Genomic DNA, 55,258 nt, shown 5'->3' with positions numbered 1-55,258 from the left:
GAGCCCCGGCACCTGCGGGCCGTGAAGGCGTCCGCGGACCGGGAGGCCGGGCTCATCGAGCAGGTGGTGGCGCCGCTGCGCCGGCACCGCAATCCGCAGACCAGGGCCCATGCCGAGGAGACCGCCGCCGACCTGGCGCAGCTGTCGGTGCGGCTGCACGCCGCGCTGGTGCAGACGGCCCTCGGGATCCGCCTCCAGTGACGCCCTCCGGCGGTTCCGGCGGGGGTGCGCCGGGGTGCTGAGCGGGGGCCCGACTATCCAAACCGGTCGGGCACGTCCTAGGGTTGCTGTGTGAACGAGCTCGACGTTGTGGGTGTCCGGGTGGAAATGCCCTCCAACCAGCCGATCGTGCTCCTGCGCGAGGTGGGAGGCGACCGGTACCTGCCCATCTGGATCGGACCCGGCGAGGCGACCGCGATCGCCTTCGCCCAGCAGGGCATGGCGCCGCCCAGGCCGCTGACGCACGACCTGTTCAAGGACGTGCTGGAGGCGGTGGGCCAGGAGCTCACCCAGGTCCGCATCACCGATCTGCGGGACGGGGTCTTCTACGCCGAGCTGGTCTTCGCCAGCGGTGTGGAGGTGAGCGCGCGTCCGTCCGACGCGATAGCCCTGGCCCTGCGGACGGGTTCGCCGATCTTCGGCAGCGACGGCGTCCTCGACGACGCCGGCATCGCGATCCCCGACGAGCAGGAGGACGAGGTGGAGAAGTTCCGCGAGTTCCTCGACCAGATCTCGCCGGAGGACTTCGGGAGCCAGTGACCGGACCGTCCGGACGGTCCCGGACGCCGGTCCGGCGGGGGGCGTGAGGGGGCGGCCGAGGAGCGCTGTCGGCGCATTCGAGTAGCCTTTCCCCGGAGTGGGACACGTGAAACCACTCTCTGGGTGATTATCACTCGGCGTGCCGAGTGTGGCGATCGTTGACGCACCCCTAGCGACTGCCTACCTTCGAGTGGGCAGGTCAAGGACGGAGGGTCGGCGTGATGAGCAGCGCGGACGGTACGGCAGGGAGCTCGCTCGGACGCGTGTCCGAGGAGAGCGGTCCGTATCCGCTTCACGGCAGTGTGGGCGACTTCGGCACGGAGACGAGCGGCGGGGTGGCGGACGAGGCGATCGGCTACCGCGGCCCCACGGCCTGCGCGGCCGCCGGCATCACCTACCGGCAGCTGGACTACTGGGCGCGCACCGGGCTCGTCGAGCCGAGCGTGCGGCCCGCGTACGGCTCCGGGACGCAGCGGCTCTACAGCTTCCGGGACGTCGTCGTCCTGAAGATCGTCAAGCGTTTCCTCGACACGGGCGTCGCCCTCCAGAACATCCGGGCCGCCGTGCAGCACCTGCGGGCCCGCGGCTTCCGCGATCTGGAGCGGATGACGCTGATGAGCGACGGGGCGACCGTCTACGAGTGCTCCTCGCCCGACGAGGTCGTCTCCCTGCTCCAGGGCGGGCAGGGCGTCTTCGGCATCGCGGTGGGGGTGGTCTGGCGGGACGTCGAGTCGGCGCTCTCGCAGCTGCACGGGGAGCGCGTGGACACCGGCGAGACGCTGATCGGGCACAACCCGCAGGACGAGCTGGCCCGGCGCCGGCGCGACCGGGCCGTCTGAACGTCTTCCCGGGGCCGGTGCGGGCGGGTCGCCCGTACCGGCGATTGTCAGTGGCGTGAGGCAGCATCGGAGACGTGAGAGCCGCCCCCACGATCCTGCATCTGGACATGGACGCCTTCTTCGCCGCCGCCGAGCAGGCGTCGAAGCCGAGCCTGCGCGGCAAGCCGGTCGTCGTGGGCGGGCTCGGGCCGCGCGGCGTGGTCGCGACCGCCTCGTACGAGGCGCGGCGCTTCGGGGTGCACTCGGCGATGCCGATGGGACAGGCGCGGCGGCTCGCGCCCAACGCCGCGTATCTGGTGCCGCGCTTCGCCTTCTACCGGGCGATCAGCGGACAGGTCATGGAGCTGCTCGGGCGGTTGTCGCCGCTGGTGGAGCCGCTCAGCCTCGACGAGGCGTTCGTGGACCTGGAGGCCGGGGGGCTGGCGGACGACAGCGCGGGCGCGCGGGCCGTGGGGGAGCGGCTGCGGGCCGAGATCCTGGCGACGACCGGCCTGACCGGGTCCGTGGGGCTTGCGGGCTCCAAGATGCTCGCGAAGATCGCCTCGGAGGAGGCGAAGCCGGACGGGCTGGTGCTCTACGAGCCGGGCACCGAGCGGGCGCTGCTCGCGCCGCGGTCGGTGCGGATCATCCCCGGTGTGGGGCCGGCCACCGGGGACCATCTGCGGCGGGCCGGGATCACGACGGTCGCCGATCTCGTGGAGGCGGGCGAGGACGAGCTCGTACGGATCCTGGGGCGGTCGCACGGGGCCTCGCTGTACCGGATGGCGCTCGGGCACGACGACCGGCCCGTGGTGGCCGAGCGGGACGCCAAGTCGGTCTCCGTCGAGGACACCTTCGACGTCGACCTGCACGACCGGCTGCGGATCCGGCTGGAGGTGGAGCGGCTGGCGGAGCGGTGCGTGCGGCGGCTGCGGGGCTCGGGGCACTCGGGGCGGACGATCGTCCTGAAGGTGCGGCGGTACGACTTCTCGACGCTGACCCGGTCCGAGACGCTGCGCGGGCCGACGGACGATCCGCTGGTGGTGCGGGAGGCCGCGGAGCGGCTGCTCGAACTCGTGGACACGACGGGCGGGGTGCGGCTGCTCGGTGTTGGGGTCAGCGGGCTCGCCGACTACACCCAGGAGGACCTGTTCGCCCAGGCGGAGGCGGAGGCGGAGGCGGAGGCCGGCGCGGAGGCCGGCGCGGAGGCCGGCGCGGAGGCCGGGACGGAGACGGACGCGGCGGCCGGGGCGGCGGTCCCGGCGGCCCCGGAGGGGGTCGGGCCGTCGGCGGGCCGGGCCGGGGCGGCGGAGGCCGTGGAGGTGCCGGGGACGGCCGCGGAGAGCGCCGTACGCCGATGGGCGCCGGGGCACGACGTGCGGCACGCGGTCCTCGGGGCGGGCTGGGTGCAGGGCAGCGGGCTCGGGCGGGTCACCGTCCGGTTCGAGGAGCCCGGCAGTACGGCTCCGGGGCGGGTGCGGACCTTCGCGGTGGACGATCCGGAGCTGGAGCCGTCGGACCCGCTGCCGCTGGTGCCCGGCGGGGTGACGGGGGCGGAGGGATCCGCCCCCGTCGTCCGCGCGGGTGGGCAGCACGCCGGGTGAGGCGTGTGAGGCGTCCGGTGGCGGGCCGGCCGGGCCGGGTGCCCGATCGGACACGCGGGGCGCGTCCCGGGGCGTGGTCGGGCATCCAGGCCGGACGCTCCGGGGCCGGTCCGAAGGATCTGGGGACGGGGGCGGGTCTACGCGGCGTCGTCCTGGCCCGCGAGGCGGCCGAAGTCGGGGATCGTCTCCGGCGGGGGCGGGAGCGTCAGCTCGTAGTGGCGGTAGAGCTGGAGCTCCTGCTCGGGGGAGAGGTGACGGCCGACGCCGAAGTCCGGGGCGTCCTTGATCAGGGCGCGCTCGAAGGGGATGTGCAGACCGTCGTCGGCCAGCTCGCTCGGCTCCAGCGGGACGAACGCGTCCCTGCTGAACAGGCCGGTGCGGACGGCGGCCCACTCGGGGATGCCGGTCGCGTCGTCCAGGTACACCTCGTCCACGGTTCCGATCTTGTGCCCGTTCCGGTCGAACGCCTTGCGGCCGATCAGGCTGCGCGGATCGATGTCGGTCTGCACGGTCCCTCCAACTGGTCGCAACTGCTCTACACCCCTACGAAAGTGCACATCTGGGATGTCGGCCACTTGAGCGAAGAGAGCGACAACCGCGCTGGTAGGCTGGCTGTGGCTGTCGACACCGTGCGGGAGAGTCCTCCGGAGAAGGTTTCCGGGGGCGCCGAAGGAGCAAATCCTCCCCGGAATCTCTCAGGCACCCGGTACCGCGCGGGCGAGGTCACTCTGGAAAGCAGGGCGGGAGTCCGACGGCATCCGCTCTCACCGACGGTGAAAGCCGGCGTGCCCACGGGCATGCCGGTGAAGCTCTCAGGTTGAGATGACAGAGGGGGAGGCCGTCCGGGCACCCGCGCCGTGGTGCCCCTCGCAGGTCGTGACGACCAGGAGGCCCCCGCATCATGACCGCCAACCGCATTCCGCTCTCCGAGCTCGAGCAGGGCATTCCCTTCGAGCAGCGGCACATCGGACCCGACGCCGAGGCGCGGGCCAAGATGCTCGCCCAGGTCGGATACGGCTCGCTCGACGAGCTGACGGCCGCCGCGGTGCCGGACGTCATCAAGAACGCCGAGGCGCTGGACCTGCCCGGCGCCCGCACCGAGGCCCAGGTCCTCGCCGAGCTGCGCACCCTCGCCGACCGCAACCAGGTCCTCGCCCCGATGATCGGCCTCGGTTACTACGGCACCTTCACCCCGCCGGTGATCCTCCGCAACGTCATGGAGAACCCGGCCTGGTACACGGCGTACACGCCCTACCAGCCGGAGATCTCGCAGGGCCGCCTGGAGGCGCTGCTCAACTTCCAGACCATGGTCGCCGACCTCACCGGCCTGCCGACCTCCGGCGCCTCCCTCCTCGACGAGGGCACCGCCGCCGCCGAGGCCATGTCGCTCTCCCGGCGCGTGGGCAAGGTCAAGAACGGCGTCTTCCTGGTCGACGCCGACGCCCTGCCGCAGACCGTCGCCGTCATCGAGACCCGCGCCGAGCCGACCGGTGTCGAGGTCGTCGTCGCCGACCTGAGCGAGGGCATCCCCGCCGAGATCGCCGAGCGCGGCGTCTTCGGTGTGCTCATCCAGTACCCGGGTGCCTCCGGTGCCGTCCGCGACATCAAGCCGCTGATCGACGCCGCCCACGAGCTCGGCGCCGTCGTGACCGTCGCCGCCGACCTGCTCGCCCTCACCCTGCTCGTCTCGCCCGGCTCGCTCGGCGCCGACATCGCCGTCGGCACGACCCAGCGCTTCGGCGTCCCGATGGGCTTCGGCGGCCCGCACGCCGGCTACATGGCCGTCCAGGACAAGCACGCCCGCTCGCTGCCCGGCCGGCTGGTCGGCGTCTCCGTCGACGCCGACGGCAACAAGGCGTACCGCCTCGCCCTGCAGACCCGCGAGCAGCACATCCGCCGCGAGAAGGCCACCAGCAACATCTGCACCGCCCAGGTGCTCCTCGCCGTCATGGCCGGCATGTACGCCGTCTACCACGGCCCCGACGGCCTGAAGCAGATCGCCCAGCGCACCCACCGGTACGCGGCGATCCTCGCCGCCGGCCTCACCGCCGGGGGCGTCGAGCTCACCCAGGGCGCCTTCTTCGACACCCTCACCGCCCGCGTCCCGGGCCGCGCCGACGCCGTCGCCGCCGCCGCCCGCGAGGCCGGCGTCAACCTGTTCCGCGTGGACGCCGACCACGTCTCGGTCTCCTGCGACGAGACCACCGGCCGCGAGCAGCTCGCCGCCGTCTGGGGCGCCTTCGGCGTCACGGGCGACATCGAGGCGCTCGACGCCGCCGCCGGGGACGTCCTCCCCGCCGGTCTGCTGCGCACCGACGCGTACCTGACCCACCCGGTCTTCCACGCGCACCGCTCCGAGACCTCGATGCTGCGCTACCTGCGCCGCCTCTCGGACCGCGACTACGCGCTCGACCGCGGCATGATCCCGCTCGGCTCCTGCACCATGAAGCTGAACGCGACCACCGAGATGGAGCCGGTGACCTGGCCCGAGTTCGGCCAGATCCACCCCTTCGCGCCGATCGAGCAGGCCCAGGGCTACGTCACGCTCATCACCGAGCTGGAGGAGCGCCTGGCCGAGGTCACCGGCTACGACAAGGTCTCGATCCAGCCCAACGCCGGTTCGCAGGGCGAGCTGGCCGGTCTCCTCGCGGTCCGCGCCTACCACCGCGCCAACGGCGACGAGCAGCGCACCGTCTGTCTCATCCCGTCCTCCGCGCACGGCACCAACGCGGCCTCCGCGGTGATGGCCGGCATGAAGGTCGTCGTCGTGAAGACCGCCGAGGACGGCGAGGTCGACGTCGAGGACCTGCGCGCCAAGATCGCGCAGCACCGCGACGAGCTCTCCGTGCTGATGATCACCTACCCGTCGACGCACGGCGTCTTCGAGGAGCACGTCGCCGACATCTGCGCCGAGGTCCACGAGGCCGGCGGCCAGGTGTACGTCGACGGCGCCAACCTCAACGCCCTGGTCGGCCTCGCCAAGCCGGGCCACTTCGGCGGCGACGTCTCGCACCTCAACCTGCACAAGACCTTCTGCATCCCGCACGGCGGCGGCGGCCCCGGCGTCGGCCCGGTCGGCGTCCGCGCCCACCTCGCGCCGTACCTGCCGAACCACCCGCTCCAGCCCACCGCGGGCCCGGAGACCGGCGTCGGCCCGATCTCGGCCGCCCCGTGGGGTTCCGCCGGCATCCTGCCCATCTCCTGGAGCTACGTCCGGCTGATGGGCGGCGAGGGCCTCAAGCGCGCCACCCAGGTCGCCGTCCTCGCGGCGAACTACATCGCCAAGCGCCTGGAGCCGCACTACCCGGTCCTCTACACCGGCCCGGCCGGGCTCGTCGCCCACGAGTGCATCGTCGACCTGCGGCCGCTGACCAAGGCGACCGGCGTCTCCGTCGACGACATCGCCAAGCGCCTGATCGACTACGGCTTCCACGCGCCGACCATGTCCTTCCCGGTCGCCGGCACGCTGATGATCGAGCCGACCGAGTCCGAGGACCTGGCCGAGCTGGACCGCTTCTGCGACACCATGATCGCGATCCGCGCCGAGATCGAGAAGGTCGCCTCCGGCGAGTGGCCCGCCGAGGACAACCCGCTGGCCAACGCGCCGCACACCGCGGCCGCGCTCGGCGGCGAGTGGACCCACGCCTACGACCGTGACGTGGCGGTCTTCCCCGCCGGCGTCTCGACCGCCGACAAGTACTGGCCGCCGGTCCGCCGCATCGACGGCGCCTTCGGCGACCGGAACCTGGTCTGCTCCTGCCCGCCGCTGGACGAGTACGACCACTGACCGCGGGCATGACAGAGGGCCGGTCCGGAGTCTCCTCCGGGCCGGCCCTCGGCGTTCGCCCGGGCGGTGTCAGGCCGCCGTCGTCACCCGGCCCGCGGTGAGCGGCCGGTGCGGAGCGATGATCTGCCCGTCCGGCAGCAGTTCGCCGGTGTCCTCGAACAGCAGGACACCGTTGCACAGCAGGCTCCACCCCTGCTCCGGGTGGCACGCCACAGGGCGGGCGGCCTCACGGTCGGCGGAGTCGGCGGTGGGACAGGCAGGCTGGTGCTGGCACATGGGTGGGTTCTTTCGCTGCGTCGTGGTGGATGTCCTGCGGCTCTTCGCGCTCATGGCCGCCCCCGTCGGTCGGTTCGGTTCCGGTCCCAGTCTTGCCGCACGGACGGTCTTCCGCAGGTATTTCGCGTCAGCTCGTCCTCTCCGGGGAAGACGCGTCACCCGCAGGGGCGGTTCAGGTCAACACCCCGGCCTTTTCGGGTGGTTCGGAGTGGCCCGAGCGGGCTAGTCCGTACGGGAGGGGTGTTCGGCGACGGCGTTCGGACGCGGGTTCCGGACAGCAGTGCGCCCCGTGACCCGACCGGGTCACGGGGCGCACCGCTGTCCGGAGCGGGCCGGATCAGGCGGGTGCCGCCGAGCCGAGCAGCGGCGGCGGCGCCAGACGCGTACTGAGCACGGGCAGCAGATCGGCCACCCGGTAGGGACGGTTGGCGGCGATGCCGGGCGGCGCCGGGGCGAGCGGCACGAGGACGTCCGAGGTCTCCGCGTCCGGGTCCGTGGCGTCCGGGTCGGGCTCGGCGTGCAGCCACAGCGTCAGCATGTACAGCTCCGGCACCGACAGCAGCCGCGGCTGGTACGTGCCGGGCAGGGCCTCGGCCTGGACCAGGGCCCGCTCCGTGGCGGCGACGTACGGCCCCTCGAAGAAGTGCGAGAAGGACCAGCCGTCCGGGGTGAGCATGGTGTCCGCGGCGGCGATCGCCCGGTCCCCGCTCCGGATCAGGAAACGCCAGCCGACCAGCCGGGTGCCGGGTGTCTGCTCCGGTGCCCCGGAGATCCTCAGCACGTGGACGGGCAGCGGGAGTTCGGGACTCAGCGGTCCCTGGGCGGCACGCAGGGCCGGGGTGCGGGCCTCGCGTACGGCCGTGGGCGAGCCGAGTGCCGCGAGGACACTGCGGAGGGCCGGCGCGGGGGCCGGGGAGGGTCGGAGCATCGTGTGGGTCGCCTCTCGCTCAGGAGACACGGGGATACGGGAATGCGCGGCTACGGGGACAGGTACGACGGCGCTGTCGGCGGCGGGGGCGGAGCGGGGGGCCATGGGTCATGGCCGTCGCCGGCGCTCCGCTTCGTCCGCGGAGTTTATACGACACGTGTTCACAGAGTGTTTCCGCTAGGCGCCGCCGATATTCCTGGCAAGGCGTCATCAGGTCGTATTCGGTGGATCGCGGGACGGAATCGGAGCGAAGACAGGATCTCCGTCCTCGCATTCCCCGGCAAGCCGGACGTCCGAATTCCGAAAGTCGTGCCGCCCGCGCCGGCGGGGCAATATGACATTGGTATATGTCGTCGGCCGGTCCGGAGGTGGGAGGCCGTGCGCGCGGCGGCAGGTTCGTACCAGACTATCCGTGGAGCGGCCGGAAACGCAGGCGTTGTCGATCAGTGGCGTGGGCATCATCGTCCGTACGCGCGGCCCGCCCGGTGGCCGCCACGCGGGAGGGACGCCTCGATGGGGGAGAAGGTCGCGACGGACGGCTTCGGCCCGGCCGACCGGCAGCGCTACCGGCGCAAGCTCCAGCAGTGTCTGGCGGGGCTCGCCCGGCTCCTCGCGGAGCAGCGGTTCGACCGCCCGCGGAACCTCATGGGCGTCGAGATCGAACTCAATCTCACAGGATCCGACGGACTCCCGCGGATGCTGAACGACGCCGTCCTCGAAAAGATCGCGAGCGCCGATTTCCAGACCGAACTCGGAATGTTCAACCTGGAAGTCAACATCGCCCCGCGCCGGCTCGGCGGCCACGTATTCGACCGGCTCGCGGAAGAGCTGAGGACCGGACTGGGATATGCCGACCGCAAGGCGGCCGAAGTCGACGCAGGGGTCGTCATGATCGGCATACTGCCGACGCTCTCCCAGCGCGAGCTCGTCTTCGAGAACCTTTCGTCGGCGGACCGCTACGCCCTGCTCAACGACCAGATCCTCATCGCCCGCGGGGAGCAGATCACCCTCGACATCCAGGGCGTCGAACGGCTCCGGCACACCTCGGAGTCGATCATCGCGGAGGCCGCCTGCACCTCGGTCCAGCTGCACCTCCAGGTCACCCCGGCCCGCTTCGCCTCCGTCTGGAACGCCGCCCAGGCCGTCGCCGGGGTGCAGATAGCGCTGGGGGCCAATTCGCCCTTCGTCTTCGGCCGCGAGGTGTGGCGCGAGTCCCGCCCGCCGCTCTTCACGCAGGCGACCGACACCCGTCCGCCCGAGCTCCAGTCCCAGGGGGTCAGGCCGCGCACCTGGTTCGGCGAGCGGTGGGTGGACTCGGTGTACGACCTCTTCGAGGAGAACGTGCGCTACTTCCCCTCGCTGCTGCCGCTCTGCGACGAGGAGGACCCGCTGCGCGTCCTCGACGAGGGCGGGGTGCCGCAGCTCAAGGAGCTCGTCCTGCACAACGGCACCGTCTACCGCTGGAACCGGCCGGTCTACGGCTGGGTGGACGGCGTCCCGCACCTCCGGGTGGAGAACCGCGTCCTGCCCGCCGGCCCCACCGTCACCGACGTCCTCGCCAACGCGGCCTTCTACTACGGGCTCGTCCGCTCGCTCGCCGACGATCCCCGGCCGATCTGGAAGCGGATGGCGTTCGAGGACGCCGAGGCCAACTTCGACACCGCCTGCCGCCACGGCATCGACGCGGAGCTGCGCTGGCCCCGGCCGGGCCGCGCGGGCGGGATCGCGACCCAGCCCGCCGTACGCCTCGTCCTCGACGAGCTGCTGCCGCTGGCCGCGGCGGGGCTCGACGCCTGGCACATCGATCCGGCGGACCGCGACTTCTACCTGGGCGTCATCGAGCAGCGGTGCCGGCGGAAGACCAACGGCGCGTCCTGGCAGGCCGACACCTTCCACCGGGCCCTGGAGTCCGGCCTCGACCGGGAGGCGGCCCTGGCGGCGACCACCCGGCGGTACCGCGCGCTGATGCTGGAGGGGGAGCCGGTGCACACCTGGGCCGTGGGGGCCGAGGGCGCCTGAGGCGGCTCCCGGCGGGGGCCTGGATGGCGCTCCGGGCGTGCCGTCGCGCATGATCGTCGTACGGGGGACCGAGGCCCGGTCCCCGCGGCGGTCGCGACGGGAACGGGAGACGGGCGTGGTGTCGGAACAACGGGTCGTGGACGCGGCCCCGCCCCCGGGCGGTCTCTCGCGGCGGGTGCTGCGCTCCGAGACGCTCATCGTGCTGGCGCTCTCGCTCGGGGCGAGCGCGGTCTCGTCGCTCATCAGCTTCATCGGTTCGCTGACCCGGCCCGGCTCGCTCAAGGAGCAGGCCGCCAACCTCAACGGGTCGTACGCCCCCGGCCGGCCCTGGCTCGACCTCACCTGGCAGCTCTTCGGCATCGCCACGGCCCTCGTGCCGGTGGTGCTCGTGGCGCACCTGCTGCTGCGGGAGGGGGCCGGGCTCAGGGCCATCGGCTTCGACCGGACCCGGCCGTGGCCGGACCTCGGGCGCGGGACGCTGCTGGCCGCCGGCATCGGCAGCGCCGGTCTCGCCTTCTACCTGGTGGCACAGGCGTCGGGCTTCAACCTCACGGTCGTGCCCGAGTCGCTGCCGGACGTGTGGTGGAAGTACCCCGTCCTGATCCTCTCGGCGATCCAGAACTCCGTCCTGGAGGAGGTCATCGTCGTCGGCTACCTGCTGCGCCGGCTCGGGCAGTTGGGCTGGTCGCCGATGGCCGCGCTGGTGGCGAGCTCGGTGCTGCGGGGCTCGTACCACCTGTACCAGGGCATCGGCGGCTTCATCGGCAACATGGTGATGGGCGTCGTCTTCGTGCTGCTCTACCGGCGCTGGGGACGGGTGGGGCCGCTGGTGGTCGCCCACGCGCTGCTCGACATCGTGGCCTTCGTGGGCTACGGGCTGCTCGCGGGGAAGGTGGACTGGCTGCCCACCGTGTGAGCCGGGGAAGGGGGAAGGGGCGTACGGCACCGGTGCCGTACGCCCCTTCGTCGTCCGTGGGCGCGCTCCGCCGGGGTCAGGCGTGCAGGTCGCCGTCGATGACCGTCACCGCGTGGCCGGTCAGGAGGGTGCGGTCGCCGCGCAGGCGGGTGCGCACCAGGCCGGTGCGGGCGCCGCCCTGGAAGCCGGTGAGCTCGTCGCGGCCGAGGCGGGCCGACCAGTACGGCGCGAGCGCGGTGTGGGCGCTGCCGGTGACGGGGTCCTCGTCGATGCCGACGGCGGGGAAGAAGCCGCGCGAGACGAAGTCGTAGCCGTCGCCGGGGGCGGCGGCGAGAGCGGTCGCGATCACACCGCGCGAGGAGTGGGCCCTGAGGGCGGCGTGGTCGGGGGCGAGGGCGCGGACGGTGGCCTCGTCGCGCAGCTCGACCACGAGGTCGCCGACGTGGGCGGCGGTGTCGTGGACGGCGAGGATCTCGGCGCCGAGCGCCTCGGCCAGGCCGTCCGGGGCCGGGACCGGGGTGAGCGAGGAGGTCGGGAAGTCCAGGGTGATGCCGCCGTCCGGCTCGGTGACGGCGCCGAGGACGCCCGAGCGGGTGGCGAAGCGGACCGGGCCGGTCGCCTCGCCGGTGGTGTGCAGGACGTGGGCGGTGGCGAGCGTGGCGTGGCCGCACATGTCGACCTCGGTGGTCGGGGTGAACCAGCGCAGCGCCCAGTCGGCCTCGCCGCCGGCGGGCAGCCGGTGCGCGAAGGCGGTCTCGGAGAGGTTGACCTCGGCGGCCACCTTCCGGAGCCAGGTGTCGTCCGGGAAGGAGTCGAGGAGCAGGACGCCGGCGGGGTTGCCGGAGAAGGGCCGGTCGGTGAAGGCGTCGACGATTCGGATGCGCATGCTCCGGACCGTACCGGGGGCCGGAAGGGGCGGGCCAAGGCCAATCCGGGACGTCTGGCCCCGGGCTCCGCGCCGGCCGGGGCGGCGCGGTCGCCGCGCGACGGCGGCCGGCGGCAGTCAGTCGCTTGCTCGCCGAACAGTTCCGATATATCGTTGAAGCATCGCGACAGTTCGACGATGGAATCTCACGGAAGGAGCGTTGCGATGCGTTCACACGGACACGACCACGGACACGAATCCGGTCACGGCCACGGTGCCGGGCGCGGTGACTGCGGGCCCGGACCGCGGGGCGACTTCGAGCGACGGCGTGCCGCCTTCGGGCCCTTCGGCCCCGGTTTCGGCGGCGGGCCCGGTTTCGGCGGCGGCCCCTTCGGGCGCGGCCGGGGCGGCGGCGGCCGGGGGCGGGCGCGGCGCGGTGACGTGCGCGCCTCGATCCTGGCGCTGCTCAAGGACCGCCCGATGCACGGCTACGAGATGATCCAGGAGATCGGCGAGCGCACCGGCGGGGCGTGGAAGCCCAGCCCCGGCTCGGTCTACCCGACCCTCCAGATGCTGGAGGACGAGGGGCTGATCGTCAGCGCGAGCGAGGGCGGCAAGAAGCTCTTCTCGCTCACCGACTCCGGGCGCGAGGAGGCCGAGGCCGCGCCGGACGCCCCCTGGGAGGAGGCCGGCCGCGGTGTCGACTGGGAGGCCGTCAACGAGATCCGGCAGGCCGGTTTCGGTCTGATGGAGGCGTTCGGCCAGGTCTGGAAGACCGGCAGCACCGAGCAGCGGCAGAAGGCCGTCGAGGTGATCAACGAGGCCCGGAAGAAGCTGTACCTGATCCTCGCCGACGAGCACTGAGCCGGAGGCGGCGGACGGAGGGCCCCCCGCGGCGCGTGCCGCCGGGGGCCCTCCGTCGTGTCGCGGGTGCCCGGACGGCGGGGCCGTCCGGGTGCTCGGGCGACGAGGCCGTCCGGGGGCTCAGGCGACCAGGCCGTCCGGAGGCTCAGGCGACCAGGCCGGAGAGCTTGCGCAGCGACTCGTTGAGCGCCGCCGTCGCCGAGTCCTTCAGCTTGCCGGCCATCAGCGAGACGGCCGCCCCGGTGAACTCGCCGTCGATGCGGACCGTCGTCGCCCCGCCCTCGTCGGCGAGGGAGTAGCGCGTTCCGACGATCACGCCCATCGGGCCCTTGCCGCGGATGGCGAGGATCCGGCCGTCCTCCAGCTCCTCGACGGTCCACAGCACCTCGGCCGGGAACCCCATGAGCTTCATGTTCTCGGTGAACGTGGACCCGGCCGCCAGGGTCTCGGGGCCCCCGTGCGGAAAACTCGTGTGGGTGGCGTTCCACTCCCCGTACGAGCCGAAGTCGGTGAGGCGTTCCCACACCTTCCCGGCCGGTGCCTCGATCCGTGCCTCCGCGCTGACTTCGGCCATGACGACCACCCCTTCACGCGTGCCCGCTGGGTTCTGGTGTCGCGGAACGTAGCCGTAGGGGCGTGAACATTCAATACTGATGAACCGTCAGTTCTGCCGTGGCCGGCCCCGTACCGCCGATCCACCAGATCTCGGCGGCGTCGAAGGAGTCCGAGACGCGCGGGCCGCCGTCCTCCTCGTGCCGGTGGAAGGCCGCCCAGAACAGATCGCCCGGCAGCGCGTCCCGGGGTGCGTACACCCGGTACACGAACTGCCGGCCGTCACGCGCGGCCAGACCCACCATCCAGAACACACAAGAAGGACGTCCGGCGGCGGCACATGGTTGCCTTCCGGGCGCGAGGCAAGGCGGCGCGCGCCCCGTACGGGAAATCGTCCGGATCTCCTCCCGGAGGAGGAGGCGTCGCGCACGGGTGCACGACTCGGGTGGGACGCGGACATGGTTCTCCCGTGTGATGACCCGGGCGGGCGCGCCTGGTGAGGTGGGAGGGTGCACCCTCCCGTCCCGTCCCGCCCCACCCCGCCCCCGGCCGCCGCCGGGCACGCGCCGCTCCTCGCCACCGTGCTCGGGGCCGCGCGCCGCCGGGCCCTGCGGGACGGCGACCGCCAGGTGGACACCGCCCACCTCCTGCACGCCCTCGTCGAGTCCGACCCCGAGACCCGCGCCGCCTTCGACGGCGAACAGCGGGTCGCGCGGGTCCTCGGCTACCTCGTCCAGCGTTCGATCGGATACGGGCTCCGCTGGCAGCGGTCCGCCGAGGGCGGAGGAGCCCCGCGCCCGCTGCCCGCCGTCCGGGCCGGGGAGGGGACGCGGCGCCGCACCTCCCGCTGGTCCCCGGCCGCCGCGGCCGCCCTGGAAGAGGCGCTGTGCCGGGCCGCCGCCCGCGGCGAGGAGCAGCCGCGCGGCCTCGACGTGCTGGCGGGGCTCGCCGCCGACCCGGGCAGCCGCGCCGGCGAGGTGCTGCGGCACGCCGGGATCGACCCGTCCGTGCTCGGCGCCCGGGCCGTCGCGCTCGCCTCCGTCCTCGCGCCCCACGGCGCCGGGCTCCTCGACGGCGAGGGGGCGGCCCTGGGGGAGGGGATGCCGGCGGGGGACCCGGTGTGGCGGGGGGACGCGTCGCTCCAGGGGGACCCGGTGTGGCGGGCGGGCGTGGCGCTCCCGGGGGACCCGTCGCCGTCGGCGGGCGCGGAGCTCTGACGTCCGCCCCGGGGCCCGGCGCCGCCGGGGGACGCGGAGTGCCGGTCGCGTCGGGGGCGTGCCGTCGTCGGCCGGACGCGGAGTGCCGGGTTCCGCCCTGGGGAGGGGAATCCGGGCGACGCCGTCTCAACAGGTGCGACGGGGGTTACACGCCTGACCGGGTCCTGTCATGATGGCCCGATGCACGCGTCTCAGGGGAGAAGCGCCGGCCTGGGACTCGCCCTGGCCTCGGCCTTCGCATTCGGTGGTTCGGGAGTGGCGGCCAAGCCGCTGATCGAGGCGGGACTCGATCCGCTCCATGTCGTCTGGCTCCGGGTCGCCGGCGCCGCGCTCGTCATGCTGCCCGTGGCCTGGCGCCACCGGGACCTGCTGCGCCGCAAGCCCGGCCTGCTCGTCGGCTTCGGCCTCCTCGCCGTCGCCGGCGTCCAAGCCTTCTACTTCGCGTCCATCTCCCGCATCCCGGTCGGCGTCGCCCTTCTCGTCGAGTACCTCGCCCCGGCCCTGGTCCTCGGCTGGGTCCGCTTCGTCCAGCGGCGGCCGGTCACCCGCGCCGCCGCCCTGGGCGTGGTGCTCGCCGTCGGCGGCCTCGCCTGCGTCGTCCAGATCTGGTCGGGCCTGAGCTTCGACCTCCTCGGACTGCTCCTCGCGCTCGCCGCCGCCTGCTGCCAGGTCGGCTACTTCGTCCTCTCCGACCAGGGCGCCGACGAGGCCGAGCCCGCCGATCCGCTCGGCGTCATCGCGTACGGGCTGCTCATCGGCGCGCTCGTCCTCACCGTCGTCGCCCGCCCGTGGGGCATGGACACCGGCGTCCTGGCCGGGCGGGCCGACCTCGACGGCACCTCCGTGCCGGCCTGGCTGCTGCTCGGCTGGATCGTCCTGATCGCCACCGTCCTCGCGTACGTCACCGGCGTCGTCTCGGTGCGGCGCCTCTCGTCGCAGGTCGCCGGTGTCGTGGCCTGCCTGGAGGCCGTCGTCGCGACCGTGCTCGCCTGGGTGCTGCTCGGCGAACACCTGGAGGCCCCGCAGCTCATCGGCGGCGCGCTCGTCCTCGTCGGTGCCTTCATCGCCCAGTCCACCGCGCCGAAGGCGCCGTCCGGAGGACCCGTCGCCGGCTCCGACGGCGAGGGCGGCGACGGCGGCGCGGGCGCCCCGGGGGCGGGCCGCGAGGAGGAGTTGTCGGGCGGACGGACCACCCCGTAGGGTGCCGCTCATGCATGCGACCGTGCTTCCGCCGCCCGCCGCCTAGCGCGCGCGGCACCCTCTCCCGAGGACGACCGGCCGGCCCGGGCGGGCGACCACGCCCCCGAGCGGTCCGTCGCCGCCCGCGCGCGGAATCGGCGACCACCCTTCACCCCGGTCCGTCCGCACGGACCGTCCTCACGGAGAAACACGTGTCGAACCCGCAGTCCCTCCCTGCCCTGCCCGTCGGGCGGAGCCTCGTCCACCTCGTGATCGCCGGCATCGCCTGGGGCACCGCCGGAGCCGCCGGCTCCCTCGTCTTCCGCAACAGCGACATGGGGCCCCTGGCCCTCTCCTTCTGGCGCTGCGCCGGCGGGCTCCTGCTGCTGCTCGCCGTCCCCGCGCTGCGGCTGCTGCGCCCCGGGCGGGCCCGGACGGCCGCCGCCGCGCCCGTCGCAGAGACCCGCAGGACCCGGCTGATCCGGATCGTCGGCACCGGCCTCGGGCTCGCGGTCTTCCAGACCGCCTACTTCGCCGCCGTCGAGTCCACCGGGCTCGCGGTCGGCACCGTCGTCACCCTCGGCGCGGGGCCCGTCCTCATCGCGGCGGGCGCCCGCGTCACCATGGGCGAGCGCCTCGGCCTCGGCGGCCTCTCGGCCGTCGTCGGCGCGCTCGCCGGGCTCGCCGTCCTCGTGCTGGGCGGCGGGGGGACCGAGGTCCGGCTCGCGGGTGTCGGCTACGCGGTGCTCTCCGCCGCCGGCTTCGCCTCCCTCACGCTGCTCACCCGGTGGCTGGGTCGCACCGGCTCCGGCCCGGCCGGCTCGCTCGCCGGCACCGCGTGGACCTTCGGCGTCTCGGCCGTCGTCGTCCTGCCCCTGGCCGTCGTCGAGGGGCTGCTGCCGCACACCGAGGACGTCGTCCGGCTGCTGCTCCTGCTGCTGTACGTGGCGGCGATCCCGACCGCCCTCGCCTACGCGCTGTACTTCGCCGGCGCCGCGGTCGTCCGGGCCGCCACCGTCTCCGTGATCATGCTCCTGGAGCCGGTCAGCGCCGCGCTCCTCGCCGTCACGCTCCTCGGCGAGGAACTGACGGCGACCACCGTGCTCGGCACCGTCCTGCTGCTCGCCGCCGTCACCGGGCTCGCCCTCGCGGAGGCCAGGAGCGCGGCGGAGCGGCGCAGGAGCGCGGAGCCGGCGGCGGTGTAGCCGCGCGGGGGAGGCCGGTCAGGACCCGGACGCGAGCCGGCGCAGCTGGTGGGTGCGGGCGGCGAGGTCGCCCGGGCCGGCCCGCTCAGCGAGCCGGTCCGCGATCCGGGCCTGCACCGCGGCCGGCTTGTTGCCCGCGTACTTGAACTTCGCCCGCACCTCCGTCACCTCCAGGACCAGCCCGCGGATGCCGGGGAGCATCCGGCCGAACGGCGCCTCCCCGGCGGTGACGGGGGCGGTCCCGCCGTCCGGCTGGAAGTGGGCGACCTGGCGGTTCAGCAGGTCCGCCTTCTCCTCCGGATCGTCCACCACGCGCGCGGTGCAGCGCAGTTGCACCGCCGCGTAGTACGACGTCGGGGTGCCGTGCTCGGGCGGCGCGCCCTCGGGAGCCGTCCAGGGCCCGGGTGCGTACACGTAGTCGTCCACCACGCTGAGCAGCACCCGCGGGTCGGCCTCCAGGGCGCGCCACAGCGGGTTGGGGCGGGCGAGGTGGAGGAGGACGCGGCCGTACGGGCCCGGCTCCGCCTCGTACCGGAAGTGCGCCGGCTGCACCCAGGGCGGGTCGCCGGGCAGGCCGTTGACGGCGAGCTGGCCGAAGTCGTGCAGGGCGAGCCAGTCCCGCCACTCGTCGTCGGTGGCGGAGTCCCAGGGGTGGACGAGCATGCCGGTCCTCCTCAGAGCGCGGTCAGGTAGCCGGGCAGGGCGATCGCCGGGTCCAGGTCCGCCGACGGCACCGGGGAGCCGGTGCGCGGGGCGACCGGGACGACGCCGGCCCAGTGCGGCAGCGCCAGGTCCTCGGGGTCGTCGTTCGGTCCCGCGGCGCGCACCTTGGCCGAGACCTCGTCCAGGTCGAGCCGGACGACGGCGGTGGCGGCCAGCTCCTTCGCGTTCGCGGGCCGCGCGTCGGCGGCGCGGCCGGGGACGACCTGGTCGACGAGCGCGTCGAGGGCGGTGCGCAGCTCCTCGGGGTCGGTGACCTGGCGGGCGATGCCGTGGACGACGACCGAGCGGTAGTTGAGCGAGTGGTGGAAGGCGGAGCGGGCCAGGACCAGGCCGTCGACGTGGGTGACGGTGACGCAGACCGGCAGGCCGGGGGCGTCGGCGTCGCCGGAGCCGGTGGCCCCGGCGGGCCTCGCGCCGGCCATGCGGAGCGGGCGGGAGCCGGTGGAGCCGTGGACGTACAGCCGCTCGCCGACCCGGCCGTAGAGGGTGGGGAGCACGACCGGCGCGCCGTCCCGTATGAAGCCCAGGTGGCAGACGTACCCCTCGTCGAGGATCGCGTGGACGAGGGCCCGGTCGTACGAGGCGCGCTGCCGGGCGCGGGTGGGCACCGTCCGGTCGGTGGGGGCGTATTCCGCGGGGCGTTCGGTGGCGGTGGGCGTGGTGCTCATGGCGGCTCCCCTTGCCTTCCCTATTGCACTAGTGCATAATCTGGTTTGTGCTAGGAGAGTATCGGATCGAAGGCCGTCGCGCATCGGAGATCGCCGCCAGCGTGGAGCGGGGCGTGGGGGCCGGGGACCTGGAACCCGGCCAGGCCCTGCCGCCCATGCGGGAGTTGGCCGCCGTGCTCGGCGTGAATCCGAACACCGTCGCCGCCGCGTACCGGACCCTGCGCGAGCGCGGGGTCATCGAGACCGACGGCCGGCGCGGCAGCCGCGTGCGGCCGCGGCCCGCCACCACCGCGCGCGGCTCGCTGCGCGTCGAGGCGCCGCCCGGCGTCCGTGACCTCAGCCGCGGCAACCCCGACCCCGCCCTGCTGCCGCCGCTCGACGACGCCCTCGCCGAGGCGGCCCGGCGCTACGCCGCGCGGCCCGGGCTCTACGGGGAGGCGCCCGTCGACCCGGACTTCGCCCGGCTCGCCCGCGCCGCCTTCGACGCCGACGGCGTCCCCGCCGGGCCGGTCGGGGTGGCGTCGGGCTCCCTCGACGCGATCGAGCGGGTCCTCGCCGTCCACCTCAGGCCCGGGGACGCCGTCGCCGTCGAGGATCCCGGCTGGGGCAGTCTCCTCGACCTCGTCCCCGCCCTCGGGCTGCGCTCCGTACCGGTCGCCGTCGACGACGACGGGCCGCTCGCGGACGGGGTCGAGCGGGCGATCACGCACGACGGGGTCCGCGCGGTGATCGTCACCGACCGCGCCCAGAACCCCACCGGGGCCTGCCTCGGCGCCGCCCGCGCCGCCGCACTGCGCCGGGTGCTCGCCGCCCACCCCGGCGTGCTGCTCGTCGAGGACGACCACGGCCACGGCATCGTCTCCCGGCGGCTGCGGCCGCTCGCCGGGGTCACCGACCGCTGGGCGCTCGTCCGCTCGGTCGCCAAGGCGTACGGGCCGGACCTGCGCATCGCCGCCTTCACCGGCGACCCCGAGACCGTCGACCGGGTCCTCGGCCGGCAGCGCCTCGGCCCCGGCTGGGTCAGCCGCCTCCTCCAGCAGGCCGTCGTCCACCTGTGGAGCACGGACGCGGTCGATCCGGAGACGGTCGCCGACGCGTACGGGGAACGGCGCGACGGCCTCGTCCGGGCGCTCGTCCGGCGGGGCGTCGAGGCGCACGGGCGCAGCGGCATGAACGTCTGGGTGCCGGTCGCCGACGAGACGGGGGCCGTCGCACGGCTGCTCGCCGCAGGCTGGGCGGTCGCCCCCGGCGCCCGCTTCCGCATCGCCGCCGGACCCGCCGTCCGCCTCACGGTCTCCCCGCTCTCCCCGGACGACATCGAACCCCTGGCCGACGCCGTCGCGACGGCCGCCGGCCCGGCCCCGGCCCGCAGCTACGGCTGACGGGACCGCGCCGCGGGGCCGGGCGGGGTCTTCTCGGATCCCGGGGCGGCCGGGCGGGGGTCAGGTGCGGGCCGGGGTCTTCCGGGGCGCCTCGGCGGGAGCCGGAGCGGGGGCGGGAGCCGGGGTGGCGCGGGACGGGGCCGGGGTCCTGGGCGAGGTGCGGGTCTGGGTGAGGGCCGCGCCGAGGAGGACCACGGCGGCGCCCACGGGGGTGTTCCAGGCGAGGTGCTCGCCCAGGAAGGCCACGCCCGCCGCCGTCGCGATGACCGGGATGAAGTACGTGACCATCGAGGCCGTCGTCGGGCCGACCTCCGCGACCACGCCGTACTGGAGCAGCATCGCGTAGCCGGTGCCGAGGGCGCCGAGCGCGATCACCGCGAGGAGCGGGAGGAGCTCGACGGACTCCGGGAGCGTGGTGAAGAACGGGGTGACCAGCGCCAGCTGCAGGGTGGCCACACCGACCTGGCCGGTCGCCAGGGAGAGGTGCGAGGCGCCGGTGCCGCTCAGGGTGCGGCGGACGTAGATCCAGCCGACCGCGTAGCTGAACGAGGCGAGCAGCGCCAGCGCCGTGCCCGTCACGTCCAGGCCGGAGAAGCCCTGCCAGGCGCCGAGGACCGTCAGCACGCCGATGAAACCGATGCCGAGGCCCGCCGCGCGCACCCGGGTGGGCCGGTCCTCGGAGAGCGCCACGAGCGAGAGGACCATGCCCCACAGGGGTGTCGTCGCGTTGCAGATCCCCGCCAGCGTCGACGGGATCGTCAGCTCCGCGTACGCGAAGAGCGAGAACGGCAGCGCGTTGAGCAGGAAGGCCGCCACCGTCAGGTGCCCCCAGGTCCGCGCCCCGCGCGGCAGCCGGTCCCGCTTCACCACCAGCGCCACCGCCAGCACCGCCGTGCCGAACAGCAGTCGGCCGAAGGTGACCTGGAAGGGCGCGAAGCCCTCCGTCCCGACCTTGATGAACAGGAAGCTGAAACCCCAGATCAGGGCCAGCACGCCGAAGCGGACCCGCCAGTCGAGGAGGAGCGCGCGGAGGGGGCGGCGGGCGGGGGAGGGGGACGGTCCGGGCGGGGCGGCGGAGGCGGCTGCGTGGCTCATGCACTCAGGGTGACGGCCCCGATGTCGTAGAACAAGCGAGATTCTGTCGACCCCTTCCCTTAGCATTGCTTACATGTTGAACCTGGAGCGCCTGCGCACCCTCGACGCCGTCGCGCGCCACGGCTCCGTCAGCGGCGCCGCCGACGGCCTGCACGTGACCACCTCCGCCGTCTCGCAGCAGCTGTCCAAGCTGGAGCGCGAGGTCGGCCAGCAGCTCCTCGCCAAGAACGGGCGCGGGGTGCGGCTCACCGACGCCGGCCTGCTGCTCGCCGAGCACGCGGCCCGGATCCTCTCCCACGTCCAGCTCGCCCAGGCCGACATCGAGGCCCAGCGCGGCGAGGTCGTCGGCGAGGTCCGGCTCGTCGGCTTCCCGACCGCCGCGCGCGGCCTCTTCCCCGCCGCCCTCGCCTCCCTCCGTGCCCGCCACCCCGATCTGCGGGTCCGCACCGCCGAGTTCGAGCCCGAGCAGGGGGTGCGGGCGGTGATGCGGGGCGACGCCGACCTCGCGATCGTCCTGGACTGGAGCAACCGGCGGGCGCCGGTCCCCGGAGAGCTGGAGCGGGCCCATCTGCTCGACGACTCGGCGGACGTCGCCCTGCCGGCCGGCCACCGGCTCGCCGGGCGGGACGCGGTGGACCTGGAGGACTTCGCCGACGAGGACTGGGTGTCCTGGCCGGAGGGCGAGTTCTGCCACGACTGGCTGATGTTCACCCTCCGCTCCCAGGGCATCGAGCCGCGCATCGCGCACTTCGCGGGCGAGCACCACACCCAGCTCGCGCTCGTCGCCGCCGGACTCGGCGTCTGCGTCACGCCCCGGCTCGGCCGGCCGCACCCGGACGGCGTCGTCTGCGTGCCGGTGCGCCAGCAGATGCGCCGGCACATCTACGCCACCTGGCGCACCGACGCCGGCCGCCGGCCCTCGCTGCGCGCCGTCGTCGAGGCGCTGCGGGAGGCGGGGCGGCCGCACGCGGGGTGAACGGGGTACCCGCCGGCCGCGCGAGGGGCGGCCGTGGCGCCGCGGCCGCGTGCGGGAGGGCCGTGGTGCCGCCGCTCCCGTGCGGGACGGCCGTGGCGTACGGACCGGACGGCGGGGGCCGCGGCGTCCGCGTACGGCCCGGGCGGGAGGGCCTACGCGCCGCCCAGCTTGCGGAAGTCCCAGGAGGCGATCGCGTCCGGGGTCAGCCGGAGCCAGGCGTGCCGGCCGTCGTGCGGCATGGCGTCCAGGCCGAAGTTCTTCGCGGCGAAGAGGCGTTCCACCGCGTCGAGTTCGGGGCACGGCTCGCCGGTGCGCGGCGCCTCGCCGACGAAGACGGCCGTCCCCGACAGCTCTGCCCCGCGCAGCTCGCCGTAGTCCTCGCCGTCGTCCACCAGGACGGAGAGGCGGGGATCGGCCCGCAGCTCGGCCCAGCGGCGGCTGCGGGTCAGCGAGTACAGCCAGAGCGAGGTGCCGTCCCACGCGAACCAGAGCGCGCTCACATGGGGCCGCCCGTCGGCGGACACGCTCGCGACCCGGCAGGTGCGCTGTTCGGCGAGGAAGGCGTCGAGCTCCTCCGGGGTCATCATGATCCGGCGTCCATGGCGCTGTGCGACGGTCATCGTCCGCACCCTTCTGGATTTCTGATGAGACGTCAGAAATCATGGGTGCGCGTCCACGCCGGTGCAAGGGGTACGAGCGAGGGGGAGCGATGAGCGGAAGCGGAGCGACGGGCCGAGGGGGAGCGAGGGGCCGCGCGGAGGAGCTCGGCGAGCGGCTGCGCCCGGACTCGACGGTGCTCCTCACCGTCGAGTGCCAGGAGGGGGTGGTCGGCGCGCTGAGCGCCCTGCCGGAACTCGCCGCCGTCGCCCGGAAGTCGGGCGCGCTCGCCAACGTGGCCCGGCTGGTCGACGCCGCCCACGGCGCCGGCGTCCAGGTCGTCCACGCGGTCGCCGAGCGGCGCCCCGACGGGCGCGGCTCCAGCGGCAACGCGCGCCTCTTCCATGCCGCGGCACGACTGCCTGTGCAACAGCACAGCGGCTCCACCGCGGTGCGCGTCGCGGAGCCGATCCAGGTGGCGGACGAGGACCTGGTCGTACGGCGCCTGCACGGTCTGTCCCCGCTGGCCGGGACCGATCTGGACGCCCTGCTGCGCAATCTGGGCTGCCGGACCCTCGTCGTCACCGGGGTCTCCGCGAATGTGGCCGTGCCCAACACCGTCTTCGACGCGGTGAACCTCGGCTACACGGTCGTCGTCCCCCAGGACGCGATCGCGGGCGTGCCGGCCGACTACACCCCCGTGCTGATCCGCAACACCCTCGCCCTCGTCGCCACCCTCGCGACCACCGACGACCTGCTCACCGTCTGGAAGGCGCCGCGGCGCCGGGCGCCGTCCTCCAGGTCCACGGGAACGGAGTAGGCGCCTCGCCCCACGGGCCGGAGCGCCGGGGGACGGGCGGCGCGCTCGCGCCGCCCGTCCGGACTCGTCCGCCGCGGGCCGCTCCGTCCGCGCGGTCGTCCGCCGCGGGCCGCTCCGGCCGGCGGGGTGGGGGTGCCGGGCGTGCGGGGCCGGGGCGGTCAGCCGAAGGAGATGTCCTCGCCCTTCACCTCGATCGGCTCCGGGGGGAGGGGAGCGGTCGCCGGGCCGGACGTGACGCTGCCGTCGGAGATGTCGAACCTGCTCTGGTGACAGGGGCAGACGATCACGCCGTCCTTCACCTCGCCGACCGCGCAGCCCGCGTGGGTGCACTTCGAGGAGAACGCCTTGTACTCCCCGGCCTTCGGCTGGGTGATGACGATGCCCTTGTCCGCCAGGACCTTGCCGCCGCCCACCGGGATGTCCCCGGTCTTCGCGAGCGGGCCCTGCGGCACGCCGTCCCCGCCTCCCGTGCCGGTGCCGCCCTCCGCCTCCGAGCCGCCGCAGGCGGTCAGCGCCGCCGCGGCGAGCCCCGCTCCGCCGACCGCCACCACGGTCCGCCGTGTCACTCCGCTCATGTCTGCCCCTCTCCCGTCCGTACCGCACGCGTCCGCGCCGCCGCACTCCGGCGCGTTCCTGGAGCGACCGTAGACGCAGTTCCTGTGACGTACGCCCTGTTCGCCGCAGACTCCCCCCAAGGGCCTGACAGTTCGCATTAGAGTGTCCGAACCTGGACATCCATCAGGTGAAGTGTCAAGCGCGCCGAGGATCCGGCGGGGGCCGGCGCGGCCGGAACGGAGGCGACGGGCATGCGGACGGCGTCGGGGTCGGTCCACGCGCACCACGTACGGGCCGTGGTCCTGGGCGCCCAGCGGCGCGGAGTCGCCGCCGGGCCGCTGCTCGCCCGGGCCGGACTTCCGGCCGAGCTGCTCGCCGGTCCCGCGGCCGGCGGCCCGGACCGGGTGCCCTCCCGGCAGTTCGGGCGGCTCGTACGGATGCTCTGGGCGGCCCTCGACGACGAGCTGATCGGCTTCGGCGGCGCCCCCACCAAGGTCGGGTCCTTCGCGATGATGGGGCACGTCGTCGTCCACGGCAGCCGCGACCTGCGCGAGGCCCTGCGCCGCGCCCAGACCTTCTACTCCCTCTTCCCCGGCGGGCCGGACTTCCGGCTCGTCGAACCGGCCGCGCCGGCCGGGGAGTCCGCAGGTCCCGACGAGGCGCGCCTGGAGTTCGACGTCTCCGGGTACGACGACCCGCTCCACTTCGGCGTCGAGGCCACCGTCCTCGTCGCCCACCGCTTCGCCGGGTGGCTCGTCCGCCGCCGGATCGGGCTGCGCCGCGTCGAGTTCGCCCACCCCGAGCCCCGCCACGCGGCCGAGTACGCCCTGCTGTACGGCGCCCCCTGCGTCTTCGGCGCCGGGCGCACCGCCGCCGTGTTCGACCGCGCCGACCTCGACGAGCCCGTGCTGCGGGACGCGGACGCGCTGCGTGACTTCCTCCGCCGCGCCCCCGACGGCGTGCTCGTCTGCTCGGAGTGGGGGAGCACCGCCACCGGCCGGGTGCGCCACCTCATCGGCCGGGCCCTGCCCGAGGGGCCCGTCCCCACGCCCGAGGAGCTCGCCGAACGGCTCTCGGTCAGCCCGCAGACCCTCCGCCGCCGGCTGGCCGCCGAGGGCACCACGTACCAGCGGCTGCGCGACCAGGTGCGGAGGGATCACGCCATCGCGGAGCTTGCCGCGGGCCGGGTCTCCATCGAACGGCTCTCCCGGCGGCTCGGCTTCTCCGAACCCAGCGCCTTCCACCGGGCGTTCCGCCGCTGGACCGGCGAGACGCCGCGCGCCTATCAGGTCCGCGACCGCGCAGCCCTTCCCGTACCCGCCCCCGAGGTCTTGTTGACGCGCGGTCAACAAGGCTGAGCGGTACGGTCACAGCCGCCGCCCGCTGCCCGTCCTACCGTCCCGCCATGACCGAATTCGACCGGTCCGGGGCCGTACCGCACCCCGGCCGAAGGAGCCGCCGAAGGGGCCGCCCATGAGAGCGGGCCGCGCCCTCGGTGCCGTCGCCGGAGCCAGCGCCCTGCTCGCTCTGCTCGCGGGAGTGGCCGTCACCGCCCTCGGCGTCCGGGTCGACGGGTCCAGCATGGACCCGACCCTGCGCCCGGGCGACCGGATCCTCGTCTCGCCGGGCTCGGAGGGCCGGGTGCGCCGCTTCGACGTCGTCCTGCTGCGCGGCGGCCGGCAGGACTCCCTCATGGTGAAACGGGTGATCGGCGTGCCCGGCGACCGGGTGGCGATCCTGTCGACCGGCGGGCAACCCTTCCAGGTGCTGCTCCAGGAGGGCGGCGCGGGTCCCGTCCGCCGGGTCGTCGCCCCCCAGTGGGACGACCGGGCCCGTCGCGCGGGCGCGTGCTGCACGGCGGAGGGCACCGGATCGGCGCGCGCCGCGCTGCGGACCGTACCGGAGGGCGCCTTCTTCTACCTGGGCGACAACCCCGACCTGTCCGACGACTCCCGGCAGTACGGCTGGGGCGCGATCGACCGGGTCGAGGGGCGCGTCGGGCTGCGCGCCTACCCCGTCTCGGCGGCGCCGGGCCTCGGCAACCGGCCCGTCCTGGAGGAGTACGCGGGGCCCCGGCCGCCGTAGCGGCTCAAGCGCGGGCCGTGGCGGCCGGGAGGAGCTCCGCGCCGGTGCTGAGGGCGACCCGGACCACCGTGTCCGCGATCCGGCGGGCCGACTCCTCGGGCGAGGCGGTGGCCTGGACGACATGGCTCGCCGTCAGGCGGACCGCGGTGTCGACGGCCAGCTCGCGGGCGACCGGGTCGATCGAGGGCCAGGTCTCGGCCGCGTACGTGCCGGCCATGGTCGTCGCCAGGTCGAAGGCGGCGGCCGAGCGGGTCGTGAGATAGGGGAGGAGGCCGTCCTCGCCGGCGCTCGTCAGCATCGCCCTGATCAGCGGATTCCGCCCGGCCAGCGTCAGCGTGAAGACGACGGCCGCCTCCACCGCCGCACGGAGGTCGTCCCGGTGCGCGTCCAGGCCCTGCTGGATGCCGACCAGGCAGCGCTCCAGCTCGCGGCGGAACAGGGCCTCGCCGACCGCCTCCTTGGACGGGAACTCGGAGTACAGCGTCTGCCGGCTGACGCCCACGTCACCGGCCAGGTGCGCCATCCGCAGCTTGCCGAAGCCGTGCTGCGCGACGCGGTCGAAGGCGGCGTCCAGCAGGCGTTCGCGCAGCAGTGTCCGGACCGTCTCCCTGAAGCGTGCCATCGCGCCAGCGTAGAGCAGCGCCCGGCACCGTCCCGCCCGGCGTCAGAACTGCCAAGTCTGTCCGCTCTATTGACACAACTTCTCATAGTGTCCAATTCTCGAACAGGCAGCCGCTGAGTGTCCGTCGTCCCGGTCACCGGCCCCGGACGTACGGCTGCCTCTCACCCACCCCCGCGCCTCCGCGCGGACCGACGGTTGGAGAACCCTCATGCAGAACGAGCCCAGAGGCGTCACCCGCTGGCGCAGATCGGCCTTCCTCGCCGTCCCCGCCTGCGCGGCGGTCGCGGCCATGGCCACCGCGATGGTCCAGGGCGCCCTCGCGGCGAACCTCTCCCTGACCAGCGTGCCGTTCACCCTCAGCTCCAGGACGGTCGCGGCCCCGCAGGGCATCGGCGCGGTCATGCACACCATCGACGCCGGCGGGCCCAAGGGCGCCGCGCAGGTCGGCATCGCCAAGGCCGGCCTCGACGGGATCTGCGTCCACGCCACCCAGTCGGTCGACCTGCCGGTGATCGGCAGCCTCGGCACCTGGTCGCTCAACATCTCCTCGCCCGCCGCCCAGACGCCGCTCACCAGCGACCAGCTGGTCAACGGCGCCGGTCTCCAGGCCAACAAGCTCATCCTCGACGCGCAGGCGCTCAAGGCGGCCACCGCCACCCTCAACGCCAGCGACGCCACCCCCAACGTCATCGGCGCCGCGGCCGACGGCGACGGCATCAAGGCCACCGGCATCAAGGACGGCGCCGCCGGCCAGTTCGGCCTCGACGCCACCGGTGGCCGCACCGACATCAGCAACCTGAACGCCGACGCCAACGGTGCCACGATCGCCGGAGCCATCACGCTGCCGGACCTCGCGATCGCCATCAAGCACGGCGACTCGGGCTGCTGACACCCCCTCCGCACCGCATGAGCACCACCGCACGACCCGGACCGGGACGGCGCGCCACCGCGGGGCGCGCCGCCCCGGCACCGACCGCCCGCCCCCTTCCGAACGCCCCTGCGAGGCCCTCGTGACGACCACCGACCCGCCCGCCCCCGATGCCCTTGAGCCGACCGTCGCCCACGGGACGACCGTCACCCCCGAGGCGACCGGCACCGGCGCGGCGCCGCTCTCCGCCCCGGCCCGCGCCCGCCGCTCCTTCCGCCGCTGGCGCCGCACCCGGCCGTTCTGGGCCGCGCTGTGGATCGCCCTCGGCGGCTTCGTGATCTTCTTCCTGCCGATGGCCCCGCTGGGCAGGATCCTCCAGGTCGGTGTCGGCGGCATCGCCGGCATGGCGGGCGGCGTCGTCATCATGGCGATGGCCCTGCTCGTCCTCGCCCTGCCCGGCCAGCGCCACACCGCCGGCACCATCGCCGTCATCGCCGGCGTGGCCTCCTTCCCCCTCTCCAACCTCGGCGGCCTCTTCGTCGGCATGGCCCTGTCGGTCCTCGGCGGCGCCATGGCCTTCGGCTGGCTGCCCGAGAAGCCCGCCCGGCGCCGCGGCCTCCTCCGCCGCGCCCGCGCCACCGAAGGGACCTCCGGGTCCCCCGCATCCATGGGGAGCGGCACCGCATGAACTCCTTCCTCGCAGCCCGCCGCAAGGCCGGCGGCCCGCTCGCCCGGCTCGGGGCGCGGGGCGTCCGCGCCACCGCCGACTGGAACGCCCGGATGCTCGCCGAGGCCGCCGACGGCACCCGCCGGGGCACCCGCTGGGGCCGCGGCGCCTTCGCCCTCGTCCCCTCCTGCCTCGCCATCGGCGCGCTCGGCACCGCGATCGCGCAGGGCGCCCTCGCGGCCAACTTCAGCGTCACCGGACAGCCGTTCACCCTCACCTCCAACGGCGTCTCCGGCAGCGGCTTCGGCGCCATCGTCAACACCCCCGCCGTGGGCCGCCCGGACGGCAGCACCACCACCGACACCGCCATGGCGCGCGTCGGTTTCGCCAGCGCCGGCCTGGCCGGCCTGTGCGGGATCGTCCACCAGTCGATCGCGGGCGTGCCGTACTCGCTCCTGCTCACCGGCGGCCAGAGGGTGACCGCGACCCCGCCCGCCTCCTTCACCACCGACATCGACGCCTCGAACCTGTACATCCAGGCGACCGAACTCCAGGCGTACGGCCCCACCACCCTCCAGAACGCGGTGCTCGGCCAGTCCGCCGACCAGGTCACCGTCGCCGGCAAGCCGCTCACCGGTGCCCTCCCCGGCGGCTTCGGCCTCGGCTCGGCCGGCGGCGAGGGCGGCAGCTCCATCAAGCTGCACGGCCTCAACGCCACCGCGTACGACGCCGAGATGGCGGGCGCGCTGGTGCTGCCCGACCTCCGGCTGAAGGTCGTCGCCGGAACGGCCACCACATGCTGAGCCGGGCGCGGGCGGCGCACGCCTGGTTCCGGGCCTTCCGCCGCACCCGCCCCTTCTGGGGCGCGGTGTGGCTGGTGGCCGGCGGCTGGACCGTCCTCAAGTTCTCCCTCAGCTCGGTGCAGCTCATCGTCAGCACCGGATTCGGCGGGATCGCGGGCTACCTGGTCGGAGGCGGGATGATCCTGTGCGGGCTCATCCCGCTCGCCGCGCCCCGCCAGCGCTACACCTTCGGCCTCATCGGCTGCGTCCTCGCCGTCGTCTCGCTGGTCGTCTCCAACCTCGGCGGCTTCCTCGTCGGCATGGCCCTCGGCGTCCTCGGCGGCTCGATGACGGTCGGCTGGGGCGCCAGGCGCCCCCGCGCCGCCGCCGGCCCCGCCGCCCCCGGAGCCGTACCCGAGGCGGTGGAGGCGTGACGGGCGGGACGGCGCCGGGCGGCGCGGGCGCCCGGGGGAGGCGCAAGGCGCTCGCGGTCGTGGCGGCGCTTCTGCTGGCCGTCGCCACCGCGCTCGCCTCCGGGCAGCCGAGCAACGCGGCGGGCCGGCCGGCAGCCGCCGTGGAACCGCTCGGCGTCCCGTTCCTGCCCAGCCCCCACCCGCTCCGCGTGACGATCGACAGCATGGTCGCCGTCTCGCTGACCGTCGACAAGGGCGTCACCATCCGGCTCTCCGACGGCACCACCCGGGTCACCAACAAGTACACCTTCACCAAGCTGCAGATCCGCTCGCACATGAACGTCACCCAGCGGGCCGACGGGCACACCCTCGTCATCGACGTCCCGGACGAGGGCTCGCTGGGCGGCTACGACAGCGCGGGCAAGCCGGAGACCACCACCATGTGGGGGAACATCACCAACGTCTGCGTCCGGGTCCTGTTCAAGATCTGCGGGGTCCAGGGACTGCTCGACTTCTTCGGCTCGCTCATCCCCCTGACCGCCGGAGCGGAGGACTTCGCGGGCGACATCTACGCGATCAGGACCGTCGACGACCACGCGGAGCTCAACTCCACCGACAACCCCGTCCACCTCCCCGGAACGATCACGGTGACCACGCCATGAGCCGCTCGGACCTCCGCCGGCCCGAGGGCCGCACCCACTGGCGGCGCACCCTCGCCGTCGCCGTCCCCGCCCTCCTCGCCGCCTGCGGGCTGGGCTCGGCGATGGCCACCGGGGCGCTCGCCGTCGGCCTGCGCGTCCAGGACCAGCCCGTCGACTTCACGACCAGCAGCCTCTACGGGACGCAGTACGGCGCCGCCGTCGTCGACCAGGAGGTCGTACGGTCCGACGGCACCGCCGGCAGCGTGCGGGTCCTGCGGATGGGCTTCGCCGACGGCGTCCTCAACGGCCTCTGCCTCAGCCGGCGCCAGCAGATCGGCGGAGCCACGTACACCCTGCTGCTCACCCTCGGCGACGACAACCCCGGCTCCTGGGAGATCCGCACCAGGAACACCGTCCTCGACCTCAGGAACGCCACCGGAGAGCTCGACATGGACGGCATCGTCGACCTCAACGTCAACGGCGCCGACGTCCGCACCGTCAAGGACCCCGCCGGCGCCTACGTGCCCAACCCGCTGGGCGCCCCGCAGCACCGCTTCGGCATCCAGGCCCGCTACGCCAAGTTCGACCGGATCACCGGCACCGCCCAGGACTTCCAGATCCCCGGGCTGCTCACCACCCCCCGGCTCAAGCTCTCCGTGAAGCCCGGCTCCGTCGCCTGCCCCCCACCCGCCGCTCCCGTCGGCACGCCCGGCACACCGTGAGACGCGGCGGCCTTGCCCGGGGGCGTACGGCTCCGGGATCCTGCCGGGCATGACCGCACCCGCACCGGCGGACCGGCGGGCCCGGCACCGGCCGGCCGTGTTCGCCGGGGACCGGGACGTCATCGGCCTCCTCGGCGAGGAGGAGGACGCCTGGCGGGTCGCCCCCGGCACCGAACCGGACGCCGTCCTCGACCGCTACCGGCAGGAGGCCGCGCGGGAGCTGCTCGACGGGAGGCAGTGGCTGGTCCTCGACTGAGGACGCGGGTCAGTCCAGCAGGCCGAGCAGCCAGGCGAAGAGGTCCCCCACCGCGCCGAAGGCCCACTGCGCCGCGATCACGAGCAGCACGCAGAAGCCGAGGAGGAGCACGGTGCCCCAGCCGCAGCCGTGGCCCCCGACGTCCGGTGCGTCGCCGCCGCGGCCGCCGGCCTCGAAGTCGAACAGATCCATGGACTCCCCCTGATCGCCCGCGCGGAGCCCCCCCCGGCTCCGTCCCCGTGATACCGAGACTCCGCGAGGGCCCCGCCGGTTCCCGGACCGGCGGGGCCCTCGCGGCGGGGGCTACGCGCCGTCCGGGGTGCGGCGTTCGGCCCGGAAGCCGGTCACGACCACGGTGACGAGACAGAAGGCGATCACGGTCTCGGCCCAGAGGAAGGCGACGTAGTCGATGAGGCTGCCGATCGGGGGCGCGCCCGGGGCCGTGTTGCGGAAGGCCGCGAGGGCGAAGAGCGTCGCCGCCATCCATCCGAGGGCGGGCCAGGTCAGGCCCTTCCGGCCGGTGACGAGGAACCACGCGCCGGTGAGCACCGAGACGGCCAGGGCCCACATCGCGACCATCATGAAGACGGCGAAGACGAGCACGCTGTCGGAGCGGCCGAGAGCGACGTCGAAGAGCACGGTCCCGTTCTCCTCGGCCGCGTCCACGCGCGCCGAGAAGAGCGCGTCGGCGTTGGTGAGCGTCATGCGGACGGGGACCTTCTGGCCCCCCTGGACGGCGCTGAACTCGATCGCCGCGTCGTAGGAGTCGAAGGGATAGTCGGTGATCGAGCCGCCCGTCAGGGTGACGGGCAGGTCCATGGTCGCGATGCGGCTGTGCGCGGCGAAGGACAGGTCGCCCCGGGTGGAGGTCGAGGTCTGGAGGGTCAGGTCCTCGGTGGGCGAGACGCCGCCGGCCTCGGCCAGCTCTCCCCGGGGGGTGACCAGGACACGGAGGATCAGTTCACGGCCGGCGGCGTCGACGCGCTGGACCGAGGCCCGCACGTCGACCCGGTCGGGGGCGTCGCCGCCGGCGGCGTACACGGTGTCCTGGGACTGGCGTTCGCCGAACTGGACCCAGACGCCCAGGGCGATGGCCCCGACGATCAGGAGGCAGGCGAGCGCGGCGGGCAGCAGGCCGCCGCGGGCGGGTCCGCGGCGTCGGGTGGGGGACACGCGGTCTCTCCTCGGGTCCGCGCTCAGTCGACCGGCTCGCCGGGCTGGTCGTGGGTGGCGCAGTGGATGCCGCCGCCCCCGGTGGCGATGGTGTCGATGTTCACCTGCACGACGTCCCGCTTGGGGAAGTGCTCCTGGAGGATGCCCCGGGCGCGGTCGTCGGCCTTCCGGTCGCCGAACTTGGGCATGTACACCGCGTCGTTGCCGATGTAGAAGTTCGCGTACGTCGAGAGGAAGTCGTCGCTGTAGCCGCTGATCCGGTCGGGGTCGGGCTGCGGCAGGTCGATGACCTCGAAGGGGCGGCCCTTCGCGTCGGTGGCGTCGCGCAGCACGGCGGCGGCCTGGTCCGAGGAGCGGGACCAGGAGTCGGCGGGCATGCCGGGGAAGGCCCGGTCCAGGAGGATCACGCCGGGGGCGGTGAAGCGGACCAGGCTGTCGACGTGCGCGTCGGTGATGTCCTCGCCGCGGACGCCCTTCAGCCAGATCACCTTCTCCATGCCCAGGAGCTCCTTGAGGTCGGCCTCGATCTCGGCGCGGCTCATGCCCGGGTTGCGGTTGGCGTTGACGATCGAGCTCTCGGTGACGAGGAGGGTTCCCTCGCCGTCGGTCTCGAAGGAGCCGCCCTCGGCGACGAGGGGGGCCTCCTCGCGGGGGATGCGGTACTTGGCGAGGAGCTTGCGGCCGACCTGGGCGTCGTTGTCGTGGACCTGCTTCTCGCCCCAGCCGTTGAAGTTGAAGTCGACGCCGACGACCTCGCGGCCCTCCTCGACGAAGACGGGGACGGTGTCGCGGGCCCACAGGTCGTCGACGGCGAGCGGGATGACCTCGACGTCCCTGCCGCACGCCTTCTGGGCCGCGGCCACCTGGTTCGGGCGGGCCATCATCACGACGTACTCGTACGCGGCGATGGCCCGGGCCACGCGGGCGATGTCCTGCCGTACGTAGGGCAGGTCCTCGCCCCAGACGGATTCGAGGGCGGGCCACGACATGAAGGTGCGGGCGTGGCTCTCCCACTCCGCGCCCAGGCGGCGGTCCACGTCCGTGGCGGTGCCCCGGCCGGCGGGGGAGCCGGTGGAGGCGGCGCCCGGCCGGCCGGGGTCGTCGGGACCGCACGCCGTGGAGCCGAGGGCGAGCGCGCCGATCCCGGCGAGCACCCGCAGGGCGGAGCGGCGGGAGGGGCGGAAGTCGGACATCGGGGTCTCCGATCATGTGGGGGGCGGGACCAGGTCAACAGGGTGCACGGACGGGCCCTCGGATCCCTGGCATCGCCGGGCCGGACGAGGCGGTCGTGTCGCCTCCGGGACTGTCGTGCTGCCACTCTGACACTGACTGAATATTCAGTCAAACCCTGAGGGGTGGGTCACGCGGTGTGCGGGGGTGCGGCCGCGGGGTGGCACGGGGGCCCGGCACCCTGGTGCGGCGCCGGTCTCCGCCGTCAGCGACTCAGGCGTTCGAGTTCGAGGGTGACCGCCTCCTTCACCAGCTCGCGGGCGTGGGGCAGGGGGAGCGCGCCGCTGAGCCAGCGCGTGCTGAGCCCCTCCAGGAGGCCGGTGAGCCGCTCCGCGGAGGCCGTGAGGGCGGGCGCGGGGGCGGTCGGCCGGATGCCGCCCAGGAGGTCCGCGACATCGTGGATCCAGGACAGCGTGGCCCTGGCCAGGTCGCCGCGCAACTCGGGCTCGAAGACCGCGCTGGCGCGCAGCTCGCCCCAGGCGGTGCTGTTCTCCCGGACCTCGGGGAGGTCCTGGAACTCGAGGAGCAGGGACTGCTCCAGATCCTGGCGGGGGTCGTGCGGCGCGTCGGCGCCGTCCTCGCCTGAGGTGTACCGGTCGGCCCGGTCGCTGATGAACTCCAGGGTGTGCCGGAGGACGCCGGCCCGGTCCTTGAAGTGGTAGTAGATCAGCGCGGTGGAGACCCCCGCCTCGGTGGCCAGTTCCTCCATGCGCAGCCCGCGCACTCCTCGCCGGGCGATGACCCGGGCGGCGCCTTCCAGGATGGCGCTTCGGCGGTCCGTCGTCACGTGTGTTCCCCTCCCGAGCGGTCTGAGCCACCAGTGTCGCATGTTGACTGAATCTTTAGTTAGATGCACGATGCGCCCGTTGCGTCCCTCGAACCCGCGCCCCTCGTTCCACCTCGTCGAAAGAGCCCCGCATGTCCGCTCAGCTTCCTGGTGCACAGCCCGCCCACGCGGCGCTGACGGCCGACGACCCGCGAGAGATCGGCGGCTACCGCCTCCAGGCGCGGCTGGGCTCGGGCGGCATGGGCGTCGTGTACCTGGCCCACACCCCCGGAGGCCGTCCCATCGCGCTGAAGGCGGTGCGGGAGGAGTTCGCGGGGGACCCCGAGTTCCGCCTGAGGTTCGCCCAGGAGGTGGCCAGCGCCGAGCGCATCCACGGCCTGTTCACCGCGCAGGTGGTCGCCTCGGGCGTGGACGCCCCCACCCCGTGGCTGGCCACCGCCTACGTCCCCGGCCCCTCGCTGCACGAGGTGGTGCGGCGGCACGGCCCCCTCCCGGTGCGTACGGTCCTCATGCTGCTCGCCGGGATCGCCGAGGCGCTGGAGGCGATCCACCGGGCCGGTGTCGTCCACCGCGACCTCAAGCCCGCCAACGTGCTGATCGCGGAGGACGGCCCCCGGGTCATCGACTTCGGCATCGCGCGGGCCGCCGACGCCGTCGCGCTGACCGGGACGGGGCTGCGGATCGGCACGGCCGCGTTCATGGCCCCCGAGCAGGCGCTGGGCGGCCCGGTGTCGCCGGCCACCGACGTCTTCGCGCTCGGCGCCCTGGTCACGTACGTGGTCGGCGGCGAGGCGCCCTTCGGGGCGGGGCCGGAGTCGGCGGCGCTGTACCGGGTGGTCCACGAGGAGCCGGACCTCTCCCGCGTGCCGCAGGACCTGCGCGACCTGACGGCCTGGTGCCTGGCCAAGCGGCCCGAGGACCGGCCGGCGCCGGCGGACCTGATCGCGGCCGTCCGCGCCCACCCCCTGGTGGGGTCCAGACCCGAGTTCGGGGAGGGCTGGCTGCCGTGGTCGATCAGCAGCGAGGTGGCGGGCCGGACGGCGCACCCCGCGCCCGCGTGGCCCACGGCGGCCCCGGTGCACGCGCAGCCCACGCTCGCGGCGGCGCCTCCGGGGACGCTTCCGGCGTCGCCGGCTCCGGCCGCCGCTGCTCCAGGGGGATCCGGCGTACGGCCTCCGGGCGCCGTGGCGGCTCCCCGGGCGCCGGAGGATCCGCGGGTGCGGGACGGTGGCGGGCGCTCCGGCCCGCCCTCCTCGCGGCGGGCCCGACGGGGCCGGCGGCGTCCGGTGGCGGGGGCCCTCGCCGCGTGCGCGGTCGCCGGGGCGGTCGTCGGCGGGGTGTACCTCCTCGGCCCGTCGTCCGGTTCCGGCCCGGCCTCCCCGGCCTCCTATGTCCGGGTCGGCCAGGAGGTCACGCTGACCGCCCCGGACGACAGCTACGAGTTCGACCTGAGGGACCGCAAGGTCGTGCCCACGGACACGGCGGGCTGGTACCTGGCGCGGGACCGGTCGGAGTTCGTCCTGCCCGAGGACAGCGACGCCTTCGTCGCCGAGGGGGGTGAGCTGGGCCCCGCCGACTGCGTGCGGGGCGTCGACACGGAGCCGGTCACCCGGATCGCCTTCGCCGATCTGGCCGACGAGCGGCCCTTCTGCATCCGCGGCGCGGACGGCCGGGACCTCGTCGTCGTGTGGCTGCTGGAGGCCGGGGCCGGCGGCGGACCGGTCACGGCGGTCTTCGAGCACTACCGCCGGGAGTAGCCGGACGGTTCCTCGCGGACAGTCCCGACGAGATCATTGACTGAATTTTCAGTCTGTTGAACGATGGGTGTGCCCCTCCTCCCCTCCCTCAGGCAGGAACCCTCATGGACACACCCACCACCTCCCGTCGTCGCCTGCTCCAGTTCGGCGCGGCGGCCCTGCCGCTGGCGGCCCTCGGGTCGGCGCTCCCCTCGGCCGCCGCCCACGCCACCGCCGGCTCCGCGGCCGCGCAGCTGCGGATGCCCGCCGAGACCGACCGCCACGTGCGCACCTTCATGGCCTGGCCGGCGCTCTCGTCGATCTGGTCCACCGGGCTCGACGGAGTCCGCCGCGACATCGCGAGGGTCGCCGACGCGATCTCCCGCTACGAGCCGGTCACCGTGCTGGCCCGCCCCTCGCAGGCGGCCGACGCCCGCTACCAGTGCGGAGCGGGGGCGTACTACGGCATCGACATCCTGGAGATCCCCAACGACGACCTCTGGATACGGGACTTCGGCCCCACCTTCGTCGTCGCCCCCGGTGCCGTCGCCGGTGTGGACACCAACTTCAACGGCTGGGGCAAGGCCGGCACCTCGTACGCGCAGCCCTACGCCAACGACGCCCTCGCGGCGGAGGCCCTGCTCGCGCAGTACGGCGTCCCGCGCGTGCGGGCCGGGTTCGTCGGCGAGGGCGGCTCGCTGGAGACCGACGGCGAGGGCACCCTCCTCGCCACGGTCAGCTCGCTCGTCAACCCCAACCGCAACCCGGGCATGACGCAGGATCAGGTCGAGCAGACGATGAGGTCGGCGCTCGGCGCCACCAAGGTGATCTGGGTGCCCGGACTGGCCGGCCAGGACATCACCGACTGCCACATCGACTGCCTGGCCCGCTTCGTCGCGCCCGGACACGTCATCCTGGACCGGCCCGGTCCCCGTACCGACCCCAAGTGGGTCGCCGTCTACGAGGAGACGAAGCGGATCCTGCAGAGCGCCACCGACGCGCAGGGGCGCCGCCTGACCCTCACCGAACTCCCCGGCCCGGACCGGTTCAAGATCCGCCGCGGCGGCTCCGGCTTCCTCTCCAGCTACACCAACTACTACACGGTGAACGGCGCCGTGCTCGTCCCGCACTTCGGCGACCCCGACGCCGACGCCGCGGCCTACTCGATCCTCGGGGCCGCCTACCCGAACCGGAACATCGTCCAGCTGAACATCGACAACATCGCGAGCGGCGGCGGCGGCATCCACTGCGCCACCCAGTCGCAGCCGGCCGTCCCGCCGGCCGTCTGACCGGCCGTCCGCTCCCGGCCCGTCGGCCGGTCGCCCCGGTTCCCGCCGGCCGGTCGCCCCGGTTCCCGCCGGCCGGCCGTCTCCCTCCGGCCTCACGGCCTTCCGGCTCCCGGCCGTCGGGGGGCCGGGACGGGTGCCCGCCCGTCCCGGTCAGGGGGTGGGCCGGGTCCGGGCGGGGCCCGGTAAGGTTCGGGCCATGGCGTCTCGCAGTACTCAGATCCTCGAAGCGGCCGCCCGGGTGATCGCCCGGCGCGGGGTCCGTGGCCTGCGCGTGGAGGAGCTCGCCGCCGAGGCGGGCGTCTCCACCGCGCTGATCTACTACCACTTCAAGGACCGCAACGGGATCCTGCTGAAGACGCTGGAGTTCATCAACGACCGCGCCGAGCGGTACACGACCGAGCGCGACCCGGACGCCCCGCCGCTCAGCCCGCGCGAGGAGCTGGAGCACACGCTGCTCCTGGAGCTCCAGGACACCACCGAGGTCCGGGAGAACAGCAGCGCCTGGGGCGAGCTGCGGGCCAGCGCCGTCTTCGACGACGTCCTGCGCGAGGACCTGACGCGCGCCACCCTGGTCTGGGTCCAGGAGGTCGCGGCGCTGCTCGGCCGGGTCCGCCCGATGGCCCCGGCGGTCGCCCTCGCGGGGGCCGCGGAACGCCTCACCGCCCTCCTGGAGGGGCTGAGCATGCGCTGGCTCAGCGGCACGCTCCAGATCTCCCACGCCCGGACCCTGATGAACGAGGGCATCGACGCCGAGCTGGAGCGGCTCGGCCGCCGCTGACGCGTACGGCCTCCTGACCCGGGCGCGCCCAGGCGTCGTCCGGCGTCATGCCGGGGTCGCGAGGAGCGCCTTCGTCGGGTGGGTCCGGTCGTCCCGGCGGATCCCGCGGAGGGTCGTCGGCCCTCCGCCGGTTCCGCCGCCGGCCCGGTGACCCTCGACGGCGATCCGATGGGCCGGGAGCCCGCGCGGCAGATCTCCCCGAGCCGCCACTCCTTCCTCCGGGGCGCGTGCTCCACCCCTCCGCAGCCCGTCCAAAACCCACGCCCCTCCTCTTGACTGAATTTTCAGTCGGGAGGAGGATGCTGTTCACACCGCGTACCCGTCCCCACGTTCGCGCCTGGCTGAGCCGGCGCCGCCGACAGGTACTTCTGGCGAAACGAAGAGAGACCCGTGATGACTGCATTCCGTATGCCCGCCGAGTGGTCCGAGCACGAGGCGTGCCTCATGGCCTGGCCCGTCCGCGAGGACCTGTGGGGCAGCGTGCTGGACGACGTCAAGGAGGAGTACGCGAACGTCGCCCGCGCCATCGCCGGGTTCGAGCCCGTCACCATGGTCGCGCCGCCCGGCCACGGCGACGAGGCCCGGGCCAGGTGCGGCGACGGCGTCACCGTCGTCGAGCTGGCGCAGGACGACTCGTGGTTCCGCGACTCCGCCCCGCTCTTCGTCCTCGACGGCGACGGCAACCGCGCCGGCGTGGACTTCCGCTTCAACGCCTGGGGCCGCAAGCACCACCCGTACGACTCCGACGACCGCGTCGGCGCACTCCTCCTGGAGCACCTGGGCGTCCACCGCATCGCCTCCGGCATGATCCTGGAGGGCGGGGCGATCACGGTCGACGGCGAGGGCACCCTCATCACCACCGAGCAGTGCCTGCTCCACCCCAACCGCAACCCCGGCCTCACCCGCGAGCAGATCGAGGCCGAGCTGAAGGACCGGCTCGGCGTCGAGAAGGTGATCTGGCTGCCGTACGGCGGCCTGCTCGACACGGAGACCGACGGACACGTCGACGGCGTCTGCGCCTTCGCCGCCCCGGGCACCGTCGTGGTCTCCCTGCCCGACGACCCCGACCACCCGGACCACGCCCGGATGCGCGCCAACCGCGCGGTCCTGGAGGCCACCCGCGACGCCCGCGGCCGCCGCCTGGAGATCGTCGACGTGCCCCAGACCGCCTACGCCGACATGCCGGACGGCGAGGTCGAGGTCTCGTACCTCAACTACTACGTGGCCAACGGCGGCGTCGTCGTCCCCGTGGCCGGACAGCCCCAGGACGAGGCCGCGCTCGCGGTGATCGCCTCCGCGTACCCCGGCCGCAAGGTCGTCCCGGTGCGCGCCGTCGCGATCGCCTACGGCGGCGGCGGCGTCCACTGCATCACCCAGCAGGTGCCGGCCGCCGGCGCCTCCGCGTAGGACGGGCCCCGCGGACCACGCCGGACCGGGGCGAGCGGCACCGCGCGCACCGGGTCCGGTGGTCCCGCTGCTCCGCCCCTCCGCCCTCCGCCCCTCCGCTCCTCCGCTCCTCCGCTCCACCTTCCTGGCGACACGCCCCCGCCCCCGAGTCCGCCGCCGACGGGCCGGCCCCGCGGCCCGTCAGTCCCGTCACCCTCACGGAAAGACAGCGCGACGATGACGACAGCCCCCTCCCCGCGTCGCAGACGCTCCTCCGGCCGGCGCGGCCGGACCGCCGCCGCGACCGCGGTCCTCTCCGCCCTCGCCCTCCTCGCGGCCTGCTCCGGCCCGCCCAAGGGCGGCGCGAACGGCGTCGAGGCCAGGCTCTCCGCCTCCACGCCCCCCGCCCGCGCCGAGATCGACTCCTTCACCTGGGCCCTCTACGCCGAGCCGCCCACCCTCGACTACACGGTGGCCTTCGACTACCCGCAGAACACCGTCCTGTCCAACGTGTGCGAGAGCCTCATGCGCTGGACGCCGCAGCTCACCCTCGAACCGGGGCTCGCCCGCAAGGCGTCCAACCCGGACCCGCGGACCTGGGTCTACGACCTGCGGCCGGGCGTGCGCTTCCACGACGGGCGGACGATGACCGCCGGCGACGTCGTCTTCAGCCTCGGCCGGCAGACCGACCCCAAGAACGCCGCGGCCTGGGCGCAGGTCTTCCAGAACGTCGCCTCGATCCGCGCGACCGGACCCCTCCAGGTCACCGTCCGCCTGAAGCGGCCCGACTCCCAGTTCCCGCAGTACATGGCCACCGCCGCCGGCGTCGTCGCCTCGAAGGCGGGCGTCGAGGCGGCGGGCAAGGACTACGGCACCACCGGTGGCCTCGCCTGCACCGGCCCCTTCCAGCTCGGCGCCTGGCAGAAGGGCCAGTCCATCGAGCTGAAGCGGTTCGACGGCTACTGGGGCACCCCGGCCAAGGCGAAGAAGGCGGTCCTCCGGGTCCTCACCGACCCCTCCGCCCGCACCAACGCCCTGCTCAGCGGCGAGATCGACGGCGGCTACCTCATCCCCACCGAGAGCTACGCCCGGCTCAGGGGCAGTGGGGTCGGCACCCTGTACTTCGGCGAGGGCCTCAGCACCGTCAACGTCAACATCACGAACATGAAGGGCGCCCTCGGCGACGTCCGGGTCCGCCGCGCCCTCTCCCTCGCCCTCGACCGCTCCGGCTTCGTCAAGGCCGGACTCGGCGGCGCCGGTACCGTCACCGGCTCCCTCACCACCCGCGCCGCCTGGGGCTCCGCATCCGAGAGCGCCCTCAAGGCCGCCTTCGACGGACTTCCGCCCACCGAACCGGACATCGAGAAGGCCAAGGCCCTGATCAAGGAGGCCGGTGCCACCGGCAAGACCCTGACCATGGTCACCAGTCCCATCGGCCAGGACGTCTCGCTCCTCGCCACCGCCGTCCAGGCGGCCGGCACGCGGATCGGCCTCGACATCCGCCTCAAGACGGTCTCCCCGAACGCCTTCACCGCGCTGTTCACCGATCCCGAGGCCCGCGAGGGCGTCGACATGTTCCCGCTCACGATCTACAACTCCATCACCGACCCGCTCGACCTCCTCACCAACTTCAAGACCGGCGCCTACCTCAACTACGCGGGCCACAGCGATCCGCGGTACGACGCCCTCGTCGACCGGGCCGCCGCCGCGTACGATCCCGCCGAGCGCACGCGGATCGAGGCCGAGCTGAACAGGATCGCCGCCGAACGGTTCCTGTGGATCCCCGTCGCGGAGTGGCCCACCTCGGTCTTCCTCAACAAGAGGATCACCGGCGCCCCCACGACCATCTCGTACATGTACCAGCCGTGGGCCGCCTCCGTGGGGGCCGCGCAGTGAGCTTCCTCCGCTTCGCCGTGCGGCGCGTGGCGGAGATGGCGGCGACCCTCCTCGCCGCCTCCCTCGTGGTCTTCGGCGCCCTGTACCTCGCCCCGGGCAGCCCGGCGAGCTTCCTGCTCTCCGGCCGCTCGGCCTCGCCCGACGCGCTGGCCGCGATCAACGCCCAGTACCACCTGGACGACCCCTTCGCCGTCCGGTACCTGAGCTGGCTCGGAGACATGCTCCAGGGCGACTTCGGGCGCTCCCTCACCTACCGCACCGACGTCTCCCGCCTCCTGGCCGACCGGCTGCCGACCACCCTGCTCCTGATCGGCATGGCGCTCGTCGTGGTGGTCGTCGTCGGCCTGTTCCTCGGCCGGCTCTCCGCCGTCCGCGGCGGCGCCACCGACACCGCCGTCCTGGTCGGCACGACCTTCGCCGTCGGCACCCCGTCGTTCGTCGCCGCCGTGCTGCTCCAGGGCGTGTTCGCCGTGCAGCTCGGCTGGTTCCCCAGCAGCGGCGCCGGCGACGGCCTCCTCGACCGGGTCTGGCACCTGACCCTGCCCGCGATCGCCCTCGCGCTCTACCTGATCGGCATGCTCGCCCGGGTCACCCGCTCCGCCATGCTCGAAGCCCTCGACAGCGAGCACGTCACGGTCGCCCGCAGCCGGGGCGTCCCCGAGCGCCAGGTCATCCGCCGCCACGTCTTCCGCAACGCGCTCGGCACCGTCCTCACCACCGGCGGCCTCGTCGTCTCCACCCTGCTCGTCTGCACGATCCTCGTGGAGACCGCCTTCAGCATCGGCGGCGTCGGCCAGCTCCTGGAACTCTCCACCTCGACCAAGGACTTCCCGACCGTCCAGGCCATCTCCTTGATCATCGTCGCTCTCTTCATGTCCGTGAACCTGATCGTCGACCTGCTGCTGCCCCTGGTCGACCCGCGGATCACGCTCGGATCGAGGAGCTCCTCCGCATGACCGCCGTCCTCACGCGCCGACCCGGCCTCGCCCGGCTCCGCACCACCCGGTCCCCGCTCCACCTGCTCTGCCTCGGATTCGTCGGCCTCGTCACCGCCGCCGCCCTGCTCGCACCCTGGATCGTCCCGTACGACCCCAACGAGATCGACCTCGGCAACGCGCTCGCGGGCCCCTCCGCCGCCCACCCCCTCGGCATCGACGCCGCCGGCCGCGACACCCTCTCCCGGCTGCTGCTCGGCGCCCGCACCTCCCTCCTCGGGCCCCTCGGCGTCGTCCTCTTCTCCACCCTCGCCGGCATCGCCATCGGCATGGCCGCCGCCTGGCGCGGCGGCTGGCTCGACTCCGTCCTCTCCCGCTCCACCGAACTCGTCTTCGCGTTCCCCGGCATGCTGCTCGCGATCCTGATCATCTCGATCCACGGCGAAGGGCTGCTCGCCCCCGTCATCGCGCTGTCGCTCGCCTACCTGCCGTACGTCAGCCGGCTCACCCGCTCGCTGGTCCTCGCCGAACGCGCCCGGCCCTACGTGAGCGCCTACCAGGTCCAGGGCCACTCGGCGCTCCAGATCTGCCTGCGCCACATCCTGCCCAACATCGCCCCCGTCGTCCTCGCCCAGTCCACCATCAACTTCGGCTACGCGCTCATGGACCTGGCCGGCCTGTCCTTCCTCGGCCTCGGCGTCCCCGCCCTCACCCCCGACTGGGGCCGCATGGTCTTCGACGGACAGACCGCGATCCAGCACGGCTACCCGCTCTCCGCGGTCCTGCCCTGTGTGTTCATCGTGCTGACCGTCGTCGCCTTCAACGTCGTCGGCGAGCGCTGGGCCGACCGCGTCGCCAGGAGAGACCGATGACCCCCACGAGACCCCCGCACGCACTCGACGTCCAAGGACTGCGCGTCACGCTGCCCGGCACCGCCCGCCCCGTCCTCGACGGCGTCGACCTGCACGTCGCCGCCGGCGAGACCGTCGCCCTCGTCGGCGAGTCCGGCTCCGGGAAGTCCCTCACCTCGCGCGGCGCGCTCGGCCTGCTGCCCCCCGGCGCCGTCGTCGAGGGAAGGATCCGGGTCCGCGGCCACGACGTGCTCGCCATGAAGGCCGAGCAGCTGCGCGCGCTGCGCACCGACACCGTCGCCATGATCTTCCAGGACCCCCGGGCCGCCCTCAACCCGATGCGCCGCATCGGCGACTTCCTCACCGAGAGCGTCACCCTCACCCGGACCATGAACCGGGCCGACGCCACCGCCCGCGCCGCCGAACTCCTCCGCGCCGTCGGCCTGGACGAGTCCGCGCTGCGCAAGTACCCCAGCCAGGTCTCCGGCGGCATGCTGCAACGCGTCATGATCGCCGCCGCGCTCATGGGCGACCCCGAGCTGCTCCTCGCCGACGAGCCCACCACCGCCCTCGACGTCACCACCCAGGCCGAGGTCGTCGCCCTCCTCGCCGAACTCCGCGCCCGCTTCCGCACCGGACTGCTCTTCGTCACCCACGACCTCGACCTCGCCGCGGCCATCAGCGACCGCGTCTACGTCATGTACGCCGGCCGGATCGCGGAGAGCGGCCCCGCCGAGGCCCTCTTCGCCCGGCCCCGGCACCCGTACACCGCCGCCCTGCTGGCCTCCACCCCCCGCCTGGAGGCCCCCGGTGGCCGCCTCGCCGCCATCGACGGGCAACCCCCGGACCTGCGGCAGGAGCTGAACGGCTGTCCGTTCGCCGCCCGATGTCCCCTCGCCACGGAGCTCTGCACCCAGCAGGCGCCCGAACCGAGGCCCGCGCCCGGCCTCCCGGACCACCGGGCCGCCTGCCACCACACCGACCGGCTCGAAGGGAGCCCCGTCGATGCCTGAGAACGCCCTGGAGGCCGTCGGCCTCCACCGCGCCTTCGGGAGCGTCCGTGCCGTCGACGACGTCTCCTTCGCCCTCCCCGAAGGCGGATCCCTGGGCATCGTGGGGGAGTCCGGCTCCGGCAAGACCACCACCGCCCGCATCGTCGTCGGCCTGGAACCCGCCGACGCCGGAGAGGTACGGATACGGGGCAGGGCCCGGGCCGGAGGCCGCGGCCGCGCCCGGCGCCTGGCCCGCGCCCGCGAGGTCCAGATGGTCTTCCAGGACCCGTACCTCTCCCTCGACCCCCGCACCAGCGTCGAACAGGTCCTGCGCGAGACCCTGAGCCTGCACTTCCCCGGCACCGACCACGACCGGCGCGTCCGCGAACTCCTCGACCAGGTCGGCCTGGGCACCCGGGCCGCCGACGCCCGCCCCCGGCACCTCTCCGGCGGCCAGCGCCAGCGGGTCGCCATCGCCCGCGCCCTCGCCGTCGAACCCGCCGTCCTCGTCCTGGACGAGGCGGTCGCCGCGCTCGACGTCTCCGTCCAGGCCCAGATCCTCAACCTCCTCGCGGACATCCGCGAACAGACCCGGATCGGCTACCTGTTCATCACCCACGACCTCGGCGTGGTCCGGTGCGTCACCGACGACGTCATCGTCATGCGCCACGGCCGTGTCGTCGAGGCCGGCCGCACCGCCGACGTGCTCGCCGCGCCCGCCCACCCCTACACCCGCCTGCTGCTGGAATCGGTGCCCCGCCCCGGCTGGGACCCCGAGGCGATCGCAGCCGCCCGCCGGGCCCTCTGACCCTCCCGGCGCGGGCGCCCTCGCCCGCCCATCCCTCATCGGCCCGCGCGACCATGCGGCCCGCGGGCCCGCCGCCCCCAGGAGACCGACCATGAACGAACAGACCGCCGGACGCCACGCGCGCCGGGGCCTGAACCGGCGGGGATTCCTCGTCGCCGCCGGAGCGACCGCCGTCGGCGCCGCCCTCGCGACGACCCTCCCCGAACACGCCGACGCCACCGCCCGGCCCTTCCGCGTCCCCATCGAGGACGTCCGCCACACCCGCACCTGGATGGCCTGGCCCGACTCCACCTCCATCTGGGGAGGCCGGCTCGGCGGCGTCCAGGCGGACATCGCCCTCATCGCCCGCACGATCGCCCGGTACGAACCGGTCGTCCTATGCGCCAACTCCGGCAGCGCCGCGCGGGCCCGCGCCCTGTGCGGCCCCCAGGTCACCGTGATCAGCTCCATCCCCGTCGACGACTGCTGGATGCGCGACACGGGCCCCGTCTTCCGCACCGACGGCGCCGGCCGGCTGGACGCCGTCGGCCTCAACTTCAACGGCTGGGGCGACAAGCAGGCCCACGGCCGGGACGCCCGCGTCGCCGAACGGATCGCCGCCTGGGCCGACGTCCCCTTCACCTACGCCGACGTGGTCGGCGAGGGCGGCGGCGTCGAGCAGGACGGCGCCGGAACCCTCATGGCCACCCGCAGCAGCTGGGTGAACCGCAACCGCAACCCCGGGATGTCCGAGCGCCAGATCACCACGGCGCTCTGCGACGCCTACGGCGCCTCGAAGGTCATCTGGTTCGACGGGGTCTACGGACAGGACATCACCGACGACCACGTCGACGCGACCTCCCGCTTCCTCGCCCCCGGCGAGGCCCTCGTCCAGATGCCCCTCTCCTCGGACACCGACGACTACGCCCGCGACGCCCGGCAGCAGTTCGCGATCCTGTCCCGCTCCACCACCGCCTCCGGCCGCCCCGTCGACGCACTGCGGCTCCAGGGACCCGACTACGGCAGGATCCGCTCCACCGACCGGGGCTTCCTCGCCTCGTACGCCAACTTCTACCTCTGCAACGACGCCGTCGTCAGCGCCCGCTTCGGCGACCGGCGGGCCGACGAGGCGGCCCGCGCCACCCTCGCCCGCCTCTACCCGGACCGCGTGATCGAACAGCTCGACATCGACCGCCTCGGCACCGGTGGCGGCGGCATCCACTGCGTCACCCAGCAGCAGCCCGTCGCCTGAGCCGAGGGGGAATCGACCGGCATGCGGACGACGGACGGACGGCTCCGGAAACGGGGCCGCCACCTGGTCGCCTCGCGCGGCGGCACCTCGGGCGAGGAGTTCGAGCAGTACCGCCGCTGGGCGGCGGAACGCATGCCGCACCTCGCCTTCGGCACCTCCGTCGACGGCGTACGGCCCGGCTCGCCGCGACTCGCCCCGGCTCGCCGCGAAGAGCTCCCGCGCGGCCGGCGCGCGGCGGGCGGATCGGGGTGCCGAGCGGGCCGCCGACGACGAAATCCGTACGGAAAGTTCCGCCAATTCATCGTGTGCGAAGGATTGACTGAAATTTAAGTCAGTTCCTACGGTGTCTGCATCCGAGCGGCGCCCGGGGGTCCCGAGGCGCCCGCCGGATTCGTGGAAGCACCCGTGAACAGGAGCCCGCATGGGGCCAGTTGCCTCGCAGACGAATAATCCCGCCCCCCTCGCCGGGATCGAGCAGCACTCGATCGACTGGGTGCCCCTCTCGGAACGGCACGGCAAGCCGTCGGACGTGGGAGCCATCTGGTTCGTCGGGAGCCTCAACCTCACCGGCCTGGCGACCGGCGTCGTGACGCTCTCCTTGGGCGCCTCGCTCGTCTGGACGGTCGTCGCCACCGTCCTCGGCTCCCTCTTCGGAACGTTCTTCATGGCGTTCCACTCCGCCCAGGGACCGCAGCTGGGACTGCCTCAGCTCGTCCAGTCCCGGCCGCAGTTCGGATACCTCGGCGCCGCGCTCACGGTCTGGGTCTTCGCCCTGGTGAACTACGTCGCCTTCAACACCTCCGACGCGCTCCTCTCCGGCCAGGCCATGAACCTGCTCACCGGGATGCCGAACACCGTCGGCTACCTGCTGGCTGCCGGGGTGGCGACCGTGGTCGCCCTGTTCGGGTACGAGTGGATCCACCGCATCAACGGCTGGCTCACCTGGCCGTTCGTCGTGATCACCGCGGCCGTCACGGTGGCCGCCCTCTTCGGCGGCGGACTGCCGGACGGCGTCTGGGCGCCGGGCCCCTTCGAGCTCGCCCCCTTCATGCTCGTGTTCGTCTTCGTCGCCGGCTTCCAGCTGGGCTGGGCACCGTACGTGTCGGACTACTCGCGCTACCTCAGACCCGACGTCCCCGTCCGCAGCACCTTCTGGTGGACCTACCTCCCGAGCGCGGTCTCCGGGATCTGGGTCTTCGTCCTCGGCGCCGTCGTCTCGGCCGGCGCCCCCGAGGGCACCGACCCCGTGACGGCCCTGAAGCTGGCGGCGGACCGGCTGTTCGACGGATTCGGCACCGTCGCGGTCGTCGTGCTGCTGGTCGGGCTGCTCTCCATCATGGCGATCAACCAGTACGGCGGCAGTCTCACCATGATCTCGATCCTGGACTCCTTCCGTCCGGTCAAGCCGACGCGGACGCTCCGGATCGCCACCATCGGCATCATGCTGGCCGCCGTCGGCACCGTCTCCACCCTCGTCGGCATCGACCAGTTCAACTGGTTCTTCGCCAACGTGGTCGTGGTCCTGACCTACCTCTTCATCCCCTGGACGGCCATCAACCTGGTCGACTTCTTCTTCGTCCGGCGCGGTCAGTACGTCGTGAAGGAGATCTTCAACCCCCGCGGGATCTACGGCCGGTGGGGCTGGCGCGGCAACCTCGCCTACGCGATCGGCCTCGCCTGCATGGCCCCCTTCATGGTCATCACCGGCCTCTTCGTCGGACCCGCCGCACGGTTCCTCGGCGGCGTCGACTGCTCCCTCCTCGTCGGCCTTCCGGTGGCCGGCGGCCTGTACTGGGCCTTCGCCCGGAGCCTCGACCTGGCGACCGAGCGCCGGATGGTCCGGGAGGAGGGGCTGCTGGACCGACTCCACTGACCGCACGGCACCGCGCCCGCGTCCGTACCCCCGCGAACCCCGCGGACGGACCCGCGCACCGCCCCGCGCACACCCGCGGAGAAACCCGCGGACGGATCCCCCGTACAGACCCCTCGCAGAGAAGGAGCACCACGTGAAGAACGCACACGACGGCGACCGGCCGGGCCTCGGCCGCAGATCGTTCCTCGCCCGCACCGGAGCGGTCGCGGCCGCCCTGGCGGCGGGCCCGGTCCTCGGCGCCCAGCCCGCGATGGCCGCCTCCTGGCGCGTGCCGGGCGAGGACGAGACACACCGCAGGACCTGGATGGCCTGGCCGTCCAGCTCCACCATCTGGGGCAGCGACCTCTCCCTGATCCAGGCCGACATCGCCAAGCTCGCCAGGGAGGTCGCGAAGCACGAGCCGGTCATCATGTGCGCGGACGGCTCCACCGCCGCGTCGCGGGCCAGGAGCGCGTGCGGCTCCACGGTCACGGTGATCAGCTCGATCCCGGTCTCGGACTGCTGGATGCGCGACACCGGCCCGCTGTTCCGCGTCGACGACGCCGGCGGCCTCGACTCCTTCGGCCTGAACTTCAACGCCTGGGGCGAGAACGCCACCCGCTTCTACGGCATCCCCGCCTCCGCCTACGACAAGGACCGCGTCGTGGCCGGGCGGGTCGCCTCCTACGCGGGCGTCTCCTTCGCCAGGTCGTCCGTGGTCGGCGAGGGCGGCGGGGTGGAGTACGACGGCGACGGCACCCTGATGGCCACCGAGAGCTGCTGGGTGAACTCCAACCGCAACCCCGGCAAGTCCCGCGCCCAGATCGAGGCGGAGCTGCTCGCCCGCTTCGGCGCCTCGAAGATGATCTGGCTGCCGGGAGTCAAGGGACAGGACGTCACCGACGGGCACATCGACGGCACCGCCCGCTACATCCGGCCCGGCGTCGTCATGGTGCAGCTCGCCGGAGCCGTACGGCCGGACGTCTGGACCGAGAACGCCCGGGCCATGCGCGACGTCCTGGTCAACGCGACCGACGCCCGCGGCCGCCGGCTCCAGGTCCTCACCATCGAGGGCCCCGACACGCTGCCCCGGATCCCGTCGGGCCGCCGCGCCGAGTTCCTCAGCTCCTACATGAACTGGACCGTGACCAACGGGGCGATCATCACCACCCAGTTCGGCGACACCGCCAAGGACGCGGCGGCCAAGGCGGCCATCGGGGCCGCCTACGGCCGGCCCGTCGTCCAGCTCAACCTCGACGGTCTCTACGGCAACGGCGGCGGAGGCGCCCACTGCGTGACCATGCAGGAACCCAGCCGGTGACCCCTCGGCCCGGGCCCGCCACGGGGGCCCGGGCCGAGGTCCCGTCCGGCCCGCGCACCGGCTTCCGTCACCCCGTCACATCCCGTCACCCGGCCGCCCGGTCACGCTCGCGCGTGGCCGGGCGGCCGCGTTCGCGGCCCGCGCGGAGCGCTCCGGGGGAGTGGGCGGGAGGGCGATGGCGACACGTGCGGGTGATGCCGTCTGACGGTTCCGTTCGATGGCCGGCACCCGCGCCCCCCAAGGCGGGAGGCCCCTGTGCGCCCACGTATGGCACCGGCCGATCAGCCTATTCCCCGATTAGCCTCCGGAAAAATGACTACATATACGCATACCCTCGTCCTGCGTCCAACGAGACGGCTCTTCTTTTCGGATCATCTGGCCATTCGACTCCGTGTACGAGGGAATTGCCGGTTCATTCCGCTTCTCATTGCTGGAGAAACATATGCGCGTTGCCGTGACCGGTGGCGGTGGTTTCCTTGGTTCGCACCTGTGTGAGGCGTTGCTGCGGCGGGGCGACTCCGTGGTGTGCTTCGACGACTTCTCGACCGGTGACCCGGAGAACATCGCCCCCCTGCTGGCCCATCCCGCCTTCGAATTCCGGCACACGGACGTGAGCGTGTCCTTGGAGGTGCCCGGACGGGTCGACGCCGTCGCCCACCTGGCATCCCCCGCCTCCCCGCCCGACTATCTGCGCCGGCCGCTGGAGACGCTCGCGGTCGGGAGCCGTGGCACTGAGAACGCCCTCGACCTGGCCCAGCGCCACGGCGCGCGCTTCGTCCTCGCCTCGACGAGCGAGATCTACGGCGATCCGCTGGTCCATCCGCAGGAGGAGACGTACTGGGGCAACGTCAACTCCATCGGCCCCCGCAGCGTCTATGACGAGGCGAAACGATACGCCGAGGCGGTCTCCGCCGCGTACCGCCGGACCCATGGCGTCGACGTCGGCATCGCCCGCATCTTCAACACCTACGGTCCCCGGATGCGTCCGCACGACGGCCGCGTGGTGTCCAGCTTCATCACCCAGGCCCTCACCGGCGAACCGCTCACGATCTACGGCGACGGCGGACAGACCCGCAGCTTCTGCTACGTCGACGACCTGGTCCGCGGTCTCGTGGCGCTCCTCGACTCCTCCGAGTTCGGTCCCTTCAACCTCGGCAACCCGGTCGAGCGCACCGTCTCCGAACTCGCCCGGCTCGTCCTGGAGATGACCGGTTCCCCCTCCGAGGTGAAGCACCACCCGCTGCCGGCCGACGACCCGGTCCGCCGCCGCCCGGACATCACCCGCGCCCGGGAGGTGCTGGGCTGGGAGCCGGAGATCGACATCACGGAGGGCCTGCGCCGCACGGTCGCCCACTTCGGCGCCCGCGGCGCCCGCCTCACCGCCTCGGCCGCGGCGATCCGCGGTGGCCAGGACGAGACGGTCCCGCTGGCCGCGGTGGCCCCGGCGGCCCTCACCGCGCAGACGATCCCCGGCCCGTCCGGCGTCGCCGCGGGCGTGGCGTCCGCCGCGCCCGGTGCCACCGTCGCGGGCGGCTGAACCCCGCACGCCGCGGCGGGACGCCCGTCCCGCCGCGGCGCCTCGACCTCCCTCCCCCGCCCCGTGCCGGACCCCCTCGCCCGGCCCCACGTCGCACCGCCTGGAGTCCCGCTGCCATGACGTCCTTGGAGCAAGGTCCCGCCCACGGGACCGGCACCGTAGAGGAGGCCCCGCCGGCCGCACCGGCCCCCGGCTCGCCGGAGGAGTGGGAGGCGCTGGGCGCTGAGATCCGCGCCCTGTCGGACGGCTCGGTCGCCTCCATCGGCCCGGACGGACCCGTCCTCGCGCGCCCGGCGCGCGGTCTCACCACCGGTCCCGCCAGCTCCGTCCGGGCGTTCTCCCGCCCCGACCGCCTCCGCGTGACACTGCTGTCCCTCGGCTGGATCGCCTGTCTGGTGTGGTTCTGGGTCTGGTGGTTCGAGCCGTCCCACCGCATCGGCTGGACCGGCCTGGTCATCAACAGCCTGCTGCTGCTCTACCTGACCTACCTACCCGTCCACTTCCTCGTCGCCCTGCTGCGCCTGCCGCGCTTCGACCCCGCCGTCAAGGTGCCGGCCCTCCGCACCGCCTTCGTGGTGACCCGCGCCCCCTCGGAGGGCTGGGACATCGCCCGCCGCACCCTGGAGGCGATGCTCGACCAGGACTACCCCCACGCCTACGACGTCTGGCTCTGCGACGAGGACCCCAGCGAGGAGATCCTCGGCTGGTGCCAGAAGCGTGGCGTCCGCGTCTCCTGCCGGCGCGGCCGCGCCGATTACCACCGGGCCGACTGGCCCCGCCGCACCCGCTGCAAGGAGGGCAACCTCGCCTTCTTCTACGATCACTGGGGCTACGAGCTCTACGACGTCGTCGCCCAGCTCGACTGCGACCACGTCCCCGGCCCCGACTATCTCGGCGAGGTCGTCCGGCCCTTCGCCGATCCCGCCGTCGGCTACGTCGCGGCGCCCAGCGTCTGTGACTCCAACGCCGGCGAGTCCTGGGCGGCCCGCGGCAGGCTCCACCGCGAGGCCATGTTCCACGGCCCCGTGCAGCTGGGCCACTCCGCCGGCCTCGCCCCGGTCTGCATCGGCTCGCACTACGCCGTCCGGACGCGGGCCCTGCGCGACATCGGCGGCCTGGGCCCCGAGCTCGCCGAGGACTTCTCCACCTCGTTCCTGCTGACCTCGGCGGGCTGGCAGGGGGCCTTCGCCATCGAAGCGGAGGCGCACGGCGAAGGCCCTCTCACCTTTGGCGCGATGATCACCCAGGAGTTCCAGTGGTCCCGCAGTCTGGCCGTGATGCTGCTGGGCATGCTGCCGCGCCACCTGGGCCGCATGCCGCTGAAGCTCCGGGTGCGCTTCGGCGCGGCGCTGCTGTACTACCCGCTGCTCGCCGTCGCCACGATCACGGGCATCCTCCTGCCGCCGATCGCGGCCGTCACGGGCACGCCCTGGATCGACGTCAACTACTTCTTCTTCCTGGCGCACTTCTGGAGCATGTCCGTCTGGCTCGTCCTGCTGACGCTGCTCTGCCGCCGCAGGGGCCTGATGCGGCCCAAGGACGCCCCCATCCTCAGCTGGGAGGTCTGGCTCTTCGGGCTCTCCCGCTGGCCCTACGTGGCCTGGGGTGTGCTGGCCGCGGTGACCCAGAAGCTCCGGCCCCGCCAGGTCACCTTCAAGGTGACCCCGAAGAAGCGCGACGGCCTGGAGCCGCTGCCGCTGCGCGCCGTCGCCCCGTACCTGCTCATCACGGTCTTCCTCTCGGGCGCGGCGCTCGTCGGCCAGTTCACGGGCCCCGCCGTCGGCTACGTCTTCCTCTGCATCCTCGGCTCCGCCTCGTACGCGGTGGTGACGCTGGCCGTCGCCGTGCTGCACGTCAAGGAGACCGCCCGGGCCACCGGCGTCTCCGCCCTCAAGGCCCTGCGCACCGCCGCGCTGCCGCTCGGCGCGGGAGTGCTGACCCTGTTTCCGCTGGCCCTGTCGGCCGTGGTCTTCCCCACCTATCTCACCGGTTTCTACGCCTGGTGACGGCCCCCGCGGCCGATCGAGAAATGAGGTTCCCGTGCCCCAGACCGTGCTGGTCACCGGCGGCGCCGGTTTCATCGGCAGCCACACCTGCGTCGAGCTCCTGCGCGCCGGCCACGAGGTCGTCGTCCTCGACGACCACTCCAACAGCTCTCCCGAGGTCCTCGAACGGGTCGCCAAGCTCGCGGGCCGTCCCCTCGCCGCGGCCCACGTGGCGGACGTCAGGGACCGCCGCGCCCTGGACACCGTCTTCGGCGCCCACCGCATCGACGCCGTGATCCACTTCGCCGCGAAGAAGGCGGTAGGCGAGTCGGTGGAGATCCCGCTCGCGTACTACGACATCAACGTCGGCGGCACCACGGCCCTGGTGTCGGCCATGCACGCGCACGGCGTGCACCGGCTGGTGTTCTCCTCCTCCTGCTCGATCTACGGCGACGTCACCACCGTCCCGCTGACCGAGGAGTCGCCGGCCGCGCCGACCAACCCCTACGCCACCACCAAGTGGACCTGCGAGCGGATCCTCGCGGACGTCTGCCGGTACGTGCCCGAGCTCCGGGTGCTGGCCCTGCGGTACTTCAACCCGGCCGGGGCCCACCCCTCCGGCCTGCTCGGCGAGGACCCGAGCGGCGTGCCGAACAACATCATGCCGTTCCTCACCCAGGTCGCCGTGGGCCGCCGCGACGAACTCAGCGTCTTCGGAGACGACTTCCCCACCCCCGACGGCACCGGCGTCCGCGACTACGTCCACGTCGTCGACGTCGCCGAGGGGCACGCCACCGCCCTGGACCACCTCGACGACGAGCCGGGCATGCGGGTCTTCAACCTCGGGACCGGCCGCGGTGCCTCCGTCCTGGACCTCGTGCGCACCTTCGAGGAGGTCTCGGGCCGGCCCGTCCCGTACCGGGTCACCGCGCGCCGTTCCGGGGACGTCGCCGAACTCGTCGCGGACCCCTCCAAGGTCGCCGCGGCCTGGCAGTGGACCGCGCGGCGCGACCTCTCCGACATGTGCCGGGACGCCTGGGCCTTCCAGCAGCAGAACCCGTACGGCTACACGCCCTGACGGGTCCCTTTCCCCCCCCACGTCCTGAGACAGGAGAACACCCCATGCGGTTGACCGTCATCGGAACGGGCTACCTCGGAGCCGTGCACGCCGCGTGCATGGCCGACATCGGACACGACGTCCTCGGTGTCGACGTCGACGCCGAGAAGATCGCGGCCCTCGCCGAGGGCAGACCGCCCTTCTACGAACCGGGCTTCGACGAGGTGCTCACCCGTGCCCTCGCCTCCGGGCGGCTCCGTTTCGGCACCAGCCTGCGGGAGGCCGCGGTACACGGCGAGGTCCACTTCGTCTGCGTGGGCACGCCGCAGCAGGCCGGCTCCGACGCGGCCGACCTGCGGTACGTCGACGCCGTGGTGGACGGGCTCGTCCCCCACCTGGCCGGCTCGTGCCTGGTGGTCGGGAAGTCGACCGTACCGGTGGGCACCACCGCGCGCCTGACCGCCCGGATCGCGGCTCTCGTCCCGCCGGGCGTGCGGGCCGACGTGGCGTGGAACCCCGAGTTCCTGCGCGAGGGCTTCGCGGTCGAGGACACTCTGCGGCCGGACCGGATCGTCGTGGGGACGACCGGACAGGAGGCCGACGGGATCCTCCGCCGGGTGTACGCCCCCATGCTGGAGGCGGGCGTCCCTTACATCGCCACCGACCCGAGCACGGCCGAACTGGTGAAGGTCGCCGCCAACTCCTTCCTCGCCACGAAGATCTCCTTCATCAACGCGATGGCGGAGGTCTGCGACGCGGCGGGCGGGGACGTGGTCACGCTCGCCGACGCCCTCGGCCACGACACCCGGATCGGCCGGCGCTTCCTCAACGCCGGCCTCGGCTTCGGGGGCGGCTGCCTGCCCAAGGACATCAGGGCCTTCACGGCCCGCGCGCGGGAACTCGGCGTCGGCCCGGCGGTGGCCTTCCTCGACCAGGTCGACGTGATCAACGAACGGCAGCGGACCCGGACCGTCGCCCTCGCCCGCCGGCTGGCCGGGGGCGACCTGGCCGGCCGTCGGGTGACGGTCCTGGGCGCCACCTTCAAACCGGACAGCGACGACGTGCGCGACTCGCCGGCGCTGGCCGTCGCGGCGTCGCTGCACCGGGAGGGGGCGGAGGTCCGGGTGCACGACCCGGAGGGCATCGGGAACGCGCGCCGCGCCCACCCGGAACTGCGCTGTGAGGAAGATCTTCTGACGGCGTGCCAGGGGGCGGAGCTCGTCCTGCACCTCACCGAGTGGGGGCAGTACCGCGAACTCGACCCGGCGAAGCTGGCCCGGGTGGTCCGCGAACCGGTGCTCCTCGACGCGCGCAACGCGCTGGCGCACGAGGAATGGCGCGCCGCCGGCTGGACCGTCGAGGCGCTCGGGCGTCCCGCGCCGCCGGACCGCCGCCCGGCAGCCCGCCCCGGAGCGCCGCTCCGTGCCACGATCGCCTCGCCGGCGGTCGACGCGGACCGCGCCGCGACCCTCTCCGCGGCGACGCCCGCCCGGGGGGCGTAGCCCCGTTCCGTCCGCCGACGCCGAGCCGCCCTCCCGGTCCAGGACCGGGAC

Annotated in this window: 55 protein-coding genes and 1 riboswitch (1 of these 56 cut by a window edge); of the genes, 39 read left to right on the top strand and 16 right to left on the bottom strand. The window is 73.9% G+C overall.

What is annotated here, in order from left to right; all coding sequences use genetic code 11:
- From ACFVU3_RS35840 to ACFVU3_RS35825, 4 genes are all read left to right on the top strand, one after another.
- A protein-coding gene (locus ACFVU3_RS35840; protein ID WP_390072968.1) for a MerR family transcriptional regulator crosses the window boundary here: on the top strand, positions 1–201 show its end. The gene continues 558 nt to the left of window position 1, outside the view; only the last 201 of its 759 coding nucleotides appear in the window; the start codon falls outside the window, past its left edge; the stop codon is at positions 199–201.
- Positions 202–291: 90 nt separating this feature from the next.
- The gene (locus ACFVU3_RS35835; RefSeq protein ID WP_030492457.1) at positions 292–759 is read left to right on the top strand and encodes a bifunctional nuclease family protein; all 468 of its coding nucleotides are present in this window, start codon (positions 292–294) and stop codon (positions 757–759) included.
- A gap of 221 nt (positions 760–980) precedes the next feature.
- Positions 981–1,598 (top strand): MerR family transcriptional regulator, encoded by a 618-nt coding sequence (locus ACFVU3_RS35830; protein WP_390072967.1) that lies wholly within the window; start codon positions 981–983, stop codon positions 1,596–1,598.
- Between the two features lie 74 nt (positions 1,599–1,672).
- Positions 1,673–3,181 carry a DNA polymerase IV gene (locus ACFVU3_RS35825; RefSeq protein WP_390072966.1) on the top strand — a complete coding sequence of 503 codons (1,509 nt, stop codon included), beginning with the start codon at positions 1,673–1,675 and terminating at the stop codon, positions 3,179–3,181.
- Between the two features lie 137 nt (positions 3,182–3,318).
- Here ACFVU3_RS35825 and ACFVU3_RS35820 read toward each other — a convergent pair whose 3' ends face one another.
- Complete coding sequence (locus tag ACFVU3_RS35820) at positions 3,319–3,690, bottom strand: PRC-barrel domain-containing protein (protein ID WP_390072965.1); 372 nt, start codon at positions 3,688–3,690, stop codon at positions 3,319–3,321.
- 113 nt (positions 3,691–3,803) lie between these two features.
- A riboswitch (glycine riboswitch) is annotated at positions 3,804–3,903 on the top strand.
- Positions 3,904–4,082: 179 nt separating this feature from the next.
- Here ACFVU3_RS35820 and gcvP point away from each other — a divergent pair.
- Positions 4,083–6,968 (top strand): aminomethyl-transferring glycine dehydrogenase, encoded by a 2,886-nt coding sequence (gene gcvP, locus ACFVU3_RS35815; protein ID WP_390072964.1) that lies wholly within the window; start codon positions 4,083–4,085, stop codon positions 6,966–6,968.
- Positions 6,969–7,037: 69 nt separating this feature from the next.
- Here the strand turns inward: gcvP and ACFVU3_RS35810 are convergent, their stop codons facing one another.
- Both ACFVU3_RS35810 and ACFVU3_RS35805 read right to left on the bottom strand, forming a co-directional pair.
- Entirely contained in the window at positions 7,038–7,244 is a 207-nt protein-coding gene (locus ACFVU3_RS35810) for a DUF5999 family protein (protein WP_390072963.1), read from the bottom strand.
- Positions 7,245–7,581: 337 nt separating this feature from the next.
- A complete protein-coding gene (locus tag ACFVU3_RS35805; RefSeq protein WP_390072962.1) occupies positions 7,582–8,172 on the bottom strand; it encodes a hypothetical protein in 591 nt (196 codons plus the stop codon).
- A 513-nt stretch (positions 8,173–8,685) separates the two neighbouring features.
- Between ACFVU3_RS35805 and ACFVU3_RS35800 the strand changes: the two genes are divergently transcribed.
- Both ACFVU3_RS35800 and ACFVU3_RS35795 read left to right on the top strand, forming a co-directional pair.
- The gene (locus ACFVU3_RS35800) at positions 8,686–10,191 is read left to right on the top strand and encodes a glutamate-cysteine ligase family protein (RefSeq protein ID WP_390072961.1); all 1,506 of its coding nucleotides are present in this window, start codon (positions 8,686–8,688) and stop codon (positions 10,189–10,191) included.
- A 115-nt stretch (positions 10,192–10,306) separates the two neighbouring features.
- On the top strand, positions 10,307–11,107 hold the full coding sequence (locus tag ACFVU3_RS35795) for a CPBP family intramembrane glutamic endopeptidase (protein WP_390072960.1): 801 nt from the start codon (positions 10,307–10,309) through the stop codon (positions 11,105–11,107).
- 76 nt (positions 11,108–11,183) lie between these two features.
- Here ACFVU3_RS35795 and ACFVU3_RS35790 read toward each other — a convergent pair whose 3' ends face one another.
- The gene (locus ACFVU3_RS35790) at positions 11,184–11,993 is read right to left on the bottom strand and encodes a PhzF family phenazine biosynthesis protein (protein WP_390072959.1); all 810 of its coding nucleotides are present in this window, start codon (positions 11,991–11,993) and stop codon (positions 11,184–11,186) included.
- Positions 11,994–12,197: 204 nt separating this feature from the next.
- Between ACFVU3_RS35790 and ACFVU3_RS35785 the strand changes: the two genes are divergently transcribed.
- The gene (locus ACFVU3_RS35785; protein ID WP_390072958.1) at positions 12,198–12,836 is read left to right on the top strand and encodes a PadR family transcriptional regulator; all 639 of its coding nucleotides are present in this window, start codon (positions 12,198–12,200) and stop codon (positions 12,834–12,836) included.
- A gap of 145 nt (positions 12,837–12,981) precedes the next feature.
- Here ACFVU3_RS35785 and ACFVU3_RS35780 read toward each other — a convergent pair whose 3' ends face one another.
- Both ACFVU3_RS35780 and ACFVU3_RS35775 read right to left on the bottom strand, forming a co-directional pair.
- Complete coding sequence (locus ACFVU3_RS35780; RefSeq protein WP_390072957.1) at positions 12,982–13,410, bottom strand: SRPBCC family protein; 429 nt, start codon at positions 13,408–13,410, stop codon at positions 12,982–12,984.
- A 70-nt stretch (positions 13,411–13,480) separates the two neighbouring features.
- The gene (locus tag ACFVU3_RS35775; protein WP_390072956.1) at positions 13,481–13,702 is read right to left on the bottom strand and encodes a hypothetical protein; all 222 of its coding nucleotides are present in this window, start codon (positions 13,700–13,702) and stop codon (positions 13,481–13,483) included.
- 195 nt (positions 13,703–13,897) lie between these two features.
- Here ACFVU3_RS35775 and ACFVU3_RS35770 point away from each other — a divergent pair, with 195 nt between their 5' ends.
- The 3 genes from ACFVU3_RS35770 (at position 13,898) to ACFVU3_RS35760 (ending at position 16,989) form a co-directional block, all read left to right on the top strand.
- Positions 13,898–14,605 carry a Clp protease N-terminal domain-containing protein gene (locus tag ACFVU3_RS35770; protein ID WP_390072955.1) on the top strand — a complete coding sequence of 236 codons (708 nt, stop codon included), beginning with the start codon at positions 13,898–13,900 and terminating at the stop codon, positions 14,603–14,605.
- Positions 14,606–14,785: 180 nt separating this feature from the next.
- A complete protein-coding gene (locus ACFVU3_RS35765) occupies positions 14,786–15,805 on the top strand; it encodes a DMT family transporter (protein WP_390072954.1) in 1,020 nt (339 codons plus the stop codon).
- A 191-nt stretch (positions 15,806–15,996) separates the two neighbouring features.
- Positions 15,997–16,989, top strand: a complete 993-nt coding sequence (locus tag ACFVU3_RS35760; RefSeq protein ID WP_390072953.1) for a DMT family transporter — start codon at positions 15,997–15,999, stop codon at positions 16,987–16,989.
- A gap of 18 nt (positions 16,990–17,007) precedes the next feature.
- Here the strand turns inward: ACFVU3_RS35760 and ACFVU3_RS35755 are convergent, their stop codons facing one another.
- Complete coding sequence (locus ACFVU3_RS35755; protein WP_390072952.1) at positions 17,008–17,652, bottom strand: FMN-binding negative transcriptional regulator; 645 nt, start codon at positions 17,650–17,652, stop codon at positions 17,008–17,010.
- A gap of 11 nt (positions 17,653–17,663) precedes the next feature.
- Positions 17,664–18,380 carry a pyridoxamine 5'-phosphate oxidase family protein gene (locus ACFVU3_RS35750; RefSeq protein WP_390072951.1) on the bottom strand — a complete coding sequence of 239 codons (717 nt, stop codon included), beginning with the start codon at positions 18,378–18,380 and terminating at the stop codon, positions 17,664–17,666.
- A 47-nt stretch (positions 18,381–18,427) separates the two neighbouring features.
- Between ACFVU3_RS35750 and ACFVU3_RS35745 the strand changes: the two genes are divergently transcribed.
- On the top strand, positions 18,428–19,762 hold the full coding sequence (locus tag ACFVU3_RS35745; protein ID WP_390072950.1) for an aminotransferase class I/II-fold pyridoxal phosphate-dependent enzyme: 1,335 nt from the start codon (positions 18,428–18,430) through the stop codon (positions 19,760–19,762).
- Positions 19,763–19,822: 60 nt separating this feature from the next.
- Here ACFVU3_RS35745 and ACFVU3_RS35740 read toward each other — a convergent pair whose 3' ends face one another.
- Entirely contained in the window at positions 19,823–20,857 is a 1,035-nt protein-coding gene (locus ACFVU3_RS35740) for a DMT family transporter (protein WP_390072949.1), read from the bottom strand.
- A 73-nt stretch (positions 20,858–20,930) separates the two neighbouring features.
- On the opposite strand from ACFVU3_RS35740, the gene ACFVU3_RS35735 reads away from it, so the two are divergent.
- Positions 20,931–21,833: a LysR substrate-binding domain-containing protein gene (locus ACFVU3_RS35735; protein ID WP_390072948.1), complete on the top strand. Its 903-nt coding sequence runs from the start codon at positions 20,931–20,933 to the stop codon at positions 21,831–21,833.
- A gap of 152 nt (positions 21,834–21,985) precedes the next feature.
- Here ACFVU3_RS35735 and ACFVU3_RS35730 read toward each other — a convergent pair whose 3' ends face one another.
- A complete protein-coding gene (locus ACFVU3_RS35730) occupies positions 21,986–22,453 on the bottom strand; it encodes a pyridoxamine 5'-phosphate oxidase family protein (RefSeq protein WP_390072947.1) in 468 nt (155 codons plus the stop codon).
- An 89-nt stretch (positions 22,454–22,542) separates the two neighbouring features.
- Here ACFVU3_RS35730 and ACFVU3_RS35725 point away from each other — a divergent pair, with 89 nt between their 5' ends.
- Positions 22,543–23,250: a cysteine hydrolase gene (locus ACFVU3_RS35725; protein ID WP_390072946.1), complete on the top strand. Its 708-nt coding sequence runs from the start codon at positions 22,543–22,545 to the stop codon at positions 23,248–23,250.
- A gap of 158 nt (positions 23,251–23,408) precedes the next feature.
- Here the strand turns inward: ACFVU3_RS35725 and ACFVU3_RS35720 are convergent, their stop codons facing one another.
- The gene (locus tag ACFVU3_RS35720; protein WP_390072945.1) at positions 23,409–23,825 is read right to left on the bottom strand and encodes a Rieske (2Fe-2S) protein; all 417 of its coding nucleotides are present in this window, start codon (positions 23,823–23,825) and stop codon (positions 23,409–23,411) included.
- A gap of 231 nt (positions 23,826–24,056) precedes the next feature.
- Between ACFVU3_RS35720 and ACFVU3_RS35715 the strand changes: the two genes are divergently transcribed.
- Positions 24,057–25,163 (top strand): AraC family transcriptional regulator, encoded by a 1,107-nt coding sequence (locus ACFVU3_RS35715; RefSeq protein WP_390072944.1) that lies wholly within the window; start codon positions 24,057–24,059, stop codon positions 25,161–25,163.
- Between the two features lie 115 nt (positions 25,164–25,278).
- Positions 25,279–25,890, top strand: coding sequence for a signal peptidase I (lepB, locus tag ACFVU3_RS35710; RefSeq protein WP_390072943.1), 612 nt, complete (start codon positions 25,279–25,281; stop codon positions 25,888–25,890).
- A 4-nt stretch (positions 25,891–25,894) separates the two neighbouring features.
- Here lepB and ACFVU3_RS35705 read toward each other — a convergent pair whose 3' ends face one another.
- Positions 25,895–26,512, bottom strand: coding sequence for a TetR/AcrR family transcriptional regulator (locus tag ACFVU3_RS35705; RefSeq protein ID WP_390072942.1), 618 nt, complete (start codon positions 26,510–26,512; stop codon positions 25,895–25,897).
- A 208-nt stretch (positions 26,513–26,720) separates the two neighbouring features.
- On the opposite strand from ACFVU3_RS35705, the gene ACFVU3_RS35700 reads away from it, so the two are divergent.
- From ACFVU3_RS35700 to ACFVU3_RS35670, 7 genes are all read left to right on the top strand, one after another.
- Entirely contained in the window at positions 26,721–27,401 is a 681-nt protein-coding gene (locus ACFVU3_RS35700; RefSeq protein WP_390072941.1) for a DUF6230 family protein, read from the top strand.
- A gap of 121 nt (positions 27,402–27,522) precedes the next feature.
- Positions 27,523–28,068 (top strand): DUF6114 domain-containing protein, encoded by a 546-nt coding sequence (locus tag ACFVU3_RS35695; RefSeq protein ID WP_390072940.1) that lies wholly within the window; start codon positions 27,523–27,525, stop codon positions 28,066–28,068.
- A complete protein-coding gene (locus tag ACFVU3_RS35690) occupies positions 28,065–28,850 on the top strand; it encodes a DUF6230 family protein (protein WP_390072939.1) in 786 nt (261 codons plus the stop codon). The genes ACFVU3_RS35695 and ACFVU3_RS35690 overlap by 4 nt, the downstream gene beginning before the upstream one ends.
- Positions 28,844–29,263: a DUF6114 domain-containing protein gene (locus ACFVU3_RS35685; RefSeq protein ID WP_390072938.1), complete on the top strand. Its 420-nt coding sequence runs from the start codon at positions 28,844–28,846 to the stop codon at positions 29,261–29,263. Before ACFVU3_RS35690 ends, ACFVU3_RS35685 begins: the two co-directional genes overlap by 7 nt.
- Positions 29,260–29,904, top strand: coding sequence for a hypothetical protein (locus tag ACFVU3_RS35680; protein WP_390072937.1), 645 nt, complete (start codon positions 29,260–29,262; stop codon positions 29,902–29,904). The genes ACFVU3_RS35685 and ACFVU3_RS35680 overlap by 4 nt, the downstream gene beginning before the upstream one ends.
- Positions 29,901–30,605, top strand: a complete 705-nt coding sequence (locus ACFVU3_RS35675; protein ID WP_390072936.1) for a DUF6230 family protein — start codon at positions 29,901–29,903, stop codon at positions 30,603–30,605. The genes ACFVU3_RS35680 and ACFVU3_RS35675 overlap by 4 nt, the downstream gene beginning before the upstream one ends.
- Positions 30,606–30,654: 49 nt before the next feature.
- A complete protein-coding gene (locus tag ACFVU3_RS35670; RefSeq protein WP_390072935.1) occupies positions 30,655–30,861 on the top strand; it encodes a hypothetical protein in 207 nt (68 codons plus the stop codon).
- Between the two features lie 9 nt (positions 30,862–30,870).
- On the opposite strand, the gene ACFVU3_RS35665 is transcribed toward ACFVU3_RS35670, so the two are convergent.
- The 4 genes from ACFVU3_RS35665 to ACFVU3_RS35650 form a co-directional block, all read right to left on the bottom strand.
- Complete coding sequence (locus ACFVU3_RS35665) at positions 30,871–31,053, bottom strand: hypothetical protein (protein ID WP_390072934.1); 183 nt, start codon at positions 31,051–31,053, stop codon at positions 30,871–30,873.
- Positions 31,054–31,164: 111 nt separating this feature from the next.
- Entirely contained in the window at positions 31,165–32,034 is an 870-nt protein-coding gene (locus ACFVU3_RS35660; RefSeq protein ID WP_390072933.1) for a DUF4436 domain-containing protein, read from the bottom strand.
- A gap of 23 nt (positions 32,035–32,057) precedes the next feature.
- Positions 32,058–33,227: an agmatine/peptidylarginine deiminase gene (locus tag ACFVU3_RS35655; RefSeq protein WP_390072932.1), complete on the bottom strand. Its 1,170-nt coding sequence runs from the start codon at positions 33,225–33,227 to the stop codon at positions 32,058–32,060.
- 242 nt (positions 33,228–33,469) lie between these two features.
- On the bottom strand, positions 33,470–34,093 hold the full coding sequence (locus ACFVU3_RS35650; RefSeq protein ID WP_390072931.1) for a TetR/AcrR family transcriptional regulator: 624 nt from the start codon (positions 34,091–34,093) through the stop codon (positions 33,470–33,472).
- A gap of 89 nt (positions 34,094–34,182) precedes the next feature.
- Between ACFVU3_RS35650 and ACFVU3_RS35645 the strand changes: the two genes are divergently transcribed.
- The 16 genes from ACFVU3_RS35645 (at position 34,183) to ACFVU3_RS35570 (ending at position 55,207) form a co-directional block, all read left to right on the top strand.
- A complete protein-coding gene (locus ACFVU3_RS35645) occupies positions 34,183–35,808 on the top strand; it encodes a serine/threonine-protein kinase (protein WP_390072930.1) in 1,626 nt (541 codons plus the stop codon).
- Positions 35,809–35,912: 104 nt separating this feature from the next.
- On the top strand, positions 35,913–37,076 hold the full coding sequence (locus tag ACFVU3_RS35640; RefSeq protein WP_390072929.1) for an agmatine deiminase family protein: 1,164 nt from the start codon (positions 35,913–35,915) through the stop codon (positions 37,074–37,076).
- Positions 37,077–37,272: 196 nt separating this feature from the next.
- Positions 37,273–37,854, top strand: coding sequence for a TetR/AcrR family transcriptional regulator (locus ACFVU3_RS35635; protein ID WP_390072928.1), 582 nt, complete (start codon positions 37,273–37,275; stop codon positions 37,852–37,854).
- 393 nt (positions 37,855–38,247) lie between these two features.
- The gene (locus tag ACFVU3_RS35630) at positions 38,248–39,261 is read left to right on the top strand and encodes an agmatine/peptidylarginine deiminase (protein ID WP_390072927.1); all 1,014 of its coding nucleotides are present in this window, start codon (positions 38,248–38,250) and stop codon (positions 39,259–39,261) included.
- A 216-nt stretch (positions 39,262–39,477) separates the two neighbouring features.
- Positions 39,478–41,136 carry an ABC transporter substrate-binding protein gene (locus tag ACFVU3_RS35625; protein ID WP_390072926.1) on the top strand — a complete coding sequence of 553 codons (1,659 nt, stop codon included), beginning with the start codon at positions 39,478–39,480 and terminating at the stop codon, positions 41,134–41,136.
- Entirely contained in the window at positions 41,133–42,092 is a 960-nt protein-coding gene (locus tag ACFVU3_RS35620) for an ABC transporter permease (RefSeq protein ID WP_390072925.1), read from the top strand. The genes ACFVU3_RS35625 and ACFVU3_RS35620 overlap by 4 nt, the downstream gene beginning before the upstream one ends.
- Positions 42,089–42,943, top strand: coding sequence for an ABC transporter permease (locus tag ACFVU3_RS35615; protein WP_390072924.1), 855 nt, complete (start codon positions 42,089–42,091; stop codon positions 42,941–42,943). Before ACFVU3_RS35620 ends, ACFVU3_RS35615 begins: the two co-directional genes overlap by 4 nt.
- Positions 42,940–43,935, top strand: a complete 996-nt coding sequence (locus ACFVU3_RS35610; protein WP_390072923.1) for an ABC transporter ATP-binding protein — start codon at positions 42,940–42,942, stop codon at positions 43,933–43,935. The genes ACFVU3_RS35615 and ACFVU3_RS35610 overlap by 4 nt, the downstream gene beginning before the upstream one ends.
- Complete coding sequence (locus ACFVU3_RS35605) at positions 43,928–44,722, top strand: ABC transporter ATP-binding protein (protein WP_390072922.1); 795 nt, start codon at positions 43,928–43,930, stop codon at positions 44,720–44,722. Before ACFVU3_RS35610 ends, ACFVU3_RS35605 begins: the two co-directional genes overlap by 8 nt.
- 91 nt (positions 44,723–44,813) lie before the next feature.
- Positions 44,814–45,953 (top strand): agmatine/peptidylarginine deiminase, encoded by a 1,140-nt coding sequence (locus ACFVU3_RS35600; RefSeq protein WP_390072921.1) that lies wholly within the window; start codon positions 44,814–44,816, stop codon positions 45,951–45,953.
- Positions 45,954–46,374: 421 nt separating this feature from the next.
- A complete protein-coding gene (locus ACFVU3_RS35595) occupies positions 46,375–47,826 on the top strand; it encodes a purine-cytosine permease family protein (protein WP_390072920.1) in 1,452 nt (483 codons plus the stop codon).
- A 133-nt stretch (positions 47,827–47,959) separates the two neighbouring features.
- The gene (locus ACFVU3_RS35590) at positions 47,960–49,126 is read left to right on the top strand and encodes an agmatine/peptidylarginine deiminase (protein ID WP_390072919.1); all 1,167 of its coding nucleotides are present in this window, start codon (positions 47,960–47,962) and stop codon (positions 49,124–49,126) included.
- 442 nt (positions 49,127–49,568) lie between these two features.
- Positions 49,569–50,663 carry a UDP-glucuronic acid decarboxylase family protein gene (locus ACFVU3_RS35585; protein WP_390072918.1) on the top strand — a complete coding sequence of 365 codons (1,095 nt, stop codon included), beginning with the start codon at positions 49,569–49,571 and terminating at the stop codon, positions 50,661–50,663.
- Positions 50,664–50,779: 116 nt separating this feature from the next.
- Positions 50,780–52,669 carry a glycosyltransferase family 2 protein gene (locus ACFVU3_RS35580; protein ID WP_390072917.1) on the top strand — a complete coding sequence of 630 codons (1,890 nt, stop codon included), beginning with the start codon at positions 50,780–50,782 and terminating at the stop codon, positions 52,667–52,669.
- A gap of 34 nt (positions 52,670–52,703) precedes the next feature.
- On the top strand, positions 52,704–53,726 hold the full coding sequence (gene galE / locus ACFVU3_RS35575) for a UDP-glucose 4-epimerase GalE (protein WP_390072916.1): 1,023 nt from the start codon (positions 52,704–52,706) through the stop codon (positions 53,724–53,726).
- Positions 53,727–53,770: 44 nt separating this feature from the next.
- Positions 53,771–55,207, top strand: coding sequence for a UDP-glucose dehydrogenase family protein (locus ACFVU3_RS35570; RefSeq protein ID WP_390072915.1), 1,437 nt, complete (start codon positions 53,771–53,773; stop codon positions 55,205–55,207).
- Positions 55,208–55,258: the final 51 nt, after the last annotated feature.

Source organism: Streptomyces sp. NPDC058052 (assembly GCF_042885515.1).
Taxonomy (GTDB): Bacteria; Actinomycetota; Actinomycetes; order Streptomycetales; family Streptomycetaceae; genus Streptomyces.
This window is presented reverse-complemented; position numbering and strand designations above follow the sequence as displayed.

Coding starts and splice junctions, on each gene's coding strand:
- ACFVU3_RS35830 (WP_390072967.1), top strand. CDS start 981: ATGAGCAGCGCGGACGGTACGGCAGGGAGCTCGCTCGGACGCGTGTCC.
- gcvP (WP_390072964.1), top strand. CDS start 4,083: ATGACCGCCAACCGCATTCCGCTCTCCGAGCTCGAGCAGGGCATTCCC.
- ACFVU3_RS35810 (WP_390072963.1), bottom strand. CDS start 7,244: ATGTGCCAGCACCAGCCTGCCTGTCCCACCGCCGACTCCGCCGACCGT.
- ACFVU3_RS35805 (WP_390072962.1), bottom strand. CDS start 8,172: ATGCTCCGACCCTCCCCGGCCCCCGCGCCGGCCCTCCGCAGTGTCCTC.
- ACFVU3_RS35800 (WP_390072961.1), top strand. CDS start 8,686: ATGGGGGAGAAGGTCGCGACGGACGGCTTCGGCCCGGCCGACCGGCAG.
- ACFVU3_RS35790 (WP_390072959.1), bottom strand. CDS start 11,993: ATGCGCATCCGAATCGTCGACGCCTTCACCGACCGGCCCTTCTCCGGC.
- ACFVU3_RS35785 (WP_390072958.1), top strand. CDS start 12,198: ATGCGTTCACACGGACACGACCACGGACACGAATCCGGTCACGGCCAC.
- ACFVU3_RS35780 (WP_390072957.1), bottom strand. CDS start 13,410: ATGGCCGAAGTCAGCGCGGAGGCACGGATCGAGGCACCGGCCGGGAAG.
- ACFVU3_RS35765 (WP_390072954.1), top strand. CDS start 14,786: ATGCACGCGTCTCAGGGGAGAAGCGCCGGCCTGGGACTCGCCCTGGCC.
- ACFVU3_RS35755 (WP_390072952.1), bottom strand. CDS start 17,652: ATGCTCGTCCACCCCTGGGACTCCGCCACCGACGACGAGTGGCGGGAC.
- ACFVU3_RS35750 (WP_390072951.1), bottom strand. CDS start 18,380: ATGAGCACCACGCCCACCGCCACCGAACGCCCCGCGGAATACGCCCCC.
- ACFVU3_RS35740 (WP_390072949.1), bottom strand. CDS start 20,857: ATGAGCCACGCAGCCGCCTCCGCCGCCCCGCCCGGACCGTCCCCCTCC.
- ACFVU3_RS35735 (WP_390072948.1), top strand. CDS start 20,931: ATGTTGAACCTGGAGCGCCTGCGCACCCTCGACGCCGTCGCGCGCCAC.
- ACFVU3_RS35730 (WP_390072947.1), bottom strand. CDS start 22,453: ATGACCGTCGCACAGCGCCATGGACGCCGGATCATGATGACCCCGGAG.
- ACFVU3_RS35725 (WP_390072946.1), top strand. CDS start 22,543: ATGAGCGGAAGCGGAGCGACGGGCCGAGGGGGAGCGAGGGGCCGCGCG.
- ACFVU3_RS35720 (WP_390072945.1), bottom strand. CDS start 23,825: ATGAGCGGAGTGACACGGCGGACCGTGGTGGCGGTCGGCGGAGCGGGG.
- ACFVU3_RS35715 (WP_390072944.1), top strand. CDS start 24,057: ATGCGGACGGCGTCGGGGTCGGTCCACGCGCACCACGTACGGGCCGTG.
- lepB (WP_390072943.1), top strand. CDS start 25,279: ATGAGAGCGGGCCGCGCCCTCGGTGCCGTCGCCGGAGCCAGCGCCCTG.
- ACFVU3_RS35705 (WP_390072942.1), bottom strand. CDS start 26,512: ATGGCACGCTTCAGGGAGACGGTCCGGACACTGCTGCGCGAACGCCTG.
- ACFVU3_RS35700 (WP_390072941.1), top strand. CDS start 26,721: ATGCAGAACGAGCCCAGAGGCGTCACCCGCTGGCGCAGATCGGCCTTC.
- ACFVU3_RS35690 (WP_390072939.1), top strand. CDS start 28,065: ATGAACTCCTTCCTCGCAGCCCGCCGCAAGGCCGGCGGCCCGCTCGCC.
- ACFVU3_RS35685 (WP_390072938.1), top strand. CDS start 28,844: ATGCTGAGCCGGGCGCGGGCGGCGCACGCCTGGTTCCGGGCCTTCCGC.
- ACFVU3_RS35675 (WP_390072936.1), top strand. CDS start 29,901: ATGAGCCGCTCGGACCTCCGCCGGCCCGAGGGCCGCACCCACTGGCGG.
- ACFVU3_RS35670 (WP_390072935.1), top strand. CDS start 30,655: ATGACCGCACCCGCACCGGCGGACCGGCGGGCCCGGCACCGGCCGGCC.
- ACFVU3_RS35665 (WP_390072934.1), bottom strand. CDS start 31,053: ATGGATCTGTTCGACTTCGAGGCCGGCGGCCGCGGCGGCGACGCACCG.
- ACFVU3_RS35655 (WP_390072932.1), bottom strand. CDS start 33,227: ATGTCCGACTTCCGCCCCTCCCGCCGCTCCGCCCTGCGGGTGCTCGCC.
- ACFVU3_RS35650 (WP_390072931.1), bottom strand. CDS start 34,093: ATGCGACACTGGTGGCTCAGACCGCTCGGGAGGGGAACACACGTGACG.
- ACFVU3_RS35645 (WP_390072930.1), top strand. CDS start 34,183: ATGTCCGCTCAGCTTCCTGGTGCACAGCCCGCCCACGCGGCGCTGACG.
- ACFVU3_RS35640 (WP_390072929.1), top strand. CDS start 35,913: ATGGACACACCCACCACCTCCCGTCGTCGCCTGCTCCAGTTCGGCGCG.
- ACFVU3_RS35635 (WP_390072928.1), top strand. CDS start 37,273: ATGGCGTCTCGCAGTACTCAGATCCTCGAAGCGGCCGCCCGGGTGATC.
- ACFVU3_RS35630 (WP_390072927.1), top strand. CDS start 38,248: ATGACTGCATTCCGTATGCCCGCCGAGTGGTCCGAGCACGAGGCGTGC.
- ACFVU3_RS35625 (WP_390072926.1), top strand. CDS start 39,478: ATGACGACAGCCCCCTCCCCGCGTCGCAGACGCTCCTCCGGCCGGCGC.
- ACFVU3_RS35615 (WP_390072924.1), top strand. CDS start 42,089: ATGACCGCCGTCCTCACGCGCCGACCCGGCCTCGCCCGGCTCCGCACC.
- ACFVU3_RS35610 (WP_390072923.1), top strand. CDS start 42,940: ATGACCCCCACGAGACCCCCGCACGCACTCGACGTCCAAGGACTGCGC.
- ACFVU3_RS35605 (WP_390072922.1), top strand. CDS start 43,928: ATGCCTGAGAACGCCCTGGAGGCCGTCGGCCTCCACCGCGCCTTCGGG.
- ACFVU3_RS35600 (WP_390072921.1), top strand. CDS start 44,814: ATGAACGAACAGACCGCCGGACGCCACGCGCGCCGGGGCCTGAACCGG.
- ACFVU3_RS35595 (WP_390072920.1), top strand. CDS start 46,375: ATGGGGCCAGTTGCCTCGCAGACGAATAATCCCGCCCCCCTCGCCGGG.
- ACFVU3_RS35585 (WP_390072918.1), top strand. CDS start 49,569: ATGCGCGTTGCCGTGACCGGTGGCGGTGGTTTCCTTGGTTCGCACCTG.
- ACFVU3_RS35580 (WP_390072917.1), top strand. CDS start 50,780: ATGACGTCCTTGGAGCAAGGTCCCGCCCACGGGACCGGCACCGTAGAG.
- ACFVU3_RS35570 (WP_390072915.1), top strand. CDS start 53,771: ATGCGGTTGACCGTCATCGGAACGGGCTACCTCGGAGCCGTGCACGCC.